The following is a 42,467-nucleotide window of genomic DNA, read 5'->3' on the forward strand; positions in this document are numbered from 1 at the left end:
AGCAGCGGCTCCACACGCGCTCGGGCCCGCCCACGCCGGACGACTTCGACGAGCTGCTCTGCCGGCGCAGGAAGTCGCGCTTCTTCCTGGCCCACCCGCGCGCCATCGCCGCGTTCGGCCGCGAGTGCACCCGACGGGGCATCTATCCCATCGAGGTGGAGGTGCAGGGCCGCAAGGTCATGGCGTGGCGGGGCGTTCCCATCCTGCCGTGCGACAAGCTGCCCATCACCGAGGAGCGCACCACGTCCATCCTCGTGCTGCGCACCGGCGAGGCGGATCAGGGCGTCATCGGCCTGCACCACACGGGCCTGCCGGACGAGGTGGAGCCCGGCCTCTCCGTGCGCCGGATGGACGTGAGCGAGAAGGCCATCACGTCCTACCTGGTCAGCACGTACTTCTCCGCGGCCCTCCTGGTCCCCGACGCGCTCGGGGTCCTGGAGAACGTGTCGCTGGGAAGCTGAGTTGTCCTCGGGCCGAGCGCGGTCAGTCCTCCGCGCTCGGCCGCTGCACGCGCTCCGTCAACGCGCGGCGGTCCAGCTTGCCGTTCTGCGTGCGCGGCAGCTCCGACAGCACGCGCACCTCGTCGACAATCATGTAGCGGGGCAGGCGCTCCGCGCAGTGCTTCTTGAGCTGGAGCAGGGACGGAGGTCGCGGGCTGGGGCTCACCACGCACGCGACGAGCCGCGCCTCCAGTCCGCTGCCGCGCGCGACCACGCCCACCGCCTGGACGTCCGGGTGGGTGAGGAGCGCCGCTTCAATCTCTCCGGGCTCGATGCGCCGGCCGCGCACCTTGAGCATGCTGTCGCGCCGGCCGACGTACTCGAAGGCGCCGTCCGGGAGCTCGCGGCACAGGTCTCCCGTGGCGTAGGGACGGTCTCCCTGCGGTGGGTGGCCCCAGTAGCCCCGCATCACCGTGGGCCCCTCCACCATCAGCTCGCCCAGCTCCTCGCCCTCGGCGCGCGCCAGCCACACCCGGTCGCCGCAGCTCGCGAGGCCGATGGGGACGGGCTCGGTGCGCTCGGGGGCGATGTCCTTCACCTCGTGGAACGTGCACACGTTCGTCTCGGTGGGACCGTAGAGGTTGAAGCACCGTGCTTGTGGCAGGTGCTCTCTCAGCGGGCGCAAGTGCTTGATGGGGAAGGGTTCTCCCGCGAAGAGGACCGCGCGGAAGGGCAGGTCCGCGTGCTCCAGCAAGCCGCCCTCGCGCATCATCAAGATGAGGGCCGAGGGCACCGAGTACCAGACGGTGAAGCGCTCGCTCTGGACGAACTCCACCAGCTTCCGGGGCGCGAAGGCGAGCGCCTCGGGGATGAGCGTCACCGAGGCGCCGCCGAGGAACGCCGCGTAGAGGTCCAGGACGGACAGGTCGAAGTAGAAGGGCGCGTGGTTGCTGAAGCGATCCTCGGGCGTCGTCCCGAGAAGCGCGTGGCACCACTCGATGAAGGCCAGCGCGTTGCGGTGGCTGATGCACACGCCCTTGGGCGTGCCCGTGGAGCCCGACGTGTAGAGGATGTACGCGAGCGCGTCCTCCTCGAGCCCGTGAGGTGGCACCGGCTCCGCGGAGCGGGCGGAGAGCTGTCCCCACGCGAACCCCGGCCCGGTGTCATCCACGAGGAGCAGGCGCGGGGGCGCGCGGCCCTCGACGCTCAAGTCGCCCGCGCGCGAGGCGGACGTCACCACCACCTGGATGCCGCAGTCCTCCACGATGCGCAGGGTCCGCGAGGCGGGGCTGTGCGGATCCAACGGCACATACGCCGCACCGAGCCTCGCGATGCCCTGCATGGCCGCCACCGCGCGCGCGGACTTCTCCGTCCAGAGGCCCACCCGGTCGCCCCGCTGGACGCCCAGCTCGAGGAGGGCTCGGGCCACGCGGTTGGCGAGCGCGTCGAGCTGGCCATAGGTGAGCGTCTCGTCCGGACCCTTCACCGCGACGGACGTGGGGAACCGCGCGGCCGAGCGGCGCACGATGTCGTCGAGTCTCATAGGCCCAGGTTGCTCGCGATGATGTCCCGCTGGATTTCCGACGTGCCGGAGAACAGCGTGCTGGGAATGGTGTCTCGCAGCACCCGTTCGATCCCCGTCTCGGACACGTAACCCATGCCGCCGTGGATCTGGATGGCATCCAGGCCGCACTGCACCGCCGCCTCGCTGATGGCCAGCTTCGCCAGCGACACCTCCATCGCCGCGTCCTCGCCCCGGTCCATGCGCCAGCACGCGCGGTACAGCAGCAGGCGCGAGGCCTCCAGGCGCTGCTTCATGTCCGCGAGGCGGTGCGAAATGGCTTGGTTCTTGCCGATGGCGCGCTTGAACTGCTTGCGCTCGCGCGCGAAGTCCACCGTCTGTTCGAGCACGCGCTCCATGAGCCCGACGTAGCCGCCGAACAGGCACGCGCGCTCCCACTGCATGGAGCGCTTGAAGAGGGGCGCGCCCTGACCCTCCGCGCCGAGTCGCGCCGCCTCGGGGACCTGGCAATCCTCCAGGTAGATGGGCGCGATGGGCGAGGTGGACAGGCCCATCTTCTGGAACGGCTTGCCCACGGTGAGGCCCGGCGTGCCCTTGTCCACGAGGAAGGCGCTCAGGCCCATGTACCCGTGGGATGGGGCCGTGACGGCATAGACGAGGAACACGTCCGCGACGGGGCCATTGGTGACGTAGCTCTTCGTGCCATCCAGCACGTAGCCCGAGTCCGTGCGCCGCGCGCGCGTCTGGAGCGCGAAGACATCCGAGCCCGCCTCGGGCTCGGAGATGGCATTGGCGCCCACCCATTCCCCAGAACACAGACGCGGCAGGTAGCGTGCCTTTTGTATGTCGTTACCACCTTCGAGGATGGGTAATACGCACGCGAACAAGTGCGCCCCCACGGAGAACACGAGCCCTGTATCGGTGCAGCCGCGCCCCAGGGCCTCCATCAGCCGCGCCGTCGTCAGCGCATCCAGTCCCAGTCCTCCATAGCGCTCGGGGATGGGCAGCCCCAGGAAGCCGAACGCTCCGCAGTGGCGCCACTGCTCCAGGAAGAGCCCCGGTCCCGACCGCGGATCCGTCAGCCTCGCCTTCGCGAAGGCGAGGGCACGCTCATAGAGATCCGTCTGCTCGCGCGTCCAATCGAAGTCCATGCGCATCCGACCTGTCTGTGGATTGTTGGCCAGTCAGCAATTATCTTGCAGGAGAGATATGCGGTTATTTTTCAGCGCCAAGGCCGGAAAAACAGTGAATCCTTGACGTGATAAATGATGATGCATTAGAAGTCCACACCCATGCGGTGTGAGTCAATTGCGGTGGTCGGGATGGGATTCCGACTTCCTGGGGCGGATTCTCCTCGGACTCTCTGGAACAACCTATGTGACGGGTTGGATGTGACTGGTGATATCCCGCCAGAGCGCTGGGGCGTTGGTCTGTTTCAAGCCATGAATTCAGACGCCGCGGGTCGGATCCGCGGGCGGCGCGCGGGGCTGGTGTCAGACGTGGACGCCGTGGATGCCAATGCCTTTCGGCTCTCCAAGCGTGAGCTGCGGCAGATGGACCCGCAGCATCGGATCCTCTTCGAGTGCGCGTGGCACGCCCTGGAGGACGCGGGCCTGCCGCTGGAGGGCCTGCGCGGCAGTCGGACGGGCGTCTTCGTCGGCAGCAACTTCAACGACTTCCAGCGGATGCTGGCCCGCGACTGGGCGGCGCTGGATGGCTACTCCTTGTTGGGCACCACGCCCGCCTTCGCCGCCAACCGCATCTCCTACGCGTTCGACCTGCGAGGGCCGAGCACCTGCTCGAGCGTGGGGTGCGCCTCGTCCACCGTGGCGGTGCACGAGGCCTGCCGCAGCCTGCTCCTGGGCGAGGTGGAGCTGGCGCTCGCGGGCGGGGTGGAGCTGATGCTCTCGCCCGACAGCAGCATCATGCTGTCGCAGGCCGGTGTGTTGTCTTCCACTGGACAGTGCCGGACGTTGGATGCGGGCGCGGACGGCTACGTGCGCGGCGAGGGCGCGGGGATGATCGTCCTCAAGCGCCTGTCCCAGGTGGCGCCGGGGGAGCGCGTCTACGCGGTCATCCGCGGCGGCGCGGTGAACCACAACGGCCGCAACGAGTGGTTGATGGCCCCGAGCGTGGAGGCGCAGGCTGACGTCATCCGGCAGGCCTGTGAGCGGGGCGGGGTGGCGCCCGCCAGCCTCGACTATGTGGAGCTGCACGGCTCGTCCTTCCTCAAGGGGGACGCGGCCGAGGCGCTCGCCATCGGCCAGGTGCTGGGTGGCCAGCGCGCGGCACCGTGCCGGCTGGGCGCGGTGAGCAACAACCTGGGCTACCTGGGCGCGGCGGCGGGCATCGCCCAGCTCATCAAGGTCTGCCTGTCGCTCTGGCACCGGACGCTGCCGCCCACCATCCATGTGGACGCGCCCAACCCGCTCATCCCCTTCGAGGAGCTGGGCCTGAGCATCCAGACAGGACGCGAGGCCTGGCCTGTCCCGGCGCTGGGTGAGCCGCGACGCGCGGGTGTCGTGTCCACCTCCTTGGGCGGCGCCAATGCCTTTCTCGTGCTGGAGGAGGCCCCCGCGCGCCCACCCCAGACGTCTCCCGATGCTTCCGTCGAGGCCCACCTGCTGGTGTTCTCGGCGCAGTCGCCCGAGGGGTTGATCGCGCGTGCGCGACAGCTTCGTGACTTCCTCGTGGAGACGGACGAGGCCGAGGCGCGGCTCGTGGATGTTTGTTTTACCGCGGCCCTGAAACGCCAGCACCACCGCCACCGCGTGGCGATGGTGGGGAGCAGCCGTGCGGGATTGGTGTCGCGGCTCGAGGATTTCCTACTCAATCCCGCGCAGACGCGTTGGGTGGAGCAAGGCCAACCAACCTCACTGGTTGAGGCGTCAGAGACCTTTGTTGACTCGGGATATGTTTCGCGAGAAGTCTTTCTCGTGGGTGGTGGGGCCTGCGTGAGTCTTCCAATTCATCCCTTTCAGAGACAGCGTTTGTGGCCGGAATGGCTGACGCCCGAGGAGGTGTCTCGTGCGCCCGGCTCGGTCCGCGCCCCCGTGCCCGCCGCGGCGCCCGTGCCCGAGCGCCCGGGTGCCACGGACTACCGCGCGGGCACTCCCGCGGAGCGTGAGGCCCGGCTCGCGGACTTCCTGCGCGCGCAGCTCGCGGAGGTGCTGGAGCTGGAGGTGGCGTCGCTGGACACGCGCGCGCGGACCTTCTTCGAGCTGGGGCTCAACTCCCTGGGCGTCGCGCAGCTCAAGGCGCGCATCACCGGGGCGCTGGGCATCGCGATGTCGGCGACGGTCCTCTTCGAGCACCCCCGGTTGGACGCGTTGGCGTCGCGCCTGCGCGCGCTGATGGATGACACGCCGGCGGCTGTTCCCGAGGGCTCCCACGGCGAGGAGTGGGCGCTGGTGGAGCGCATCGCGGGGCTGTCCGAGGAGCAGGCGCGCGAACTGATTGCCCGGAAGCTGGCGGAACTCACCATCGAGGTCGGATGATGAATCGCAAGGACGGCGTGGGCTCGGAGCTGACTCCCCTCCAGCAGGCCCTGCTCACCATCGAGAAGCTCCAGCGCAAGCTGGTCGCGGTCACCTCGGGGAGCGAGGACGCCATCGCCATCATCGGCATGGGGTGTCGCTTCCCGGGCGGGGCCTCGGGGACGGCGCGCTTCCGCGAGCTGCTGTGGGGCGGGCGCGAGTCGGTGGTGGAGGTCCCGGCGGAGCGCCGCTCGCTGCAGGGCATTCATGATCCGGACCCCGCGGCTCCCGGCAAGTCCACGCTGCGCCGGGCGGCCTTCGTGGACGGGGTGGAGCGCTTCGACGCGGAGTTCTTCCGCATCTCGCGGCGCGAGGCGGAGGGGATGGATCCGCAGCAGCGCTTCTTCCTGGAGGTGTGCTGGGAGGCGCTGGAGGACGCGGGGCTGCCGCCGCACGCGCTGCGAGGAACGCGAACCGGCGTGTTCGCGGGCGTCCACGCTCGGGACTACGCCCTCATCGCGGAGGGCGGGTTGGAGAAGGTCGGCGCGCACTACTCGTCCGGAGTGGATGCCAGCTACGTCCCGGGTCGCCTGTCGTATCTGCTCGGGCTCGAGGGCCCGAGCCTGGCGGTGGACACCGCGTGCTCGTCGTCGCTCGTCGCCGTGCACCTGGCGTGTCAGAGCCTGCATGCGGGGGAGTCGACGGTCGCCATCGCGGGGGGCGTGAAGCTGCTGCTGGCCCCGCACCTCAGCGTGTTCCTCACCAAGGCGGGCGCGCTGTCTCCCTCGCAGCGGTGCCGCGCCTTCGACGCCGCGGCGGACGGCATGGTGCAGGGCGAGGGCTGCGGGGTCGTCATCCTCAAGCGCCTCCGGGACGCCGTGCGCGATGGGGACCGAGTGCTCGCCACGCTGCGCGCGACGGCGATGAACCACGATGGCGCGAGCGGGGGCCTCACGGTCCCGAACGTCCGCGCCCAGGAGTCGCTCTATCGCCTCGCGCTCCAGCGCGCCGGCATCGAGCCCGGCCAGGTGGACTACCTGGAGGCCCACGGTACGGGCACGCGGCTGGGTGACCCCATCGAGTTGGAGGGCGTGGCGCGGGTGTACGGGGCCGGGCGCGCTCCCGAGCACCCGCTGTGGATGGGGTCGCTCAAGCCGAACATCGGACACACGGAGGCCGCGGCGGGGATCGCCGGGCTCATCAAGGCGGTGTGCATCCTCCAGTCCGGGACGATTCCTCCGTCGCTCCACTTCGAGCACCCGACGCCGGAGTTCTCCTGGGAGGGCTCGGGGCTGGCCGTCGTCCGCGAGCACACGCCGCTTGCGCCTCAGGGCCGCGCGCACCGCGTCGCCGTCAGTTCCTTTGGCATGAGCGGCATGAACGCGCACGCCATCGTCGAGTCCTATCGCGAGGCACCCTCGGCGCACCTCGATGCGGGGCCCTACCTCCTGCCCTTGTCGGCGCGGAGCGAGGCGGGGCTTCGCGAGCTGGCGGGCACGTGGCTGCGCCAGCTCACCGAGGTGCCGGACGCGAACCTTCGTGACGCGTGCTTCACCGCCGGCGCGGGGCGCTCGCATCACGAGCATCGCATGGCGCTCGTGGCGCAGACGCCCGAGGCCCTGCGGGCCCTATTGCGCAGCGCGGCCGAGGGGCGCGGCGGCGCGGGCATCCACCGAGGTTCGCTCACGGGCGCGCCACCGAAGGGCGTGACGTTCATCTTCGGCGATGACGTCGAGCAGGTGGATGGGCTCGTGCGGGAGCTGCTTGCTCGGGACCCTTCCTCGATGCGGCAGCTCGAGGGGCTGGACGCCGCGTTCCGCCGGGTGGCGGGCTGGTCGGTCTCCGAGCACCTGGCGCGCGGAAGTCGCGGGCCCCAGGCCGCGGATGTCCGAGCGCGAGGCACGGGTGTCCTGCTGGCGTGCCAGCTCGCGCTGGTCGCGTGGTGGCGCGCGTGCGGCGTCGAACCGCTGGCCGTCGCGGGGCATGGCGCGGGCGGAATCGCCGCGGCGGTCGTCGCTGGGTTGCTCACGGAAGAAGAAGCGATCCGTCTGGCGCTGCGCCTGCCGGACCCCGAGCCCCTCCTGGCTCGCACCGCGCGCTGCCACTTCTTCTCCTTCGCGGAGGAGTCGTGGCTCTCCGAAGGCGCCATGCCGCCCTCGGGCAGGTGGGTGCGCGAGGCGGTGGCCTCCGAGTCGCCGGATTGGGACCTGGTGGCCGAGCATCTGGTGGCGCGTGACTTCGCCTCCGTCTTCCTGGAGGTGGCGTGTGGTGAAGCGCTCGCGGACGCGCTGGACGCCTCCGCGCGGCGACGCGGTCGCGAGGTGCTCGTCCTCAAGGGGGATCCGCGAGACGGCGGCGAGGTGCTCCAGGGCGTGCTGACTCGGGCCGCGCGCGTGTACTGCGCGGGGCTCACCTTGCGCTTCGACTACCTGTTCCCCGAGGCGCGCAAGGTCTCGGCTCCGACGTATCCCTGGCAGCGCGAGCGTTACTGGTGGGATGGCCAGCGCGAGGCGCCGCGCGTCGTGTCGTCTCCGACTCCAGACGTGTCCGCGCGTTGGGAGGGGCTGCTCTGGGACCTGGTGTGGCGTCCTCGGGAGGTTGCTCCTGAGTCGACGAAGCGGGGCGGGCGCTGGCTCGCCGTGACGGAGAACCTGGAGGCGGCGCGTCCGCTTCGCGAGGCCTGGGGGACGGAGCACGGCGAGCTGGTGGTGGCGTGCGCCGGGCCCACCTCCGCGCGTGCGACGCCGGGCGAGCACCGGGTCGACTTCGGTCAGGGCGCTTCCTTCGCGCGAATGCTGGATGAGGTGGTGGCCTCGGGCGAGCCACTGCGTGGCGTGCTCTTCCTGGCGAGTCAGGACCCACTGGAAGAGTCCGCACCCCGGGGCGCGGCGGCGCGGCGTCAGGCCGTGGCGTTCACTTTCCTGGTCCAGGCGATGGCGCGCACCGCGCTGCCGGGCGCTCCCCGGCTGGTGCTCGTCACCCGAGGCGCACAGGAGGAGGACGGCGCGACGGGGCCGCTGTCGCTCGCGGGCGCGTCGCTCTGGGGGCTGGCCCGTGTGCTCGCGCACGAGCACTCCGAGCTGCGGTGCAAGCGGGTGGACCTGGATGCGCGACCCGGCATGGAGGCGTTGCGCGCGCTCCCCGGGGAGCTGGCGATTCCAGCGGCGAGTGACGACGACGAAGTGAAGCTTCGCGGGGGGCAGCGATTCGTCTCCGCGCTCATTCCGGGACAGCGCGCCGTGGGCGCCACGGGCGCGTTCCGTCCGCGCGCGGATCGGACCTACGTCGTCACGGGGGGCCTGGGTGGCATTGGCCTGCGGCTGGCCCAGTGGTTGGTCGCGCAGGGCGCGCGTCACGTGTCGCTGTGGGGCCGCTCAGGCGAGAGCGCGCAGGCTCGCGAGGTGCTGGCATCGCTGCGCGCGACGGGGGCTCGCGTGGAGACGCGCCGGGTGGACGTGGGCCAGCGCGACGCCGTGGCGGAGGGGCTCGACGCGCTTCGGCGCGGAGGTCCTCCGTTGGGGGGCGTCTTCCATTGCGCGGGCGTGCTCGCGGACGCGTCGTTCCTGCAACTGGAGCCCGCTGCCTTCGACACGGTGATGGGGCCCAAGGTGGATGGCGCGTGGAACCTCCACACGCTCGTCACGGACGCCACCGTGGAGCAGTTCGTCCTCTTCTCCTCGACGGCGGGGTTGGTGGGCTCGCCCGGACAGGGCAACTACGCCGCCGCCAACGCCTTCCTCGATGCCCTGGCCCGCTTCCGCCGCGCGCGGGGGCTGCCGGCGGTCAGCCTCCAGTGGGGAAGCTGGGGCGAGGTCGGCATGGCCGCCACGGACGCACGGCGCGGCGAGCGACTCGCCGAGCGAGGCATGTCGCCGATGTCCGTGGACGAGGCGCTGGGCGTGATGGCCGTCACGCTCGCGGACGCTCCGGTCAACCGCGGCATCGCGCGCTTCGACCCGAAGCGCTGGGCGCACGCCCATCCCGCCATCGCGGGCAGCGCGCTGTTCCGCGAGCTGCTGCCCACGGCGGAGCAAGGCGCCGCGACGGGGACTCCGCGCAAGCTGCGCGAGGTGCTGCTGGCGCTGGAGCCAGACGCCCGCGCCCGCGCGCTGGAGGCCCGGCTCAAGGAGATGATCGCGGAGGTCAGCCGCGTGGCCCCCGAGCGGCTGTCGTCCACCGACTCGTTCGAGGCGCTGGGGTTCGACTCCATCATGGCCCTGGAGCTGCGGGACCTGGTGCTCGCCGAGCTGGACGTGGGGCTGCCGCTCAAGAGCTTCGTGGATGAGCACTCCATCGCGCAGGTGGTGGCGGAGCTGCTGGAGCGGCTCGCGGTGGCGCGGGTGCTGACCGCGGGGGCCTCGGAGCGCACGGATACCAAGCGGGTGCTGCTATGACTCTGGACGCGCTCCTTCAGGCGCTGGCGGCGCACGGCATCACCCTGGCCGTGGAGGGTGAGCGGCTCGCGGTCGACGCGCCCTCTGGCGAGATTCCCGCCGCGCTGCGCGAGCAGCTCGTGGCGAACAAGGCGGAGCTGCTGGCCCTGCTGTCCCGCCAGGGCCGCGCGCCCGAGGCCCCACCCGAGGTGGTGGCGCGTCCCGAGGAGCGGCACGAGCCGTTCCCGATGACCGAGCTGCAGCAGGCCTACAGCGTGGGCCGTCAGTCCGAGCTGGAGCTGAACGCGTCCATGCACGCGTACAACGAGCTGGACTGCCAGGCGCTGGACGTGGCGCGGTTCGAGGAGGCGTGGAACCAGGTCGTGGCGCGCCACGAGATGCTGCGCGCGGTGGAGGTGCCCGGCTTCCAGCAGCGCATCCTCCCCAGCGTTCCTCGCTACGCGCTCCCGGTCGAGGACTTGCGCGGGCGCGGCGCCGAGGAGACCGAGGCGCGCCTCGCCGCCATCCGCGAGCGTCTGTCTCAGCAGGTGCACTCGCTGGACACGTGGCCGTTGTTCGAGCTGCGGGTCTGCCTGCTCGACGATGACCGCGCACGGCTGTTCATGAGCATCGATGGCACGTTCATCGATGGGTACAGCTTCCAGATTCTCTACCGCGAGCTGGTGCACTTCTATCAACACCCCGAGGCGGTCCTCACGCTGCCGCCCCTCGCGCTGTCGTACCGCGACTACTCGCTCGCCGTGAATGGCGCGCGCGGGGCCCGCCATGCCCGCTCGCTGGCGTACTGGCGCGAGCGGCTGGCCCGGCTCCCTCCCGCGCCCGACCTGCCGATGGAGAAGGAGCCGCGCACGCTGCGGCGCCCGCGCTTCCGTCGCTGGTTCGCGCGCGTGGAGGCGGAGGAGTGGCAGCAGCTCAAGCAGCGGGCCCGAGCGCGTCGACTGACGGAGCCGGAGCTGCTGCTGGCGGCCTACGCGGAGGTCATCGCGCACTGGAGCCGCAGCCCGCGCTTCACCCTCAACGTCCCGCACTTCAACCGCCTGTCCATCCATCCGCAGGTCAACGACATCATCGGGACCTTCGCCAGCTTCACGCTCGTGGAGGTGGACCACCGCCCGGAGCGCACGTTCACCGAGCGCGCCCACGCCATCCGAGATGAGCTGCTGCTCGCGCTGGAGCACCGCGAGGTCAGCGGCGTGGAGCTGCTGCGCGAGCTGTTCCGGGCCCAGGGCCGCATCTCCGGCGCGCTCATGCCCGTGGTGATGACGAGCTTCGCGTCCCACTCCAAGAGCCGGGACTCGCACTGGGTGGACTTCCTGGCCGAGTCCTTCGGAGGGCTCGTCGAGGCGCTGACGCAGACGCCGCAGGTGTGGATCGACCTGCAGATCGTCTACCAGCGCGGCGGTGTCTTCCTGAACTGGGACGTGGCCGAGGAGCTGTTCCCGCCCGGGATGTTGGAGGACATGTTCAATGCCTTCCGCGCGCTCCTGCACCAGCTCGCGGAGGACGACGCGGCGTGGTCGCGCAAGGACCTGGAGGTCATCCCCTGGCGGCAGCGCGAGGTGCTGGCCCGCGTCAACGACAACGCGCTCCCCTTGAGCGGGGCGCTCTTGCACACGGGGTTCTTCCGCAACGCCGCCGAGAGGCCCAACGCGCCCGCGCTGGCGACCTCCGAGGGAACGCTTACCTATGGCGAGCTGAGCCGGCGCGCCAGCCGACTCGGGCGGGAGCTGCGCGAGCGGGGCGCGACGCCCAACCGCGTCGTCGCGGTGGTGATGGAGAAGGGCTGGGAGCAGATCGTCGCGGTGCTCGGCATCCTCAGCTCGGGCGCCGCGTACCTGCCCATTGACGCGGGGCTGCCGCCGGAGCGGCGCGCGTACATGATCCGCAATGGCGGCGCCGAGCTGGTGGTGACCCAGCCTCGCTTCGCCTCGCGGGAGTGGCCCGAGGGCTTGCAGGTCCTGGCGCTCACGCCCGACGCGTTCTCCGCGCACCGCGACACGCCGCTGGCGACCCTCCAGCGTCCCGAGGACCTCGCGCACATCCTCTACACGTCGGGCTCCACGGGGCAGCCCAACGGCGCGATGCTCACGCACGCGGGGATGGTCAACGCCATCGAGTGGACCCATCGCCGCTTCGGCGTGGGACCGGATGATCGGCTCATCGCCCTGAGCGCGCTCCACCACGACTTCTCCGTCTATGACGTCTTCGGCACCTTGAGCGCGGGTGGCCTCATCGTGCTGCCGGATGCGGCCCGACGCAGAGATCCCGCGCACTGGGTCGAGCTGATGGCCCGTCATGGCGTCACGGTGTGGAGCACCGTGCCCGCGATGATGGAGATGCTGCTGACGTACCTGGAGGGCGGCAACGTTCGCCTCGGGTGCCCGCTGCGGCTGGTGATGCTGGGCGGGGATTGGATCCCCGTGACGTTGCCCGCGCGACTGCGGGCTCGGTTCGGCGGCGTGAAGCTCGTCAGCGTGGGCGGGCCCACGGAGACGTCGCTGTGGAACATCACCCACCCGGTGGAGGAGGCGGACGAGCGCCGCCGCAGCATCCCCTACGGCAAGCCCATCGCGAACACGCGGTACTACGTGATGGACGAGCGGTTGGCGGAGCGACCGCTCTGGGTTCCAGGTGAGCTGTGCTGCGCGGGCATCGGCGTGGCGCTCGGCTACGTGGGCGCGGGCGCTGGGTCCGCGAAGTTCACCCTCCACCCGCGCACCGGTGAGCGCATCTACCGCACGGGCGACCTGGGACGGTATCTGCCCGATGGGACCATCGAGTTCCTCGGCCGCGTCGACTTCCAGCTCTCCATCCGTGGGCAGCGGATTGAACCGGGCGAGATTGAGGCGGCGCTCCACCGCGAGTCGAGCCTGCGCGCGGCCGTGGTCGGCGCGGTGGGAGAGCACCACGAGAAGCGCCTCGTCGCCTACGTCGTCCCAGCGGAGGGTCACAAGGACGTCGACACGCGGCGCATCCGCGAGTCCCTGGCGCGCTCGCTGCCCGAGCACATGGTGCCGGCGACCTTCGTGGTGCTGGACGAGCTGCCGCTGACTCGCAACGGGAAGGTGGACCGGCGTGGACTGCCACACCCGGACGCGGTCGCGCGCCCGCTGCGTGTCTCGGAGCCCGCGCCGGTGTCGCGGGTTGCCTCGGGCGAAGCGCGCGAGCTGACGGCGGGGTTGGCCAAGGCCGTGGGCGAAGTGTTGGGCGTGCCTCCCGTGCAGCCGGATCGGAACTTCTTCGAGCTGGGCGCCAACTCGGTGCACCTCATCCAGCTCCACTTGCGGCTCAAGGCGTCGCTGGGGGTCTCGGTTCCCGTCGTGGAGATCTTCGGCAACCCCACCGTCCGGGCGCTGGCCCGACACCTGGGGGCCTCGGGGGTGGAGGAGGGCGCCGCAGCTCCGAGCCTCGGCGCGTCGGTGCCCGCGGCCGGAGAGCGGGACATCGCCATCGTCGGCATGAGCTGCCGGTTGCCTGGGGCGCCTTCGCTGGAGGCGTTCTGGAACAACCTGGTGAACGGCATCGAGTCCGTTGCCGCGTTCAGCGATGACGAGCTGCGCGCCGCGGGCGTGAGCGCGGCGGCGTTCCGCGACCCTCGCTACGTCCGCGCCTCGGCGGTGCTGGAGGGGCATGACACCTTCGACGCCGACTTCTTCTCCCTGACGCCTCGCGAGGCGCGCGCGTTGGATCCGCAGCAGCGCGTCTTCCTGGAGTGCGCCTGGGAGGCGATGGAGCACGCGGGCCTGCTCCCCGGAAAGGGAGACGCTGTCGTCGGGGTCTACGCGGGCAAGAGCGTCAGCCACTACCGCTACCCGTACCCGGACCTGACGCGCCCGCTGAACTTCTTCCAGGACCTCATCTCGCAGGACAAGGACTTCCTGGCCACGCAGACGTCCTACAAGCTCGACCTGCGCGGCCCGAGCGTGAACGTGCAGACGGCGTGCTCGACGTCGCTCGTCGCCGTGTCGATGGCCTGCGACGCGCTGCTCAACGGGAGCTGCGATGTGGCGCTCGCGGGGGGCGTGGCCATCAAGGTCCCGCACGCGGTCGGCTACCTGTTCGAGGAGGGGAGCATCTTCTCGGGCGATGGCCACTGCCGGCCGTTCGATGCCCGAGCGAACGGAACCCTCCCGGGGAGTGGCGCGGGCGTCGTCGTGCTCAAGCGCCTCAGCGACGCGCGTGCTCACGGTGACACCGTCCTCGCGGTCATCAAGGGCACCGCCATCAACAACGATGGACACCGCAAGGTGGGCTTCATGGCGCCCGGTGTCGAGGGGCAGGCGGACGTCGTGCGCCGTGCCCATCAGCGGGCCGGTGTGGAGCCGCGCTCCATCTCCTACGTGGAGGCCCACGGCACGGGGACCGCGATCGGCGACCCCATCGAGGTCGCGGCGCTCACGCGTGCCTTCGCGGGCGAAGCGGGCTCACGCGCCTGCGGGCTCGGCTCGGTGAAGAGCAACATGGGACACCTCGACAGCGCGGCGGGCATCGCCGGGTTGATCAAGGTCGTGCTGTCGCTTCAGCACCGGACGTTGCCGCGCTCGCTCCACTTCGAGTCGCCCAACCCGAACATCGACTTCCAGAGCGGTCCCTTCTACGTCGTCGCCCAGAACCAGCCGTGGACCGCGACCGAGGGGCCGCTGCGCGCCGGGGTCAGCTCGTTCGGCATCGGAGGCACCAACGCGCACGTGGTGCTGGAAGAGGCCCCCGCGCCCGTGGCGGCCGTGGCCTCGGAGGCTCGGGCCGAGCGCTCGCGGCACATCCTGACGCTGTCCGCGCGCAGCGAGGCGGCGCTGCGTCAGCTCGCGGGGCGCTATCGCGAGCGGCTGGACTCCACGGAGGACGTGCTCGCGGACCTCTGCTTCTCCGCGAACACCGGACGGACGACCTTCGAGCATCGGCTCGCGGTGGTGGGGGTGGATCGCGCGCATCTGTCCACGCTGCTCAGCTCGGCGGAGCGTCAGGAGGAGCGACCTGGGCTGGTGCGTGGCGTGCCCGACCTCAAGCAGTCCGCGAAGGTCGCGTTCCTGTTCTCGGGGCAGGGCTCCCAATACGTTGGCGTCGCGCGCGAGCTGTATGCGACGCACCCTGGCTTCCGTCAGCGCCTCGATGCGTTCGATGCACTGCTGCGCGGAACGTGGACACGCTCGCTCCAGTCGGTGCTCTACCCCGCGCCGGGGGAGGACTCGGTCCTCGATCAGTTCGACCACGCGCAGCCCGCGCTCTTCGCGCTGGAGTACGCGCTGGGCGAGCTGTGGATGTCCTGGGGCGTGATGCCGGATGTCCTGCTCGGCCACAGCACCGGCGAGCTGGCGGCTGCGTGCCTCGCGGGCGTGATGAGCGTGGAGGACGGACTGAAGCTGGCGGTGCACCGCGGCAGGCTGATGCACCAGCTCCCCGAGGGTGGAAACCTCGCGGTGTCGGCGAGCGAGGCCCAGGTGCGTGAGGTCCTCGCTCAAGGAGGCTGGGCCATCGGTGTCGCGGCGCTCAACGGGCCCGACAACGTCGTGGTGTCGGGCCCTCCCGAGGAACTCGCCGCGGTGACGCAGGCGATGGAGGCGCGTGGCTTCAAGGTCCGGCGCCTGAACATCCCGCGCGCGGCCCACTCGGTGATGGTGGAGCGCATCCTGGAGGAGTTCCGCGCGGTCGCTCGGACGCTGACCTTCTCGCTGCCGAAGCTTCCGATGGTCTCGGGCATGACGGGAGCGCCCATCACCGAGGCCATCGCGACCCCTGACTACTGGTGCGCGCAGCTTCGCGAGCCCGTGCGCTTCGCGGACGGCGTGCAACGCCTCTACCAGGACGGCGCGCGTGTCTTCGTGGAGATCGGCCCCAAGGCCACGCTGCTCGGCATGGCGGCGCGGTGCGTGCCCGAGGGCGAGTGCGCCTTCTTGCCGAGCCTGAAGCCCGAGGACGGAGGTTGGCAGCAGCTCCTGGAGAGCGCCGCGGGACTGTTCGTCCGGGGCGTGCACGTGGACTGGGCCGCGCTCGATGCGGGCCCGTCGCGCCGCAAGGTCACGCTCCCCACGTATCCGTTCCAGCGGCAGCGCTTCTGGGAGGAGGGCGCGGGACTCCAGCGCCCCAACGGCGCGAGCACGTCCCGCGAGGAGCACCCGTTGCTCGGAGCGCGAGTGCCCCTGGCGCTGCTGGAGGGCGGGGCGCTCCTGTTCGAGACGACCCTGGGGCCCTCGGCGCACGCGTTCCTCGGACAGCACCGCGTGTTCGGGACGCCCACGTTGCCGGCCACCGCCTACGTCGAGATGGCGCTCGCGGCGGGCGCGCGCATGCTCGGAACCTCCGCGCTGCGCTTGTCGGACCTGGCGCTGCTGGCCGCGATGACCTTCCCCGCGGATGCCGAGCGCCGCGTGCAGGTCTCGGTGAGCGGTGCGGCGGGAGGTCGCGCATCGGTGCGCATCTTCAGCCGCTCCATCGCGAACCCGGATGAGGCGTGGCTCCTCCATGCCACCGCGACGCTTGCTCCCTGGAATGAGAGCGAGGAGACGCGTGGCGAGCCCGGACTCGACGCGGTGCTGGAGGGGCTGCGCGCCGCGCCGCTGCTCCAGGACTACTACCAGCGTGCATTGGAATCCGGCGTCGACTTCGGCCCCGAGTTCCGAGGCATCACCGAGCTGCGCCAGCAGGGCGAGCAGGTCCTCGCCCGCATCGAGAAGCCCGCCACGCTCGGGGGTACGGGCGCCTATCTCGCGCATCCGGCCTTGCTGGATGCCTGCCTTCAGGTCGTGGGCGGGGCCTATCCCGAGCTGGCGGAGTCCGAGGTCTACGTGCCCATGCGCATCGAGAGCCTCGTGTTGTCCGGAGGACTCGAGGCCGGTGTGTGGAGCCACGCGGTGGTGCGGCCTCTGGATGAGGGGCGGCAGCGGCTGCGCGCGGACGTCAGCGTCTTCACCAGCGAAGGACGGCGGTGCGCGCGCGTGGAGGGGTTGGAGCTCCAGCGCACGACTCATGAGGCGCTGGGACTCGCCGCGGGTTCGGAGCTGGATCCGCTCCTCTACGAGCGCGTCTGGGAGCCCGCCGCGCTGGGCGAGGTGGGGCCGGGGGCGCGAGGAGCGGAGGAGGGGGCTTGCCTCATCCTCGCGGATGACGCGGGCGTGGGTGAGCGGCTGGCGCGGACCTTGAGCGAGGCGGGGCGTCCTTGCTTCGTGGCGACGCGCGGACTGGCGTTCCGCAAGCTCGGAGCGCGGCGCTTCGAGCTGCCGGAGGACCCGGACGCGCTGCCCGCGGCGCTGCGTGAGGCGGAGCTGCCGACGGGACTCGCGGACGTCGTCGTGCTGTGGGGCCTCGATGGCGCGACCACGGACTCCCTCATGGACGCTCGCCTGGAGGATGCCACGCGGCGAGGCTGCGGAAGCGCCTTGGGCGTGCTGCGCTACCTCATCGAGCGAGGCCACTCGGAGGCGGTGTGGTTGATCACACGGGGCGCGCAGTCCGTGTCGCCCGGAGATGCGGTGCCGGGCCTCGCGCAGGCGCCGCTCTGGGGCATGGCGCGCCCGCTCGCCATCGAGTCGTCCGAGATGGATTGCCGGTGCGTCGACCTGGATCCACGCGCCGACCTCGACGCGCAGGTCGATGCGCTGCTTCGAGAGTTGGGCGCGCGCCGCGAGGCGACCGACAACCAGGTGGCCTACCGCGGTGTCCGTCACGTCGCGCGGCTGCGGAGGACGGAGGCCCGTGCGCTGCTTGCCTCGCGCGTCGAGCGTTCCGAGCTGTTCCGCGCGGACCGCAGCTACCTCATCGCGGGTGGGCTCGGGCGACTGGGCCTGCTGACCGCGGAGCTGCTCGCACGGCGGGGCGCGCGCACCTTGGTCCTGACCGGCCGAGCCGAGGCAACCCCGAGCGCGGCCGAGCGACTGGAGCGCTTGCGTCGGCAAGGCGTCCGGGTCGAAGTGCGGCAGGTCGATATCGCGGACGCGACGGCGCTGGGGGCATTGCTGGAGGAAGTGGCCCGCGAACTCGCGCCGCTGGGCGGCGTGTTCCACTCGGCCGGCGCGCTCGACGACGGCGTGCTGCGACAGCAGCGCTGGGCGCGCTTCGAGTCGGTGCTGCGGCCCAAGGTCCGTGGTGCATGGAACCTGCACCGACTGACGGCCCACCTGCCGCTGGAGCACTTCGTCCTCTTCTCGTCGGTGGCGTCGCTGGTGGGCTCAGCGGGGCAGACGAACCACTGCGCCGCGACGGCCTTCGAGGACGCGCTGGCGCATCACCGCCGCGCCGAGGGACTGCCGGGGCTCAGCATCAACTGGGGCGTGTGGGCTGGCGACGCCGGGGCCCGCGTGGCCGTGAGCGAACAGGCGCGCACGCCGGGCCTGGATGCACTGCCGGCGCGGCAGGGGCTCCGCGCGCTGGAGCTGTTGCTCACCACGCGCGCCACGCAGGTGGGCGTGGCGGCCATCGACTGGGCGGTGTTCGGCGGAGGGCGCTCGTCACCGTATGACCAGGCGCTGCGCGAGCGAGCGCGCGGGCAGGTGGGCGCGCGCGCGACGTTCGTGGAGACCTTGGCGAGGGCGCCGGTCGCCCAGCGTCGCCGCCTCTTGATGGAGTACCTGCGCGAGCAGGTGGCTTGGATGCGCGGCCTGGGCTCGGGCGAGTCCATCGACCCACGGCAAGGATTCCAAGAGATGGGCATCGACTCGTTGGCCGCGTTGCAGCTCAAGAACCGGCTCCAAGCGGGCTTCGGCGTCACGCTGCCTGCCACCCTCGTCTTCAACTACCCGACGACGGAGAAGCTCGCGGCGCGGCTCGCGGAGGACTGCATCCCGCTGGAGTTCGAAGTGGAAGCGGAGCCCGGGCCCGTGGCGCGCGAAGCGAGCGCGCCCGCGCTGGAGGGGCTGACCGAAGCGAACCTCGCGAACCTGCTCTCCGAGCAGCTCTCGAAGATGAACTAGGCCCGTCATGTCCGCGCACCCGAGCGATACCGGCTACGGCGACCTGATGAAGCGCGCGCTCCTGAAGCTCCAGGAGGCGCAGTCGCGCCTGGATGCCCATGAGCGTGCGAAGCACGAGCCCATCGCCATCATTGGGATGGGGTGCCGCTTCCCCGGCGGCGTGACGACGCCCGAGCAGTACTGGCGACTGCTGAGCGAAGGGCGGGACGCCATCACGGAGGTCCCCGCCACGCGATGGGACGTGGACAGCTTCCATCACCCGGACCCGGACGCGCCGGGCCGCGTCTCCAGCCGCTTCGGCGGGTTCCTGGACCGCATCGATCAGTTCGAGCCGCGCTTCTTCGGCATCTCTCCGCGTGAGGCGGCGCGGATGGATCCGCAGCACCGGCTCTTGCTCGAGTGCACCTGGGAGGCGCTGGAGTCCTCTGGCCGGAATCCCACGTCCCTGCAGGGCACGCGCACCGGCGTGTTCATCGGGATGATGGGGCAGGACTACACGCAGATCGCCACGCAGTCCCCCGAGCTCATCGATGCCCACACGGGAGCGGGCAATGGCGCGAGCGTCGCGTCGGGACGGCTCTCGTACACGTTCGGGCTCCAGGGCCCCAGCCTCACGGTCGACACGGCGTGCTCGTCGTCTCTCGTCGCCGTCCACCTCGCGCTGCGCAGCCTGCGCCAGCAAGAGGTGGACTTCGCGGTGGCGGGCGGCGTGAACCTCGTGCTGTCGCCGGTGGCGTCGTTGATTGAATCGCGCGCGCACATGCTGTCGCCGGATGGGCGCTGCAAGGCGTTCGATGCGTCGGCCAACGGGATTGGCCGGGGCGAGGGCTGCGGCGTCATCGTGCTGCGGCGCCTGTCGGATGCGATTGCGCACGGTGACCCCATCGTCGCGGTGCTGCGCGGCTCGGCCGTCAACCAGGATGGCCGGACCAGCGGGCTCACCGTCCCCAACGGGCTCGCGCAGCGACAGGTCATCCAGGACGCGCTGAAGGACGCCCGCGTGGATGCCTCGCAGGTGGGCTACGTGGAGGCGCACGGAACGGGGACGGCGCTGGGGGATCCCATCGAGCTGGAGGCCCTGGCCGCTGCCTACGGAGACAAGGCCGCGCGAAGCCAGCCGCTGGTGGTGGGCTCGGTGAAGACGAACCTCGGCCACCTGGAGGGCGCGGCGGGCATCGCTGGGCTCATCAAGTCCGCGCTGTGTCTGTCGCGCGAGCGGATTCCCGCGCACCTCCACCTGCGCAATCCCTCGCCGCACGTGGACTGGAATCGCCTCTTCATCGAGGTGCCCACCACGCCGCGAGACTGGCAGGCCGGCGAGCCTCGCTTCGCCGCGGTCAGCTCCTTCGGGTTCTCCGGCACGAACGCCCACCTCATCCTGGAGTCCGCGCCGAGGCCCGCGCAGTCCGCCGTGCACGAAGAGCGGCCCTGGCATCTGCTGGGTCTGTCGGCGCGCACGGTGGGGAGCCTGCGGACGCTCTCCGGTGACGTGGCGAACGTGCTGGGCGCGGAGCACCTGGGCACGCTCGCGGAGGTGTGCCACGCGGCCAATGTGGGCCGCACGTCGCTGGAGGAGCGCGCGGCCTTCATCGCGCCCACGACCGCGTCCATGGCCGAGGCGCTGCGCGGCTTCCAGCAAGGACTGGCCACGGAGCCCGGTGCCTGGGTCCAGGGACGCAAGGGCCTGGAGGTACCGCGCCTCGCGTTCCTCTTCTCCGGGCAGGGCGCGCAGTACGTGGGCATGGGGCGCGAGCTGTTCGCCACGCATCCTGACTTCCGGAGCGACCTCCTCCGGTACGAGGCCATCCTGCGGCCTCACCTGGAGCGTCCACTCACGCAGGTGCTCTTCGAGGCGCGCGACGGAGCCCTGGACGAGACGCGCTTCACCCAGCCCGCGCTCGTCGCGCTGGAGCTGGCGCTGGCGCGACTGCTCCAGTCGTGGGGGCTTCAGCCGGACGCGCTCCTCGGGCACAGCGTGGGCGAGTACGCGGCGGCGCTGTTCTCGGGCGTGATGGAGCCCGAGGAAGGCCTGCCGCTCGTGGCCGAGCGCGCGCGGCTCATGCAGGCCCTGCCCGAGCGCGGGACGATGCTCGCCGTCCTCGCGGACGAGGCGCGCGTGGCCCCGTTGCTCAGCGCCTATCCCCGCGTGTCCCGCGCGGCGCTCAATGGCCCGCGCAACACGGTGCTGTCCGGAGATGCGGCCTCGCTCGATGCCCTGTCGCGGACGCTGGCCGCGGAGGGAGTCGAGTGCCGACGGCTGAAGGTCTCTCACGCCTTCCACTCGCCCCTGATGGAGCCGATGGTCGCGGACTTCGAGCGCGCGGCGGGGCGCGTGGCCATGCGGACATCACGCATTCCGCTCATCTCGAACCTCGACGGAGAGGAGGGCGGCGAGGCGATGGCGCGTCCAGGCTACTGGGCGCGGCATGTGCTCGCGCCGGTGCGGTACGCGGCGGGCATCCAGACGCTCGTGCGGCGCGGGGTGCGTGCCTTCCTCGAGGTGGGGCCCAAGCCTGTCCTCGTGGGGCTGGCGCGCGAGGGCCGCGTGCCCGAGGACGCCGTGTGGCTGGAGACGCTTCATCCCCGCCGAGGGGACTGGCAGGGGCTGCTGCGCTCCCTCGCGGAGCTGTACGTCCGAGGCGTCGAAGTGGACTGGACCCGCTTCGATGGTGCTCCGACGCGGCGGCGCGTGTCGTTGCCTACCTATCCGTTCGAGCGACAGCGTCACTGGCTGGAGGTGCCCGCGCCGTGGGCGCGTCAGGCGCCTCGTTCATCCGCGCATCCTTTGCTCGGGGCGCGATGGGACTCGATGGCGCTGCGCGAGGGCACCACGGTCTTCGCGGGTGAGCTGCGGGCCAGCTCGCTTCCGTTCCTGAGTGAGCACCGCGTGCATGGCAAGGCAGTGGTCCCCGCCACGGCCTTCGTGGAGATGGTGGCCTCGGCGGCGGCGCGGGTGCTCGGCTCGGAGTCGCTCACGCTGGAGGAGTTCACGCTGCATCAGGCGCTCGTGCTCTCGGAGCAGCGGGCCACGCGAGTGCAGACGCTCGTGGAGCAACGCGGCGATGCGGGCTGGACCTGCACCCTGGTGAGCAAGGAGGACGAGAGCGCCGAGGACGGGCCGCGCGCTTCAGCGGGCTGGCGCACGCATGTCACGTGTCGTCTCTCGGTGCTCGACGCCCCCAGGCCCCGGGGCGACCGGAATGCGTGGAAGCGGAGCTGCCCGGAGCAGGTCTCGGTGGAGGACTTCACCGCCGCGATTCGCGAGCGCGGGCTCGACTATGGCCCGTCGCTGCGGCTCCTCGAGTCGCTGCATCGCGGGAGGCACGCCGCGTTCTCCGTCAGCCAGGTGGAGGCCGGGCCAGACACCTTCCGCGCGCATCCGGCCCTGCTCGATGCGTGCTTGAGGACGGCCGCCGCCGTCACGCCGCTCGCGCCCGAGGACCCGTTGCTGTTGCCCGTCGCGCTCCAGCGGATCGACCTGTACGAGCCGCTGCCCGCGCGCGTCTGGACCCACGCCACGCAGCGCTCGTCACTGGGCGCGGCGGGTCTCCCCGTGACGGACCTCACGGTGTGCGGGGAGGACGGCGCGGTGGTGGCCACGCTCACGGGCCTCACCGTCCGCAAGGCGGATCGCGACGCGCTCTTGCGGGGGCTGGATGGAGAGCTGCCGGACTGCGTCTATCGCACCGCATGGAGTCCGGCACAGGCCGTCACGCCGCCGAGGCTCGCGGGACAGCACTGGGTGCTGTTCGCGGACGCGGGTGGGGCAGGGGCGCTCCTCGCGAGTCAGCTCACCGCGCGAGGCGCCCGCGTCACGCAGGTGCGCCGAGGCGCGGAGCCGAGCCGCGCGGCGGAGCGCCTGTCGGTGGATGCAGCCTCGCCCGAGTCCATCGCGGCGCTCCTGACGCGTTGGGCGGACGCGCCGCCCCAGGTCTGCCTCTACCTGTGGGATGTCGATGCGCCGCGCGATGCCGAGCCCCGGCTGGATGCGCTCGATGCGCCGCTGCTGCTGGTCCAGGGAATGCTGCGCGCGACGTGGCGCACCGCGCCTCGCTTCGTGGTCGTCACGCGGGGGACGCAGCGACTCGGCCTGGAGCCCGTGGCGCCGAACGTCGCGCAGGCTCCGCTGTGGGGCTTCGCCCAAGCGATTGCGACCGAGGCTCCGGAGCTGAAGTGCCTTCGCGTGGACCTCCCCGCCGAGCCGGTCGAGGAGGACTTCGACCTGTTGTTGCGCGCCTGTGCGCTGCCCGACTCCGAGGCGCAGGCCGTGGTGCGCGAGCGACGCCTGCACACGGCGCGACTGGAGCGGATCCGCCCGCGCTCGGCGCCGAGTCGCGACGTGGCGGTGCTGCCCGATGCGACCTACCTCATCGCGGGTGGGCTCGGCGGACTGGGGCTGCACCTCGCCGGATGGCTGGCGCACAAGGGCGCACGCCACGTGGTCCTGCTCGGTCGGCATGCCCCCACCGAGGAGGCGAGTGCTCGGATTGCCTCTCTGCGCGAGCAGGGCGTCGACGTCCGCGTGGCACTCGCGGACATCGCGGTGCGAACGGACGTGGCGACGGTGCTGGAGGGACTGCGCTCCGGGCCTCCCTTGCGCGGCGTCATCCACGCGGCGGGCGTGCTGCGCGATGGCACCCTGGGCTCGCAGTCACCCGCGCGCTTCCATGAGGTGCTGGCGCCCAAGGTGCTCGGTGCGTGGAACCTGCACGTGCTCACGCGGGAGGACGCGCTGGACTTCTTCGTCGGCTTCTCGTCCGTCGCATCGCTCATCGGGACGCCGGGACAGTCCAACTATGTCGCGGCCAATGCGTTCCTGGATGGGCTCGCGCATCTGCGGCACGCGCTGGACCTGCCCGCGCTGACGCTCAACTGGGGCTCCTGGGGCGAGGCGGGCATGGCCGCGCGGTTGAGGTCGGCGGACGCGCCACCTCCTGGGGCGCTGGGCTTGGGTGCGCTCAGCGTCGAGCAGGGCCTGGCGTTCCTGGATCGACTGCTGGCTCGGGCGCATGTGCAGGTGGGCGTGTTCCCGGTCGACTGGGCACGGCTGGCCGAGCAGCTCCCAGGGCTCGCGCGCCAAGCGCTCGTGCAGGGACTGCTGGAGCTTCCCGCGGGGAGTCGGAGACAGGCGCCCGCGTTCCGCGCGCGCTGGGAGAGCGCACCTCCCGCGCGGAGGTTGGAGCTGCTGCGTCAGCACGTGGCGGGGCAAGTGGCGGCGACGCTCGGGCTGGCGGAGGCGGACGCGCCCACGGGCAGCGAGCGGCTGTTCGACCTGGGCTTCGACTCGCTGCTCGCCGTCGAACTCAAGAACCGCCTCGCGACCAGCTTGGGCCGGAGCCTTCGCACGACGCTCGTCTTCGACTTCCCCACGGTGAGCGGACTGGTGGCGCACCTCGGAGAAGAGCTGGGGCTGGGAGACGCCGCGCCGAGCCCCGAGCCCACGGGGCGCCCGGTCCAGGACGTCATGGCGGAGGAGATTCAAGGGCTGTCCGAGCAGGAGCTGACGGCCCTCATCGATCAGGAATTGGAGAGCGCGCTTACGCGCTGAGGACTCGATGGCGAAACTGCCGACACGCATTTCGGAGCTTCCGGTCGTCAAGCTGGCGTACCTGGCGAACCAGCTCCGCGCGAAGAAGGACGTGCTGGCCGCGGAGCCCATCGCGGTCATCGGCATGGCTTGTCGCTTTCCGGGGGGCGATGAGCTGCCCGAGACCTTCTGGCGCTTTCTTCGAGACGGAGGAGACGCGACGCGCGAGGTGCCGCGCGAGCGATGGAACATCGACGACATCTACGACCCCACCCCGGGCGTGACGGGCAAGGTCTACACGCGGCGCGGCGCGTTCATCGAGAACGTGGACCTGTTCGAGCCGAGCTTCTTCGGCATCCCGCCGCGCGACGCGAAGGACATGGATCCGCAGCAGCGACTCCTGCTGGAGGAGTGCTGGAGGGCGCTGGAGCGCTCGGGCATTCCTCCCGCGGGCCTCGCGGGGAGCCGCACGGGCGTCTTCGTGGGGCTGATGCACAACGACTACAATGTGCTCGGCATCACCGCGGGCGTGGAGATGCAGTCCGCGTCGTTGAACTACCCCTCGATGGCCGCGGGGCGCATCGCCCACACGTTGGGGTTCCAGGGGCCCGCGCTCACGGTGGACACCGCGTGCTCGTCCTCGGCCGTGGCGGTCCACCTCGCCTGCCAGAGCCTGCGCAACGACGAGAGCGACCTGGCGCTCGCGGGCGGGGTGAGCCTCAGCCTCTCGCCGCTCACCATGATGTTCGAGTGCCAGAACCGCATGCTGGCCGCGGATGGTCGATGCAAGGCCTTTGATGCCTCGGCGGATGGCTTCGGGCGAGGGGAGGGCTGCGGCGTCGTCGTCCTGCGGCGGCTGTCGGACGCGCTGGCGGCGGGAGATCAGATCCTCGCCGTCATCCGCAGCTCGGCGCTCAACCATGACGGGCGCAGCAGCGGCCTGATGGTTCCCAACGGGCGCTCCCAGGAGCGCGTGCTGCGCACGGCGCTGGAGAACGGCGGCGTGGAGCCGCACCAGGTGGGGTTCATCGAGGCGCACGGGACAGGGACCGCGCTGGGTGACCCGATCGAGATGGAGGCGATTCGCGCGGTCTATGGCCGGGGCGTCACGCGCGAGCGCCCGCTGTTCGTGGGCTCGGTGAAGACGAACATCGGGCACCTCGAGGCCGCAGCCGGCGTCGCGGGGCTCATCAAGGTCATCCTGGCGCTGCGCCACGAGACCATCCCCGCGCACCTGCACTTCGCGACGCCGAACCCGAACATCCGTTGGGACGACCTGCCCGTCGCCATCCCCACCACCGCGCAGCCGTGGCCCCGGGGCGAGTCACGCCGCATCGCGGGCGTGAGCAGCTTCGGCTTCAGCGGCACCAACGTGCACCTCCTGGTGGAGGAGGCCCCTCTCCTCGAGCGCCCCGCGCCAGCGCGTGAGCGCCCGCTGCATGTGCTGTCCCTGTCGGCGAAGACAGAGGCCGCGCTCGACGCGCTCATGGCCACCCATGAGGAGTCGTTGCCGAGTGACGACGCGGTCCTCGGGGACTGGTGCTACACGGCCAACGTGGGGCGCTCGCAGTTCGAGCACCGCGCGGCCGTCACGGGCGCCACCACCGAGGAGCTGCGCGCGGCGCTGAAGCGGCTGCGCGAGCAGAAGGCCGAACTCCCGCGCGAGCCTCGGCGTGGCATCGAGAGTCCCCGGCCTGTCTTCCTCTTCACGGGACAGGGCTCGCTGCGGCCCGGCGTGGGGCGCGAGCTGTCTGAACTCTGGCCCACCTTCCGCGAGGCCCTGCAGCGCTGCTCGGCCGCGCTGTCCGACCTCCTCACCCCGCGCCTGGAGGACATCCTCTTCGGTGAGGACGCGGCGCGACTCCAGGAGGACGCGCGCTGCGCGCAGCCCGCGCTGGTCGCGCTCGAGTTCGCGCTCTGCGAGCTGTGGGCCTCGTGGGGCATCGTCCCCGCGGCGGTGATGGGCCACAGCCTGGGGGAGTACGCCGCGGCCGTGGTCGCGGGCGTCATGAGCATCGAGGACGCGCTGCGGCTCGTCGTCGAGCGCGCCCGGCTGATGGGCGAAGCACCGGGTGATGGCGCGATGCTCGCCCTCACCGCGTCCGTGGAAGCGACGACGCGTGTCCTGACGCCGTTCTCCGAGGTCGTGTCCATCGCGGCCATCAACGGACCCGAGGAAGTGGTCGTCTCGGGGAGCCGGGCGGCGATCGCCGACCTGACCGGCGCGTTCGAGCGCGAGGGCGTGACGGGCAAGTTCCTGCGCGTCACCCATGCGTTCCATTCGCCGCTGATGGACCCCGTGGTGGGGCCCTTCGAGGCGTGCGTTCAAGGCGTGGCCCTCTCGCCACCGCGCCTGCCCTTCGTCTCGACGTTGGAGGGAGGCCTCGTCACCGACGCGCTCACGCGACCTGGCTACTGGAGCCGGCACCTGCGCGAGCCCGTGCGCTTCGCTCAGGGCCTGGAGTGCATGCGGGCCCTCAAGCACGGGACCTATCTGGAGGTCGGGCCCGCGCCGGTGCTCGCGGGGCTGGGCAGCCGGTTGTTCGCGGGACAGGACGCGCTGGCGTGGCTGCCGAGCCTGCGGCCCTCGGCGGGCGAGGCCGCGCAGCTCCTGTCCACCCTCGGAGGGCTGTACGCGCGCGGCTTCGACATCGACTGGGCGGGCTTCGATGCGCCCTTCGAGCGACGGCCGACGAACCTGCCGACCTATCCGTTCCAGCGCGAGCGCTACTGGCTCGAGATGGGCTCGGGTCGCTACGTGCCGGAGAAGGGCGGCGCGCGGGCGGATGCCCATCCACTGGCCGGCGCCCCCATGTCGCTCGCGGGCTCGCGCGAGACGCGCCTCGCGGCCCGATTGAGTTCTTCCTCGCCGGCCTACATCGCCGAGCACCGCGTGTTCGGCTCCACCGTCCTGCCGGCCGCTTGCTACGTGGAGATGGCCCTGAGCGCCGCGCTGACCGCGACGGAGCATGAGCGCCCCCTCTTGCTCCAGTCCTTCGAGCTGGAGCGCCCGTTGGTCTTCGGCGAGGGCTCGGTCTGCGACGTGCAGACGGTGCTCGTTCCGGAGGACGGGGGCTCGCGCTTCGAGATCCACGGCCGGGACGCCGAGGCCCAGGAGTGGCAGCGACTGGCGCGGGGCCTCGTCGCGGAGGTTCCCGCACCGGCGCCCAAGGTCGCGCTCGATGCGAGGTTCCTCGCGCGCTTCGGTGCGTCGAGTTCCGCGGCGCCGCTCTACGCCCTGATGGCGAAGCATGGGCTCGAGTATGGCCCGTCGTTCCAGGCCATCGAGGAGCTGCGCTTCGAGCCGAATGGATGTCTGGCGCGGATCCGCCTGCCGGATCAGCACGTCCTGGGCATGGAGGCGTACCGGCTGCATCCCCTCATCCTGGATGCCTGCTTCCAGACGGTCGCGGCCCTCTTCATGGAGGAGGCCCAGCGCTCGAAGTCCCACCGGCAGCGCATGCCTGTCGCCATCCAACGCCTGCGCTGGTTCCGGCGTCCGAGCAGCGCGATCTGGGTGCACGCGCGGAACAACGGGAACGCGGACCCTTCGGTGGAGATGCTCCACATCGACCTGCGCCTCCTGGGCGAGGACGGCGAGGTCATCGCCGAAGTGGATGGGCTCCAGCTCAAGCGCATCGACCGACAGGTCGTCCTCTCCGCGCGCCCGGAAGCCGCGCGGGAGGTGCTGCTGGAGATGGCGTGGAAGGAGCAGCCCGCGCCGCGCACCAGCGGCTCCGTTCCCCATGCGGGACGGTATGTGTTGGTGGCCGAGGCGGGGCCCGTCACGGACGCGCTGCGCGCACGGCTGGAGAGCCAGGCCGCGCGCTGCCTCGTCGTGACGCCAGGGGAGCGCTCCGCGCAGGACAGCGCGGATCGGTACTCGGTGGATCCGCGCGACCCCAAGGGCTTTGACGCCCTGTTCCGCGAGCTGTCCTCGCAGAAGGAGCCGACGACGGTGCTCTGGCTCGGGGACCTCGAGCGTCGCGCGGAGCGGCCCGATGCATCCCTGGCGGACGCGGCCCTGGAGGGAACCCTCGGGGCGCTGCACCTCGTGCAGGCCATGGCGCGCGCGACCTGGACGCGTCGCCCGGCGCTGTGGTTCGTGACCCGCGGAGCCGTCGCCGCGCGGGCCGGTGACACCGTGGGCGGCCTCGCGCAATCGCCGGTGTGGGGCCTGGGGCGCGCCGCCGCGCTGGAGCATCCCGAGCTGGGCTGCCGACTGGTGGACCTGGACGCCAGCGAAGAAGCGTCCGCACGACTCGTGATGCTGCTCGGCTCCGCGGTCGAGGAGAACCTGCTGGCCCTGCGCGGGGACCAGCTCCTCGCGGCGAGGCTCATGCGCGCCGACAAGGCCGGCGCGAAGTCCGAGCCTCCGAGAATCCACGCGGACGCGGCGTACCTCGTCACGGGAGGCCTGGGCGCGCTCGGCCTGGAGACCGCCACGTGGCTCGCGGACGCGGGGGCGCGTCACCTCGTCCTCTTGGGTCGAGGTGAGCCGAGTGAGCACGCGAAGGAACAGCTCGCGGCCCTGACGGCGCGAGGCTGTGCGGTGGTGGTGGCCCGGGCGGATGCGTCGCGCCGCGAGGACCTCCAGCGCGTGGTGGCGGAGATCTCCGCCCGAGGATTCGCGTTGCGCGGAGTCATCCACGCCGCGGGTGTCCTCGACGATGGGGTGCTGCCTCACCAGGACTCAGCCCGCATGGCGCGGGTGCTCGGGCCGAAGGTCCTGGGCGCGTGGAACCTGCACCTCGCCACGGCGGACCTGCCGCTCGACTTCTTCGTCTTGTACTCGTCCGCGGCGTCGCTCGTGGCCGTGGCGGGACAGGCCAACTACGTGGCCGCCAACACGTTCCTGGATGCGTTGGCCCATCATCGTCGCGCCCAGGGACTGCCTGCCCTCAGCGTCAACTGGGGCCGATGGGCGGGCGCGGGCATGGCGGAGCGGTCGCGCGGCCGTGGGCAGGGGAGTACGGAGGACGCCTCGGCGCTTCCCCCGCGTCGCGCGCTCGAAGTCCTGCAGGCGCTGCTCTCACGACAGGCCACGCAGGTGGGCGTGCTGCCCTTCAGCGCCACGTCGACGGAGGCGCCGCCTTCGCCCGGCCACGGCCGTCTCTTCTCCGCGCTCGCGGCGGGAACTCCCCCACGCGCCGCGGGTGCGACGCGGCTCACCGGCCTGCTGGAGGAGTTCAAGCGCGCTGACGCCGCCCGCCGTCGCGGTCTGCTGACCCACTACGTGCAGGACCGCTTGGCGCCGCTGCTGGGGTTCTCGCCCGAGCACGAGGTGCTCCAGCGCCGCATCTCACTCAATGAGATGGGGCTCGATTCGCTGCGCGCGGTCGAGCTGAAGAACCGGATGGGCCGTGAGCTGGGCGTGGACCTGCCCATGTCGCGCTTCATCGATGGAACGGGCATCGACGGAATCGTCGAGTCGCTGCACGCCCAGCTCGAACTGAGCGAGCTGCTCGCGCGCACGCCCACCTCCGCCACCGCCACCGAGGTCGAGGAGCTGACGCTATGAGAATGGGCGAGCTGCTTGCCGAGCTGAACCGGCGAGGACTCGAGGTCTGGGCGGAGGGTGACCTCTTGCGGCTTCGCGGCCCGAAGGGCGCCGCGGGCGACGACCTGCGCAAGGTCCTGGCCGAGCACAAGGGCGAGCTGTTGGAGCTGCTGCGCGAGCGCCATCGGGTCCGCGAGGTGCAACCCATCACCCGCGCGCCTCGTGACAAGCCCGCGCCGCTCTCGTTCGGCCAGCAGCGGCTGTGGTTCCTGGATCAGCTGGAGCCGGGCAGCTCCACCTACAACCTCGCGCTGCCGATGCGCGTGGAGGGCGCGCTCGACACCGACCTCCTGGAGCGCTGCTTCACGGAGATTATCCAGCGCCACGAGATCCTCCGCACGTACTACGCGGAGGAGGAGGGCGTTCCGGTTCAGATCGTGGACCCCGACCCTCGGCTCGAGTTCCGCGTGCTGTCCGAGGAGACGGTGCTCGCGCTCTGCCCCGAGGGCCTGGAGGCCTACCTGCATCGCGAGGGGCAGCGTCCCTTCGAGCTGAGCCGTGACGCGATGCTGCGGGTGCTCGTCATCACGCAGGGGACCCAGGGCCAGCTCGTCCAGGTGTGCATGCACCACATCGCGGCGGATGTCTGGGCGCGCGGCATCATCATCCGGGAGCTGATGATGCTGTACGCGGCCTTCTCCCAAGGAGAGCCGTCGCCGTTGCCGCCGCTGGAGCTCCAGTACTCCGACTTCGCCGTCTGGCAGCGCGGCTACCTGGTGGGCGAGGTGCGCCAGGGGCTGGTGGACTACTGGCGCAAGCAGCTCGCGGGCCTGTCTCCGCTGCAGGAGCTGCCCACGGACCATCCGCGCCCGCGCGTGCAGACCTTCGCGGGAGGCGAGGTCCGCTTCGATATCGAGCCTGAGCTGGCCGAGGGGCTCAAGGCGCTCGGCCATGCGGCGAACACCACGCCCTTCGTGAGCATGCTGGGCGCGTTCTTCGTCCTGCTCCACCGCTTGTCGGGCCGCGAGGACCTGGCCCTGGGCGCCAACTCCATCAACCGCGGCCGCGCGGAGCTGGAGCCCCTGGTCGGCTTCTTCGTCGACAACCTGGTGATGCGCGTGGACCTGAGCGGGCGGCCCAGCTTCCACACGGTGCTGGAGCGCGTTCGCGAAGTGGTGCTGGGCGCGTTCGCGCACCAGGATCTGCCGTTCGACCTGCTCGTCGAGGAGCTCAAGCCCCCGCGCAACCTGGGCTTCAATCCCTTGTTCCAGACGGTGTTCTCGTGGACGCGGGAGGCGGGCGGATTCTCGAACCCCGCCGGCGCGAAGATTCTGCCGCTCGAGTTCGAGACGACGGCCTCCCGGTTCGACCTCAACTTCTTCGCCGAGGACCACGGCGATCGCCTGACGGGGCGCATCGTCTTCAATCGCGAGCTGTTCGAGCGCGAGACCATCCAGCGCTACGTCGCGTGCTTCCTCACGCTGATGCGGGCGCTGGTGGCGGAGCCTCATCGCCCGGTGGCGGAGCTGCCCCTGGTGCCGGTGGCCGAGCGGGCCCGCTTGCTCCTCGAGTGGAACGACACCCGCGCCGCGCCGCCTCGCGCGGAGTGCCTGCACGCGCTCTTTGAAGCCCGCGCGGCCCGCACCCCGGACGCGTGCGCGCTGGTCCTCGGAGATTCGGAGCTCACCTACGGCGAGCTGGATCAGCAGAGCGACCGCCTCGCCGCGCAGCTCCAGACGTTGGGCGTGGGACCGGAGAAGGTCGTGGGCGTCTGCCTGGACCGGGCACCACGACTCATCGTGGGCCTGCTCGCGGTGCTCAAGGCGGGCGGCGCGTTCCTCCCGTTGGATCCCGACGAAGCCCCCGAGCGCCTGCGCCGCATCCTCACGGACGCGCGCCCGCACGTGCTGCTCGCCTCGGGCGAGGTCCCCGGCGCGGAAGGCCTGACGGTGGTCCTCCTGGATGACGAGGGCACGGGCCTGCCGAATGCCACGGGGCGCCGCCTGCGCCGCGACGTCACCGCGGAGAACCTCGCGTACATCCTCTACACCTCGGGTTCCACCGGGCAGCCCAAGGGCACCCAGGTGACGCACGCGAGCATCGTCAACTACCTGCGCTGGAGCGTGGAGGCGTACCGGCTCCCCGAGGGCTCGGGCAGTCCGGTGCTCGGCTCCATCAGCTTCGATGGAACGCTCACCAGCCTCTTCGCGCCGCTGCTGGCGGGGCGCGCCTTGTTCCTGCTTCCCCGCGGACAGGAACTGGAGCTGCTCGCCTCCCGCGAGTACCCCGAGCAAGGCCTGAGCTTCATCAAGATGACGCCCTCGCACCTGCGGGCGTTCGAGGGACTGGGCCGCGCGCGCGAGGTGCTGGAGCGCACGCACGCGGTCGTCCTCGGCGGCGAGGGGCTCCACGGCGGAGACCTCGCGCGCTGGCGGGAGCTGGGGCTCTCCACGCGCGTCATCAACGAGTATGGCCCCACCGAGGCGGCCGTGGCCTGCTCGTTCTTCGACGTGCCCCGCACGGACGCGCCGCTGCCGGAGCGCATCCCCATTGGTCGACCCATCACCCACACCCAGCTCTACATCCTGGATCGCCAGGGGCAGCTGGTTCCGCCGGGCGTGCCCGGTGAGCTGTACATCGGAGGGGCGGGCCTCGCGCGGGGCTACCTCGGGCGCCCGGACCTGACGGCGGAGCGGTTCGTCCCCCATCCCTTCGCGGGCGAGCTGCCCGGGCAGTCCGGCGCCCGCCTGTACCGCACCGGAGACGTGGCGCGGCACCTGCCCGACGGGAACATCGAGTACCTGGGCCGGCTGGATGATCAGCTCAAGATTCGCGGCCACCGGGTGGAGTCCGGCGAGGTCGAGTCCGCGCTCGCCCGTCATCCGCAGGTGGTCCACGCCGCGGTGGTGCTGCACCGCGCGCCGGGCGAGTCGCCGCGCCTGGTGGCCTACGTCCAGCCCACGCCTCCGAAGCCAGGAGACGCCGAGGACCTGGAGGTGGCGCTGCGACGGTTCCTCCAGGGACAGCTCCCCGAGTACATGTGGCCGTCGAGCTTCCTGGTGCTGCCCGAGCTGCCGCTCACGCCCAGCGGCAAGGTCGACCGCAAGGCATTGCCCGCGCCGCGTCCGCGCGACGCCGGCCTCGGCGTGCGGTCGGAGGCGCGCACCGAGACGGAGCGCCAGCTGGAGCCGCTGTTCCGTGAGCTGCTCGGACTCGACGCGGTGGCCCCCGACGCGAGCTTCTTCGAGCTGGGCGGACACTCCCTGCTCGCCATCCAGCTCATCGCGCGCATCCGGAGCACGCTCGGCGTGGACGTTCCGCTCAACGAGGTCTTCGAGCGACCGACCATCGAGGGCCTCGCTCAATGGCTCACGCGGGCGGATCGTCCGACCGCGCTCGCGGTGCGCCTGCCCGACTGCGTGGTGGCGCTCAAGCCTTGGGGCAGCAAGCCGCCGCTCTTCTGCACACCGCCGTCCGCGGGCAGCCCGGCGGTGTATGTCTCACTCGCGCGCCAGCTGTCTCCGGAGCAGCCGCTGTATGGCTTTCAGATGCCCGGGGTCACGGACGAGAAGCCGGCCCTGGCTTCCATCGAGGAGACCGCCGCGCTCTTCATCGACGGCATGCGGCAGGTCCAGCCGCAGGGGCCCTATCGCATCGCGGGCTGGTCCTACGGCGGCATCGTCGCCTGTGAGATGGCCCGGCAACTGGAGGCCCAGGGCGAGCACGTCGCGCTGCTGGCGTTGATCGACGGCGCATCGCTGGACCGCAAGGCCGCGCAAGACAGCCATGACGTGAAGGAAGCCGTCAGCACGGGCTCGCAGCTCGTGAAGGTGCTGGTCGAGACGCCGCTGCCGCGCGACTACGCGAGCCTGAAGCTCGTGGGCGAGTGGATGGGCATCAGCCTGCCCGACGCTCCCGGCGAGCTGCTCCGGCGCGACGCGGACGGCCGTCGCAGCTACCTCCGGCGCTTCCTCCGCGACGTCCGGCGCACAGCGCGAAACATGCTCGTCACCCTGCGCGCGGAGCGCTCGTACACCTTCTCCTCGTACGAGGGCCACGCCACGCTGTTCCGCGCGGGGCCGTCACGTCCGGGCAAGGATTCACTCGTCGAGAGCGTGCGCCGCTTCGCGCGCTCCGGCGTGGAAGTCATCAGCGTGCCGGGCAATCACATGACCCTCATCATGGATGAGCGGAACGTGACGGTCCTCGCGCAACACCTGCAGAACTGTCTGGATGAGGTGGCCGTCGCGCTCGCCAGACAGGAACCCCGCCGGACCGAGCCCACGCTGACTCGGTGGACCGGTTCTTCCTCGAAGGAGGTCGCGTGATGCCGCACCGGATTCTCGCATTGGATGGAACGCCCGTGTCTGGGGGCGAGGGGTATGTCTCGGCAGGCATGCTGGGCGCGTTGCGCCAGCTGCTCGACGAGAGTGGAGATTCACGAGCGCTGCTCAACCAGGTGGACATGTTCGTGGGCACCTCCGCGGGCTCGTTCAACGCGGCGTTCTTCGCCAGCGAGGCGGACCCGGACCGGGCCTTCGACAAGAGCCTCCAGTTCTGGGGAGAGGTCGTCTCCATGAACAAGAAGGGCGTCTCCCTGGCCCGCACCGTCCGGGCGCTGATGGGAGGCAGCTCGCTGCTGGATTCGAGCTACATGCGCGACTTCTTCTCCAGCTACTTCGGGCCCAACCTGAAGCTGGGAGACCTGAAGCGCAAGGTCGTCATTCCCTCGTTCCAACTGGATGGCAACCGGGGCGTCGTGCGCGCCTGGAAGGCCAAGGTGTTTCACAACACGGGCTCGGCCAACGACCCGGACATGAACGAGCTGGTGGTGGATGTCTTGATGCGCAGCGGCTCTCCGCCGATGTCGTATCCCATCTACCAGGGCATCCGGGAGAAGGGCAGCGGCTACGTGGATGGCGGGGTGTATGCGAACAACCCCTCGCTGATTGGCCTCGCGCAGATCATCAACGACGCGTCTCGCAAGTCCAAAGAGGAGAAGCTGGAGACGTTGGAGTCGGACGCGCCCGACCTGAGCAACATCCTGCTGCTGTCCATGGGCAACGGTGTCATGCCCAGCTACCTCGACCCCAAGTTCCGCGATGGCACGGCCAACTGGGGCTTCAGTGAGTGGCTGCTCGACCTGCGCGACCCCATGGTCCTGGTGAAGATGCTGCTCGATTCCGGCTCGGACGCCGTGCACTACCAGTGCCGGATGATTCTCCGGAAGCAGTACCTCCGGCTGAATCCTCCGGTGGAGAAGAGCCTGTCCGCCACCGACCTGGAGCAGGTCGACAAGGTGCTCGTCCAACTCCTGAGCCAGCAGTCCACGCAGGACCTCCTCCAGCGCACGCGCGTGTGGTTGCAGCGCTCCGGCTGGCTCGGAGGCGCCGCGGCCGCGGAGCCCCAACCCGCGTCCAAGGTGGGCTGAAGCCCGCGGTCCGTACCCGAGCGTGAGTGAACACAGGAGCCGTGGAATGACGCGCATCATCCTTGTCACGGGAAGTGGCGGAGTCGGAAAGACAACCGTGGCGGCCGCGACCGGCCTCGCTGCCTCGCGCCGAGGCACGCGAACGCTGGTGCTGTCTTTTGACCAAACGCGGGGCCTCCGCGACGCGCTCGGCCAGGACGCGCACCTGGACATCCAGACCCTCGACGTCCACGCCGAGCTGGCGCGTGGCTGGAACGAGGGGCGGGGCGACATCGCCACGCTCCTGGGCGGAGGACTGGAGGGCGTGACGGCCGAAGAGGTGGCGCTCGCGCCGGGCCTGGATGAGCTGCTCGCGCTGCTCCTCCTGGAGGAGCACGTTCGCTCGGGGCGCTACGCGTTGATCATCGTGGACGGGCCCTCGTTCGGCGCGGCGCTGCGCTTCGTGAGCGGCCCGGCCTCCCTGGGCTGGTACGTGCGGCGCTGGGCTGGCCCCGAGCGGAGCGTCCGCTGGGCCCGAGGGAACGTCGAGGCCCTCGCCCGGGTGCGCGATCGCCTGGGCGCGCTCGAGGCGCTGCTGCGCGATCCCGAGGTGACCACCCTTCGACTGGTGACGGCTCCCCGCGCCGGCGCGGTCGAGGAGGTGCGTCGGGCGTACTCGGCCTTCTGTCTCCAGGGGCTCTGTGTGGACGGCCTGGTGGTCAACCACCTCGGCTCCGCTCCGGCGGAGGACCTTGCTCGGACGCTCCAGGCGCAGGTCGAGCCGCTCCAGGTGGTCGAAGTGCCCCGGCAGTCCGCCGAGGTCGTGGGCCCCGAAGCGCTCATGGCCTTCGCCCGGCTGCTGCACGCGGACGGGGACCCCACCGGGGCCCGCGTCGCCTCGCCCGCGCTGGGGATCCGCAAGGACGCGGTGGATGTGTATTGCCTGGAGCTCCACCTGCCTTTCGCGACGCGAGACGAAGTCCATCTCTCGCGTCGTGAGGCGGAGCTGGTCATCCAGGTGGGTGACTTCCGGCGCAATGTCTTGCTTCCGCGCATGGTCGCCGCATTGGCGACCACGGGAGCCCGGCTGGAAGGAAACAGACTGATGGTGAGCTTTCAACCTGAGAGGAAAGACACATGACTTCGCAGAACAAGCGTTTGCCCAAGGGATTCTTTCGCCTGGAGACCCAACCCGAGGAAGGGGCACAGGTCGCCGGCTTCGTTGACGCGGTCATCCCCGGAGGGCGCGGCTTCGTGCAGCAGCTCTACCGCGCCAAGAGGGACTTCCTCCAGGGCGTGTCTCACTTGCTCGACGCGCAGATTCACGAGCTGGAGCACATCGACACGGCCATTCAGGACGACGCGCGCTCGGCGGGCGCCGAGGCCGGCGGCGAGCGGCGCCTCAGCCCGCGTATGAAGACCCTCAAGCAGTTGATGGAGGAGGCCACGCGCATGCGCGGCTCGGCGTCCAAGCAGAACGAGGCTCCGCCACAGGCGCAGGCCCAGGCGCCGCAGAAGCCCGCCGCGCCAGCCCCGGCCACCGCGCCGGAGAAGATCAAGCTCACCTAGCGCCAGCGAGCCGTTGAACGACCACGACGTTCTTTCGCCCCGTGGGAGCCCAGCGCCCCACGCGAGGCGTCCAGTGAGGAGGCAGTCGGGATGGCACACGAGGCAACGGGCCGGATTCTCGCGGAGCGGCTCGCCGCGCTATCACCCGAAAGACGCGCGTTGTTGGAGCTGGCGCTGAAGTCTCGCGGGACGGCGACGTCCGGCGAGGCACCCAGCGCTCGGGGCCGCGCACTCACCCTGGATGCGTTCTTCCGCGCCCAGGCGGAGCAGGGCGGGGGCACGGTGGGCGCGTTCCCAACGCTCGCCCTGCTCGGGGAAGTCATCCCCGCGTTCTCCTGGCTGGACGCGGCGCGCGGGGCGGCCTCCGGCGCGCAGGCCGTGCTCCTCGCCGAGGCGCACCGGGAGCTGCGCGGCGCGCTCTTCCGGAACGTGGACCTCACGCGCTGCGAGCGCATCCTGGGCTTCGGAGCGGGGCAGGGGCAGGAACTCGTGGCGCTCGCGCGCCGCACGGCGACGCACCACCTCGTCGGGCAGGCCTCCTCCGCCGCCGAGGTGGAGTCCACGCGCCAGCTCGTGCGCAGCCACGGCCTCGAAGACCGTGTCGCCACCACCACCGAAGCACTCGGGGGGGAGGCCGCCGGTGAGCCGTTCGATCTGGCCTTCGGGCTGGAGGCGCTGCGCCAGACGGAGGATCGCTCGGCGCTCTTCTCTGCCCTCGGCAAGCGCGTGAAGGAAGGGGGCCAGCTGGTCCTGGGTGACCTCTTCCTTCGCACCCGCCTGTCGCTCCCTCACGTCGAGCGACTGGGCCTGCCGCTCCTGGACGAGCTGTGCGCGGACCTCTCCGCCCATGGCTTCCTCATCGAGGACTGCGTGGACGCGGCGCGCGAGGCCGCGAACTACCTCCACGCGCCGGGCCTGGAGGCGCAGCTCCAGCGGCTGGGTTGGGCGGCGGATGATGTCCGGACCGAGGTCGCGCGGGCCCACGAGGCGCTCGCGGGATTGCTCGCGGGAGACGCCGTCTCGTACCTGCTGTTGACCGCGCGCAAGCAGTCCAAGCTGGAGGCGTCCCAGCTCGAAGCCCAGAACCGCGAGCGGCTCATGCGTGCCCCGCGCTACGCGGAGCTGCCGCACACGTGGCTGTACGCGCCGCGCTGGCGGCCCGCTCCGGAGCGCGCGAGCGAACCCGAGACGGAGGCCGCGCCCAAGCCTGTTCACTGTCTGCTCTTCGCGGACCGGGGGGGCGTGGCGGAGGCGCTGGCGCGGCACATCGAGGCGGCTGGCGGACGGTGCACGCTCGTGCGCGCCGGTACCTCATTCCGCTCGGTCGGCGCGGGCGGATACGAAGTCGCCCCGCGCGCGCCCGAGTCCTTCCATCAGCTCATGGCTTCGCTCACCGCCGCCGGCCTCACGCCGTCGCATGCGGTGTACCTGTGGAACCTGGACGCCCCTCGGCCCGAAGCGCTGTCGGTCCTCGAGCTTCAGGACGAGGCGCTCGATGGTTGCGGCGCGGTGCTGTACCTCACCCAGGCGCTGCTCAAGAGCGGCTCCGCGTCGCCCTCGCTCTGGGTCGTCACCCGCGGGGCGCAGCGCCTGGAGGAGCGGGGCGAGCTGCCCGGACTGGTGGGCGCTCCGCTGTGGGGCCTGGGCAAGGCCATCGCGTATGAGCACCCCGAGCTGGATTGCCGTCGCGTGGACCTCGACCCCAGTCGGGATGTCGAGTCCGCCGCGCTCGGGCTCTGGACGGAGCTGCGCGGTGGAGCGCGCGAGGACCAGGTCCTGTTCCGCGAGGGAGGCCGGCACGTGCTGCGGCTCGTTCGCCATCGCCAGTGGGATTGGGAGGGAGTGGGGCGCTGGTCGTTCCGCGCGGACGCCACGTATCTCGTGACGGGCGGACTCGGAGGACTCGGGCTGATGGTGGCCCGCTGGATGGTGGAGCACGGCGCGCGCCACCTCGTGCTGCTCGGGCGCAAGCGCGCCAGCGACGTGTCCACCCAGGAGGTGGGCGAGATGCGCGCCCGAGGCGCGACCATCGTCTCGCTCGCGGGCGTCTCGGTGGACTCGGACCTCGACTTCGTGATGACGGGCATCTCCAAGCGCATGCCTCCCTTGCGCGGCGTCATCCACGCGGCGACGGAGGTCGATGACGGCATCCTCGTGCACCAGACGCGTGAGCGCATGGGGCGCGTGTTCGCGGCGCAGGTCGCGGGCGCGTGGAACCTCCACCGCTGGCTGGCGGGCAGGCCGCTCGATTTCTTCCTCTCGCTGTCGTCCTCGACGTCGCTGCTCGGGGGCTCGGGGCAGACGAACCACCTGGCGGCCACGGCCTTCCTGGATGGCTTCGCCGAGTACCGCCGCTCGCTGGGACAACACGCCCAAAGCTCCAGTTGGAGCGCGTGGATGCAGCCAGGTGACGAAGCCCTCCAGGCCCTGGATGCGCGCATGCGCAAGAAGGGCGTGGGCATGCTGCCCGCCGAGCGCGCCTTCTCCGTGCTGGAGCAGGTCTTCGGGCCCGTGCCCGCGGTGGTGGGCGTCATGCCCATCCACTGGCCGACCTTCATCAGCGGACTCCCGGGCGATGCCCTGCCGCCGTTGTTCGAGGACTTCTGGGGCGGCTCGGACGCGGCTCGGAGTGACGCGAGCGGGCGTCGCGAGCTGCTGCGCCACGTGCGGAGCGGCTCGCGCGAGGAGGGCCGCGCGGCGGTGCTCGACTGGTTCCGCGCGAGGATCGCGCGAGTGCTGGAGCTGGGCGCCTCCCAGCTCCCCGAGCCCGAGCAGACGTTGCACGAGCTGGGCCTCGATTCGTTGATGGGCGTGGAGCTGAAGAAGCTGTTGCACAGCGAGCTTCGCGTCGAGTTCCCCCTTCAGGAGCTGCTGTCCGGCAAGAGCATCGGTGAGCTGTCGGACTCCCTCTACCTGGCGCTGCGCTGAATCCTTCAAAGGAGCTGGATGTGTCTGGTGATTCCATTCAAGTCCGATTCGTCGTCGCGCCGTTCCTCCCCGAGCATCAGCCCGCCCTCGGCGTCAGCACGATGCTCAGCCTCCTCCAGCAGAACGGCATCCGCGCGGATGTGCAGTATTTGAACGTGCAGTTCATGCGTCAGATTGGCTGGGAGCTGTATTACTACCTGTCCTACGCCACGCCTCCGGAGATCCTCGCCGGTGAGATGGCCTTCCTGCCCGCGTCGCCCGACCTCCTCCTGGGGGAGATGGTCTTCGCGCCGGCGCTCTGGGGCGAGGCGGCGTCGAACTGGGAGGAGTACGCGGACCGGCTCACGCCGCTCCTGGAGGTGAAGCAGCACACGGAGGGCGCCAGCTCGGGAGGTGGCGCGCGCCGCGAGCAAGCCCTGCACTGGGGCCGGGCCCGCGAACTCATCCGCGCGCTGCGCGAGGACAGCCCGCGCATCGTGAAGCAGTGGGCCCAGGAGATCCTCCGCGACAACCCCCGCGTCGTCGGCTTCACGTCCACCTTCCAGCAGAGCCTGGCCTCCCTGTCGCTGGCCAAGGAGCTGCGCCGGCTGCGGCCTCGTGAAGAGCTGACGCTCATCATGGGCGGCGCCAACTGCGAGGCGGACATGGGCAAGGCGCTCGCGGACAACTTCCCGTTCATGGACCACGTGGTGTCCGGCGAGGGAGAGGGCGTCATCCTGAGCCTCGTCCAGAACGTGCTGGAGAAGAGCGGAGGTCGCCCCCAGCCTCGCTACGTGGCGGCGCCGCAGATCGAGAACATGGACTCCCTGCCCATGCCCGACTTCGATCACTACTTCGCGGCCATCAAGGACATGCCCATGGCCAAGCGCGCCAACCTCACCGCCGAGTCATCGCGCGGCTGCTGGTGGGGCGCCAAGGCGCACTGCACGTTCTGCGGGCTCAACGGCTCCGGCATGGCCTATCGCAGCAAGGACCCGGGCCGCTTCGTCCAGGAGATGCGCACGTTGTCTCGGAAGTATGGCTTCAACTTCTTCATGATGGCCGACAACATCCTCGACCTGAAATACATCAAGTCGGTGTTCCCCGCGCTCATCACGCAAGGGGATGAGCTGACGATGTTCTACGAGACCAAGAGCAACCTGCGCAAAGATCAGCTGGAGCTGATGGTCGCGGGCGGCGTCACGGAACTCCAGCCGGGCATCGAGAGCCTCAGCACGGCGGTGCTGGAGCTGATGGACAAGGGGACCACCCGTCTCCAGAACATCCAGCTCATCAAGTGGTGCGAAGAGTTCGCCATCAACGTCAACTGGAACATCCTCTTCGGCTTCCCGGGAGAGCTGCCTTCGGAGTACGCGGCGATGGCCGAGCTCATGCCCTCGCTGTTTCACCTGCCGCCGCCGGGCGGAGCCGGGAAGATCCGGTTGGATCGCTTCGCGCCGTACTGGAAGACCCCCGAGAAGTACAAGCTCAAGAACGTCCGCCAGAAGTGGTCCTACGACTACGTCTACGCCCAGCTCCCTCCCGAGGAGCGCCGGCGCATCGCCTACTACTTCGACTACGACCACGAGGATGATCGCGACCCGACTGTCTACCTCCAGGACACCCTCAAGCGCACCGAGCAGTGGCGCGACGGCTACAGCCGTGGCGTGACGCTGGAGCTCAAGAAGGACGGGGACAAGACGTTCATCCTCGACTCGCGAGAGGGCGCGTCGCGCGAGACGCCGCTGACGGCGGACGGCCTGCGGCTGCTCAAGTTCATGGACTCCATCCAGAGTTCCCGCGCCGCGCTGGCGCACGTGAACGAGGGGCGCGAGGGAGGGCCGCTGTCGGAGGCGGACTTCGACGCGCTGCTCGCGAGCTTCGTCGAGCGCAACTGGATCATCTGCGAGGGCGCGCGCTACCTCAGCATCGTCCTGGACCGGGGCGAGCGTCAGCGCATCATCGACCTGAAGATCGCCGCGCAGCTCGGGACGATTGACTGGAAGAGCATGGGCGCCCGTCCGGCCGTGAGCCCGGGCCCCGCACTCGCTGCCGCAGGACACTAGGTCGCCCCGATGCCCAACGATCCGACCTCCTCCTCGCCGGAGGCGATGACGCCCCTTCAGCGGGCGGCGCTGGCCATCAAGACCCTCCGCGCGCGCGTGGAGGGCCTCGAACAGGCACGCTCGGAGCCCATCGCCATCATCGGGATGGGCTGTCGTTTCCCGGGCGGCGCGGACAGTCCGCGCCAGTACTGGGAGCTGTTGCGCTCGGGCACCGACGCGGTAGGGCCGGTGCCCGCGGATCGCTGGGATGCGGACGCGTACTACGCCCAGGACCCCGACGCGGCCTGGAAGATGAGCGTGCGAGAGGGCGGCTTCCTCTCGCAGCCCATCGCTGGGTTCGACTGTGAGTTCTTCGGGCTCTCGCCCCGCGAGGCCAGCTACGTGGACCCCCAGCAGCGCCTCATGCTGGAGGTCGCGTGGGAGGCCTTGGAGGACGCCGGCATCGCCCCGGGCTCGCTCGCGGGCAGCGAGACCGGCGTCTATGTCGGCTTCTTGAGCAGTGATTACGGCCGCGTCCCCTTCAATGCCATCAAGACCGGGGACCTGCCGTACATGGGTACCGGCAACGAGCTGAGCTTCTCGGCGGGGCGCGTCTCGTATGTCTTGGGATTGCAGGGCCCCTCGATGGTGGTGGCCACGGCGTGCTCGTCCGCGCTCGTGTCCGTGCACCTCGCGGCGCAGGCCCTGCGCCAGGGCGAGTGCGCGTTGGCGCTCGCGGGCGGCGTGAACCTCATCCTCCATCCGGACAACAAC

15 protein-coding genes are annotated in these 42,467 nt (G+C 70.9%); 13 read left to right on the plus strand and 2 right to left on the minus strand.

Annotated features, from left to right (window positions below; translation table 11 throughout):
• On the plus strand, positions 1-461 hold a 461-nt coding region (locus tag JGU66_31285; GenBank protein MBJ6765271.1), incomplete at its 5' end, for a Crp/Fnr family transcriptional regulator.
• A gap of 22 nt (positions 462-483) precedes the next feature.
• Here the strand turns inward: JGU66_31285 and JGU66_31290 are convergent.
• Positions 484-1,983, minus strand: coding sequence for an amino acid adenylation domain-containing protein (locus tag JGU66_31290; GenBank protein MBJ6765272.1), 1,500 nt, complete (start codon positions 1,981-1,983; stop codon positions 484-486).
• Entirely contained in the window at positions 1,980-3,113 is a 1,134-nt protein-coding gene (locus JGU66_31295) for an acyl-CoA dehydrogenase family protein (protein MBJ6765273.1), read from the minus strand. Before JGU66_31295 ends, JGU66_31290 begins: the two co-directional genes overlap by 4 nt.
• A 141-nt stretch (positions 3,114-3,254) precedes the next feature.
• On the opposite strand from JGU66_31295, the gene JGU66_31300 reads away from it, so the two are divergent.
• The 12 genes from JGU66_31300 to JGU66_31355 all read left to right on the plus strand — a co-directional run.
• The gene (locus JGU66_31300; protein ID MBJ6765274.1) at positions 3,255-5,459 is read left to right on the plus strand and encodes a polyketide synthase; all 2,205 of its coding nucleotides are present in this window, start codon (positions 3,255-3,257) and stop codon (positions 5,457-5,459) included.
• A complete protein-coding gene (locus JGU66_31305; GenBank protein MBJ6765275.1) occupies positions 5,459-9,832 on the plus strand; it encodes an SDR family NAD(P)-dependent oxidoreductase in 4,374 nt (1,457 codons plus the stop codon). The genes JGU66_31300 and JGU66_31305 overlap by 1 nt, the downstream gene beginning before the upstream one ends.
• Positions 9,829-18,735 carry an amino acid adenylation domain-containing protein gene (locus JGU66_31310; protein ID MBJ6765276.1) on the plus strand — a complete coding sequence of 2,969 codons (8,907 nt, stop codon included), beginning with the start codon at positions 9,829-9,831 and terminating at the stop codon, positions 18,733-18,735. The genes JGU66_31305 and JGU66_31310 overlap by 4 nt, the downstream gene beginning before the upstream one ends.
• Before the next feature lie 7 nt (positions 18,736-18,742).
• Positions 18,743-24,283: a type I polyketide synthase gene (locus JGU66_31315; protein MBJ6765277.1), complete on the plus strand. Its 5,541-nt coding sequence runs from the start codon at positions 18,743-18,745 to the stop codon at positions 24,281-24,283.
• A gap of 7 nt (positions 24,284-24,290) precedes the next feature.
• Positions 24,291-29,783 carry a type I polyketide synthase gene (locus JGU66_31320; protein MBJ6765278.1) on the plus strand — a complete coding sequence of 1,831 codons (5,493 nt, stop codon included), beginning with the start codon at positions 24,291-24,293 and terminating at the stop codon, positions 29,781-29,783.
• A complete protein-coding gene (locus tag JGU66_31325; GenBank protein MBJ6765279.1) occupies positions 29,780-34,090 on the plus strand; it encodes an amino acid adenylation domain-containing protein in 4,311 nt (1,436 codons plus the stop codon). Before JGU66_31320 ends, JGU66_31325 begins: the two co-directional genes overlap by 4 nt.
• On the plus strand, positions 34,090-35,193 hold the full coding sequence (locus JGU66_31330; GenBank protein MBJ6765280.1) for a patatin-like phospholipase family protein: 1,104 nt from the start codon (positions 34,090-34,092) through the stop codon (positions 35,191-35,193). The genes JGU66_31325 and JGU66_31330 overlap by 1 nt, the downstream gene beginning before the upstream one ends.
• Before the next feature lie 46 nt (positions 35,194-35,239).
• Positions 35,240-36,313, plus strand: coding sequence for an ArsA family ATPase (locus JGU66_31335; protein MBJ6765281.1), 1,074 nt, complete (start codon positions 35,240-35,242; stop codon positions 36,311-36,313).
• Positions 36,310-36,741 (plus strand): hypothetical protein, encoded by a 432-nt coding sequence (locus tag JGU66_31340; GenBank protein ID MBJ6765282.1) that lies wholly within the window; start codon positions 36,310-36,312, stop codon positions 36,739-36,741. The genes JGU66_31335 and JGU66_31340 overlap by 4 nt, the downstream gene beginning before the upstream one ends.
• A gap of 90 nt (positions 36,742-36,831) precedes the next feature.
• The gene (locus JGU66_31345) at positions 36,832-39,669 is read left to right on the plus strand and encodes a KR domain-containing protein (GenBank protein MBJ6765283.1); all 2,838 of its coding nucleotides are present in this window, start codon (positions 36,832-36,834) and stop codon (positions 39,667-39,669) included.
• Positions 39,670-39,689: 20 nt separating this feature from the next.
• On the plus strand, positions 39,690-41,714 hold the full coding sequence (locus tag JGU66_31350; GenBank protein ID MBJ6765284.1) for a RiPP maturation radical SAM C-methyltransferase: 2,025 nt from the start codon (positions 39,690-39,692) through the stop codon (positions 41,712-41,714).
• A gap of 9 nt (positions 41,715-41,723) precedes the next feature.
• Positions 41,724-42,467, plus strand: a 744-nt coding sequence (locus JGU66_31355) for a polyketide synthase (GenBank protein ID MBJ6765285.1), incomplete at its 3' end; no start/stop codon positions are given.

The organism is Myxococcaceae bacterium JPH2 (genome assembly GCA_016458225.1).
Classification (GTDB): Bacteria; Myxococcota; Myxococcia; order Myxococcales; family Myxococcaceae; genus Citreicoccus.

Bases quoted from the DNA above. Each gene is read 5' to 3' on its own strand.
- JGU66_31290 (MBJ6765272.1), bottom strand. From the start codon at position 1,983: ATGAGACTCGACGACATCGTGCGCCGCTCGGCCGCGCGGTTCCCCACG.
- JGU66_31295 (MBJ6765273.1), bottom strand. From the start codon at position 3,113: ATGGACTTCGATTGGACGCGCGAGCAGACGGATCTCTATGAGCGTGCC.
- JGU66_31300 (MBJ6765274.1), top strand. From the start codon at position 3,255: ATGCGGTGTGAGTCAATTGCGGTGGTCGGGATGGGATTCCGACTTCCT.
- JGU66_31305 (MBJ6765275.1), top strand. From the start codon at position 5,459: ATGAATCGCAAGGACGGCGTGGGCTCGGAGCTGACTCCCCTCCAGCAG.
- JGU66_31310 (MBJ6765276.1), top strand. From the start codon at position 9,829: ATGACTCTGGACGCGCTCCTTCAGGCGCTGGCGGCGCACGGCATCACC.
- JGU66_31315 (MBJ6765277.1), top strand. From the start codon at position 18,743: ATGTCCGCGCACCCGAGCGATACCGGCTACGGCGACCTGATGAAGCGC.
- JGU66_31320 (MBJ6765278.1), top strand. From the start codon at position 24,291: ATGGCGAAACTGCCGACACGCATTTCGGAGCTTCCGGTCGTCAAGCTG.
- JGU66_31325 (MBJ6765279.1), top strand. From the start codon at position 29,780: ATGAGAATGGGCGAGCTGCTTGCCGAGCTGAACCGGCGAGGACTCGAG.
- JGU66_31330 (MBJ6765280.1), top strand. From the start codon at position 34,090: ATGCCGCACCGGATTCTCGCATTGGATGGAACGCCCGTGTCTGGGGGC.
- JGU66_31335 (MBJ6765281.1), top strand. From the start codon at position 35,240: ATGACGCGCATCATCCTTGTCACGGGAAGTGGCGGAGTCGGAAAGACA.
- JGU66_31340 (MBJ6765282.1), top strand. From the start codon at position 36,310: ATGACTTCGCAGAACAAGCGTTTGCCCAAGGGATTCTTTCGCCTGGAG.
- JGU66_31345 (MBJ6765283.1), top strand. From the start codon at position 36,832: ATGGCACACGAGGCAACGGGCCGGATTCTCGCGGAGCGGCTCGCCGCG.